The 57,671-nt window shown below is 47.7% G+C and carries 52 protein-coding genes; 7 read left to right on the top strand and 45 right to left on the bottom strand.

Annotated elements, in window-relative coordinates:
- Positions 1 to 17 precede the first annotated feature (17 nt).
- Positions 18 to 437 (bottom strand): universal stress protein, encoded by a 420-nt coding sequence (locus tag ACXAJH_RS15400; protein ID WP_474967758.1) that lies wholly within the window; start codon positions 435 to 437, stop codon positions 18 to 20.
- Between the two features lie 293 nt (positions 438 to 730).
- Between ACXAJH_RS15400 and ACXAJH_RS15395 the strand changes: the two genes are divergently transcribed.
- Complete coding sequence (locus tag ACXAJH_RS15395; RefSeq protein WP_474967757.1) at positions 731 to 2,203, top strand: SulP family inorganic anion transporter; 1,473 nt, start codon at positions 731 to 733, stop codon at positions 2,201 to 2,203.
- A gap of 44 nt (positions 2,204 to 2,247) precedes the next feature.
- On the opposite strand, the gene ACXAJH_RS15390 is transcribed toward ACXAJH_RS15395, so the two are convergent.
- Both ACXAJH_RS15390 and ACXAJH_RS15385 read right to left on the bottom strand, forming a co-directional pair.
- On the bottom strand, positions 2,248 to 2,853 hold the full coding sequence (locus ACXAJH_RS15390; protein ID WP_474991313.1) for a GNAT family N-acetyltransferase: 606 nt from the start codon (positions 2,851 to 2,853) through the stop codon (positions 2,248 to 2,250).
- Positions 2,850 to 3,164: a hypothetical protein gene (locus tag ACXAJH_RS15385; RefSeq protein ID WP_474971890.1), complete on the bottom strand. Its 315-nt coding sequence runs from the start codon at positions 3,162 to 3,164 to the stop codon at positions 2,850 to 2,852. Before ACXAJH_RS15385 ends, ACXAJH_RS15390 begins: the two co-directional genes overlap by 4 nt.
- Before the next feature lie 115 nt (positions 3,165 to 3,279).
- Between ACXAJH_RS15385 and ACXAJH_RS15380 the strand changes: the two genes are divergently transcribed.
- Complete coding sequence (locus ACXAJH_RS15380; protein ID WP_474967754.1) at positions 3,280 to 4,152, top strand: DMT family transporter; 873 nt, start codon at positions 3,280 to 3,282, stop codon at positions 4,150 to 4,152.
- A gap of 48 nt (positions 4,153 to 4,200) precedes the next feature.
- Here the strand turns inward: ACXAJH_RS15380 and ACXAJH_RS15375 are convergent, their stop codons facing one another.
- Positions 4,201 to 4,389 (bottom strand): hypothetical protein, encoded by a 189-nt coding sequence (locus ACXAJH_RS15375; protein ID WP_474994503.1) that lies wholly within the window; start codon positions 4,387 to 4,389, stop codon positions 4,201 to 4,203.
- 125 nt (positions 4,390 to 4,514) lie between these two features.
- Here ACXAJH_RS15375 and ACXAJH_RS15370 point away from each other — a divergent pair, with 125 nt between their 5' ends.
- Positions 4,515 to 5,489 (top strand): S66 family peptidase, encoded by a 975-nt coding sequence (locus ACXAJH_RS15370; RefSeq protein ID WP_474994502.1) that lies wholly within the window; start codon positions 4,515 to 4,517, stop codon positions 5,487 to 5,489.
- A 280-nt stretch (positions 5,490 to 5,769) separates the two neighbouring features.
- On the opposite strand, the gene ACXAJH_RS15365 is transcribed toward ACXAJH_RS15370, so the two are convergent.
- Positions 5,770 to 6,519, bottom strand: a complete 750-nt coding sequence (locus ACXAJH_RS15365) for a (S)-benzoin forming benzil reductase (RefSeq protein ID WP_474967751.1) — start codon at positions 6,517 to 6,519, stop codon at positions 5,770 to 5,772.
- Between the two features lie 138 nt (positions 6,520 to 6,657).
- On the opposite strand from ACXAJH_RS15365, the gene ACXAJH_RS15360 reads away from it, so the two are divergent.
- Complete coding sequence (locus ACXAJH_RS15360; protein ID WP_474967750.1) at positions 6,658 to 7,293, top strand: YczE/YyaS/YitT family protein; 636 nt, start codon at positions 6,658 to 6,660, stop codon at positions 7,291 to 7,293.
- Between the two features lie 26 nt (positions 7,294 to 7,319).
- On the opposite strand, the gene ACXAJH_RS15355 is transcribed toward ACXAJH_RS15360, so the two are convergent.
- The 7 genes from ACXAJH_RS15355 to ACXAJH_RS15325 all read right to left on the bottom strand — a co-directional run bounded on the left by ACXAJH_RS15355 (position 7,320) and on the right by ACXAJH_RS15325 (position 12,776).
- The gene (locus tag ACXAJH_RS15355) at positions 7,320 to 7,757 is read right to left on the bottom strand and encodes a hypothetical protein (RefSeq protein ID WP_474971894.1); all 438 of its coding nucleotides are present in this window, start codon (positions 7,755 to 7,757) and stop codon (positions 7,320 to 7,322) included.
- Positions 7,758 to 7,858: 101 nt separating this feature from the next.
- Positions 7,859 to 8,746 (bottom strand): D-amino-acid transaminase, encoded by an 888-nt coding sequence (gene dat, locus ACXAJH_RS15350; protein WP_474967748.1) that lies wholly within the window; start codon positions 8,744 to 8,746, stop codon positions 7,859 to 7,861.
- A 164-nt stretch (positions 8,747 to 8,910) separates the two neighbouring features.
- Positions 8,911 to 9,459: a hypothetical protein gene (locus ACXAJH_RS15345; protein ID WP_474967747.1), complete on the bottom strand. Its 549-nt coding sequence runs from the start codon at positions 9,457 to 9,459 to the stop codon at positions 8,911 to 8,913.
- A 98-nt stretch (positions 9,460 to 9,557) separates the two neighbouring features.
- The gene (locus ACXAJH_RS15340; protein WP_474994501.1) at positions 9,558 to 10,970 is read right to left on the bottom strand and encodes a SpoVR family protein; all 1,413 of its coding nucleotides are present in this window, start codon (positions 10,968 to 10,970) and stop codon (positions 9,558 to 9,560) included.
- Positions 10,971 to 11,057: 87 nt separating this feature from the next.
- On the bottom strand, positions 11,058 to 11,552 hold the full coding sequence (locus tag ACXAJH_RS15335) for an N-acetyltransferase family protein (RefSeq protein WP_474967746.1): 495 nt from the start codon (positions 11,550 to 11,552) through the stop codon (positions 11,058 to 11,060).
- 106 nt (positions 11,553 to 11,658) lie between these two features.
- A complete protein-coding gene (locus tag ACXAJH_RS15330; protein WP_474967745.1) occupies positions 11,659 to 12,201 on the bottom strand; it encodes a YhcN/YlaJ family sporulation lipoprotein in 543 nt (180 codons plus the stop codon).
- A gap of 110 nt (positions 12,202 to 12,311) precedes the next feature.
- On the bottom strand, positions 12,312 to 12,776 hold the full coding sequence (locus tag ACXAJH_RS15325) for a hypothetical protein (RefSeq protein ID WP_474971896.1): 465 nt from the start codon (positions 12,774 to 12,776) through the stop codon (positions 12,312 to 12,314).
- A gap of 184 nt (positions 12,777 to 12,960) precedes the next feature.
- On the opposite strand from ACXAJH_RS15325, the gene ACXAJH_RS15320 reads away from it, so the two are divergent.
- Positions 12,961 to 13,194 carry a YhdB family protein gene (locus ACXAJH_RS15320; RefSeq protein WP_474967743.1) on the top strand — a complete coding sequence of 78 codons (234 nt, stop codon included), beginning with the start codon at positions 12,961 to 12,963 and terminating at the stop codon, positions 13,192 to 13,194.
- Positions 13,195 to 13,226: 32 nt separating this feature from the next.
- Here ACXAJH_RS15320 and ACXAJH_RS15315 read toward each other — a convergent pair whose 3' ends face one another.
- A complete protein-coding gene (locus ACXAJH_RS15315; RefSeq protein ID WP_474967742.1) occupies positions 13,227 to 13,880 on the bottom strand; it encodes an SDR family NAD(P)-dependent oxidoreductase in 654 nt (217 codons plus the stop codon).
- Between the two features lie 188 nt (positions 13,881 to 14,068).
- Here ACXAJH_RS15315 and ACXAJH_RS15310 point away from each other — a divergent pair, with 188 nt between their 5' ends.
- Positions 14,069 to 14,677: a TetR/AcrR family transcriptional regulator gene (locus tag ACXAJH_RS15310; RefSeq protein ID WP_474971898.1), complete on the top strand. Its 609-nt coding sequence runs from the start codon at positions 14,069 to 14,071 to the stop codon at positions 14,675 to 14,677.
- A gap of 168 nt (positions 14,678 to 14,845) precedes the next feature.
- On the opposite strand, the gene ACXAJH_RS15305 is transcribed toward ACXAJH_RS15310, so the two are convergent.
- From ACXAJH_RS15305 to ACXAJH_RS15255, 11 genes are all read right to left on the bottom strand, one after another.
- Positions 14,846 to 16,267, bottom strand: coding sequence for a dihydrolipoyl dehydrogenase family protein (locus ACXAJH_RS15305; RefSeq protein WP_474967740.1), 1,422 nt, complete (start codon positions 16,265 to 16,267; stop codon positions 14,846 to 14,848).
- Between the two features lie 3 nt (positions 16,268 to 16,270).
- A complete protein-coding gene (locus ACXAJH_RS15300; RefSeq protein WP_474967739.1) occupies positions 16,271 to 16,660 on the bottom strand; it encodes a DUF1499 domain-containing protein in 390 nt (129 codons plus the stop codon).
- Between the two features lie 124 nt (positions 16,661 to 16,784).
- On the bottom strand, positions 16,785 to 17,771 hold the full coding sequence (locus ACXAJH_RS15295) for an anti-sigma factor domain-containing protein (protein ID WP_474967738.1): 987 nt from the start codon (positions 17,769 to 17,771) through the stop codon (positions 16,785 to 16,787).
- Positions 17,768 to 18,505 carry an RNA polymerase sigma factor SigI gene (sigI, locus tag ACXAJH_RS15290; protein ID WP_474967737.1) on the bottom strand — a complete coding sequence of 246 codons (738 nt, stop codon included), beginning with the start codon at positions 18,503 to 18,505 and terminating at the stop codon, positions 17,768 to 17,770. The genes ACXAJH_RS15295 and sigI overlap by 4 nt, the downstream gene beginning before the upstream one ends.
- A 360-nt stretch (positions 18,506 to 18,865) precedes the next feature.
- Positions 18,866 to 19,693 (bottom strand): S1C family serine protease, encoded by an 828-nt coding sequence (locus ACXAJH_RS15285; protein ID WP_474967736.1) that lies wholly within the window; start codon positions 19,691 to 19,693, stop codon positions 18,866 to 18,868.
- A gap of 250 nt (positions 19,694 to 19,943) precedes the next feature.
- Complete coding sequence (locus ACXAJH_RS15280; protein ID WP_474994624.1) at positions 19,944 to 20,951, bottom strand: TIGR00341 family protein; 1,008 nt, start codon at positions 20,949 to 20,951, stop codon at positions 19,944 to 19,946.
- A gap of 119 nt (positions 20,952 to 21,070) precedes the next feature.
- Complete coding sequence (locus ACXAJH_RS15275) at positions 21,071 to 21,901, bottom strand: aldo/keto reductase (protein ID WP_474967735.1); 831 nt, start codon at positions 21,899 to 21,901, stop codon at positions 21,071 to 21,073.
- A gap of 102 nt (positions 21,902 to 22,003) precedes the next feature.
- Positions 22,004 to 24,253 carry an RNA polymerase recycling motor HelD gene (gene helD / locus ACXAJH_RS15270; RefSeq protein WP_474994500.1) on the bottom strand — a complete coding sequence of 750 codons (2,250 nt, stop codon included), beginning with the start codon at positions 24,251 to 24,253 and terminating at the stop codon, positions 22,004 to 22,006.
- Positions 24,254 to 24,430: 177 nt separating this feature from the next.
- Positions 24,431 to 24,781 carry a hypothetical protein gene (locus ACXAJH_RS15265; protein ID WP_474967733.1) on the bottom strand — a complete coding sequence of 117 codons (351 nt, stop codon included), beginning with the start codon at positions 24,779 to 24,781 and terminating at the stop codon, positions 24,431 to 24,433.
- A gap of 5 nt (positions 24,782 to 24,786) precedes the next feature.
- Positions 24,787 to 25,206 carry an ATP-binding protein gene (locus ACXAJH_RS15260; protein ID WP_474994499.1) on the bottom strand — a complete coding sequence of 140 codons (420 nt, stop codon included), beginning with the start codon at positions 25,204 to 25,206 and terminating at the stop codon, positions 24,787 to 24,789.
- A 154-nt stretch (positions 25,207 to 25,360) separates the two neighbouring features.
- The gene (locus ACXAJH_RS15255) at positions 25,361 to 26,431 is read right to left on the bottom strand and encodes an undecaprenyldiphospho-muramoylpentapeptide beta-N-acetylglucosaminyltransferase (protein ID WP_474994498.1); all 1,071 of its coding nucleotides are present in this window, start codon (positions 26,429 to 26,431) and stop codon (positions 25,361 to 25,363) included.
- A gap of 101 nt (positions 26,432 to 26,532) precedes the next feature.
- On the opposite strand from ACXAJH_RS15255, the gene ACXAJH_RS15250 reads away from it, so the two are divergent.
- On the top strand, positions 26,533 to 27,882 hold the full coding sequence (locus ACXAJH_RS15250; RefSeq protein ID WP_474994497.1) for an MATE family efflux transporter: 1,350 nt from the start codon (positions 26,533 to 26,535) through the stop codon (positions 27,880 to 27,882).
- Positions 27,883 to 28,144: 262 nt separating this feature from the next.
- Here ACXAJH_RS15250 and ACXAJH_RS15245 read toward each other — a convergent pair whose 3' ends face one another.
- From ACXAJH_RS15245 to ACXAJH_RS15145, 21 genes are all read right to left on the bottom strand, one after another.
- Positions 28,145 to 29,578 (bottom strand): aldehyde dehydrogenase family protein, encoded by a 1,434-nt coding sequence (locus ACXAJH_RS15245; RefSeq protein ID WP_474967729.1) that lies wholly within the window; start codon positions 29,576 to 29,578, stop codon positions 28,145 to 28,147.
- A gap of 111 nt (positions 29,579 to 29,689) precedes the next feature.
- Complete coding sequence (locus ACXAJH_RS15240) at positions 29,690 to 30,169, bottom strand: site-2 protease family protein (RefSeq protein ID WP_474967728.1); 480 nt, start codon at positions 30,167 to 30,169, stop codon at positions 29,690 to 29,692.
- Between the two features lie 244 nt (positions 30,170 to 30,413).
- Positions 30,414 to 31,601: a NupC/NupG family nucleoside CNT transporter gene (locus tag ACXAJH_RS15235; protein WP_474967727.1), complete on the bottom strand. Its 1,188-nt coding sequence runs from the start codon at positions 31,599 to 31,601 to the stop codon at positions 30,414 to 30,416.
- A 217-nt stretch (positions 31,602 to 31,818) separates the two neighbouring features.
- Positions 31,819 to 32,811, bottom strand: a complete 993-nt coding sequence (locus ACXAJH_RS15230) for a FecCD family ABC transporter permease (RefSeq protein WP_474994496.1) — start codon at positions 32,809 to 32,811, stop codon at positions 31,819 to 31,821.
- Positions 32,808 to 33,812 (bottom strand): FecCD family ABC transporter permease, encoded by a 1,005-nt coding sequence (locus ACXAJH_RS15225; protein ID WP_474967725.1) that lies wholly within the window; start codon positions 33,810 to 33,812, stop codon positions 32,808 to 32,810. Before ACXAJH_RS15225 ends, ACXAJH_RS15230 begins: the two co-directional genes overlap by 4 nt.
- A 64-nt stretch (positions 33,813 to 33,876) precedes the next feature.
- Positions 33,877 to 34,833 carry an ABC transporter substrate-binding protein gene (locus ACXAJH_RS15220; protein ID WP_474994495.1) on the bottom strand — a complete coding sequence of 319 codons (957 nt, stop codon included), beginning with the start codon at positions 34,831 to 34,833 and terminating at the stop codon, positions 33,877 to 33,879.
- A gap of 579 nt (positions 34,834 to 35,412) precedes the next feature.
- Positions 35,413 to 35,886, bottom strand: coding sequence for a hypothetical protein (locus ACXAJH_RS15215; RefSeq protein WP_474994494.1), 474 nt, complete (start codon positions 35,884 to 35,886; stop codon positions 35,413 to 35,415).
- Positions 35,887 to 35,980: 94 nt separating this feature from the next.
- Complete coding sequence (locus ACXAJH_RS15210) at positions 35,981 to 37,093, bottom strand: Ger(x)C family spore germination protein (protein ID WP_474994493.1); 1,113 nt, start codon at positions 37,091 to 37,093, stop codon at positions 35,981 to 35,983.
- A gap of 1 nt (position 37,094) precedes the next feature.
- Positions 37,095 to 38,255: a GerAB/ArcD/ProY family transporter gene (locus ACXAJH_RS15205; protein ID WP_474967721.1), complete on the bottom strand. Its 1,161-nt coding sequence runs from the start codon at positions 38,253 to 38,255 to the stop codon at positions 37,095 to 37,097.
- Positions 38,182 to 39,768 (bottom strand): spore germination protein, encoded by a 1,587-nt coding sequence (locus ACXAJH_RS15200; RefSeq protein ID WP_474967720.1) that lies wholly within the window; start codon positions 39,766 to 39,768, stop codon positions 38,182 to 38,184. The genes ACXAJH_RS15205 and ACXAJH_RS15200 overlap by 74 nt, the downstream gene beginning before the upstream one ends.
- Positions 39,769 to 39,867: 99 nt before the next feature.
- The gene (locus tag ACXAJH_RS15195) at positions 39,868 to 41,160 is read right to left on the bottom strand and encodes an NCS2 family permease (protein ID WP_474994492.1); all 1,293 of its coding nucleotides are present in this window, start codon (positions 41,158 to 41,160) and stop codon (positions 39,868 to 39,870) included.
- Between the two features lie 129 nt (positions 41,161 to 41,289).
- On the bottom strand, positions 41,290 to 42,777 hold the full coding sequence (locus ACXAJH_RS15190; RefSeq protein ID WP_474967718.1) for a PH domain-containing protein: 1,488 nt from the start codon (positions 42,775 to 42,777) through the stop codon (positions 41,290 to 41,292).
- The gene (locus tag ACXAJH_RS15185) at positions 42,767 to 43,246 is read right to left on the bottom strand and encodes a PH domain-containing protein (RefSeq protein ID WP_474967717.1); all 480 of its coding nucleotides are present in this window, start codon (positions 43,244 to 43,246) and stop codon (positions 42,767 to 42,769) included. The genes ACXAJH_RS15190 and ACXAJH_RS15185 overlap by 11 nt, the downstream gene beginning before the upstream one ends.
- Positions 43,247 to 43,335: 89 nt before the next feature.
- Positions 43,336 to 44,151 carry a pyrroline-5-carboxylate reductase gene (gene proC / locus ACXAJH_RS15180; RefSeq protein WP_474967716.1) on the bottom strand — a complete coding sequence of 272 codons (816 nt, stop codon included), beginning with the start codon at positions 44,149 to 44,151 and terminating at the stop codon, positions 43,336 to 43,338.
- Between the two features lie 213 nt (positions 44,152 to 44,364).
- Positions 44,365 to 45,867 (bottom strand): potassium/proton antiporter, encoded by a 1,503-nt coding sequence (locus ACXAJH_RS15175; protein ID WP_474967715.1) that lies wholly within the window; start codon positions 45,865 to 45,867, stop codon positions 44,365 to 44,367.
- Positions 45,868 to 45,993: 126 nt separating this feature from the next.
- The gene (gene yhbH, locus ACXAJH_RS15170; protein WP_474967714.1) at positions 45,994 to 47,157 is read right to left on the bottom strand and encodes a sporulation protein YhbH; all 1,164 of its coding nucleotides are present in this window, start codon (positions 47,155 to 47,157) and stop codon (positions 45,994 to 45,996) included.
- Positions 47,158 to 47,344: 187 nt separating this feature from the next.
- A complete protein-coding gene (gene odhB, locus ACXAJH_RS15165; protein ID WP_474994491.1) occupies positions 47,345 to 48,649 on the bottom strand; it encodes a 2-oxoglutarate dehydrogenase complex dihydrolipoyllysine-residue succinyltransferase in 1,305 nt (434 codons plus the stop codon).
- Positions 48,646 to 51,450: a 2-oxoglutarate dehydrogenase E1 component gene (locus ACXAJH_RS15160; protein WP_474994622.1), complete on the bottom strand. Its 2,805-nt coding sequence runs from the start codon at positions 51,448 to 51,450 to the stop codon at positions 48,646 to 48,648. Before ACXAJH_RS15160 ends, odhB begins: the two co-directional genes overlap by 4 nt.
- A gap of 242 nt (positions 51,451 to 51,692) precedes the next feature.
- Positions 51,693 to 53,792, bottom strand: a complete 2,100-nt coding sequence (locus ACXAJH_RS15155) for an RNA degradosome polyphosphate kinase (protein WP_474994490.1) — start codon at positions 53,790 to 53,792, stop codon at positions 51,693 to 51,695.
- Between the two features lie 179 nt (positions 53,793 to 53,971).
- Positions 53,972 to 55,507, bottom strand: a complete 1,536-nt coding sequence (locus tag ACXAJH_RS15150; RefSeq protein ID WP_474991295.1) for a Ppx/GppA phosphatase family protein — start codon at positions 55,505 to 55,507, stop codon at positions 53,972 to 53,974.
- Positions 55,508 to 55,589: 82 nt separating this feature from the next.
- Positions 55,590 to 57,485 carry a PrkA family serine protein kinase gene (locus ACXAJH_RS15145; RefSeq protein WP_474967710.1) on the bottom strand — a complete coding sequence of 632 codons (1,896 nt, stop codon included), beginning with the start codon at positions 57,483 to 57,485 and terminating at the stop codon, positions 55,590 to 55,592.
- Between the last annotated feature and the right edge of the window lie 186 nt (positions 57,486 to 57,671).

Here is a 57,671-nt window from a genome sequence, read left to right as displayed (position 1 = left end):
GCCTCTTCTGCCTGTTTTTATTTCACAATCATAACGGGGCATTTGGCCCGTTTAGCCACCTTATGACTGACACTGCCAAGAACCATTTCCTGGAGAGCATTCAATCCCCGGCTGCCGATAATGACGATATCAAAGGCATGATCATTGGCGTAATGAACGATGGTTGGCCCGGGTTCTCCATGACGGATGACAATTTCATAAGAGATATCTTTGCCGCGGAGGACGTCTTCGATCGGCTCCAGTCTTTCTTTCCGCTTCTGATCGATCACTGTTTTGTCTCCCTGTGTCAGGACATCGGTTTTAGACTGGTCGACATCGACCACATAAATGATGGTGATCTTTGCCCCCATCTGGAGCCCGGCAAGCTCTGCCGCTCGTTCTGCTGTACGTATGGAATGATCGGACCCATCGGCCGCGATCAATATGTGTTTATACATGACCGCTCCCCCCTTCTTTTTCATCATTTTACCATGGATTGTGAAGCCCATGTAAATAATTGAAGACACGCACCATCTCCCACATATTGGAACCCTCCATCCAGAAAAAATTCCGCCTACAGACAAATAAGAGTTTCATAGAGATATTTGAAGAATAAAAGAGAAAAAAGTTTATTTATGCGCTTACATGGGGTTATGTAATTCCTTCGATAGGTGATATAATCTGAACGTTCTTGCCGGAATTACGTATTGCCAAGGGTAATACAGACAAAATTTAAGAGAGAGGTGCGCAATTGAACACACAAACATTAAAACAACAATGGTTTGGAAACGTAAAAAACGATGTGCTTTCAGGTATGGTCGTCGCCATGGCCCTTGTTCCTGAAGCGATCGCTTTCTCTATCATCGCTGGAGTCGACCCCATGGTAGGATTGTACGCTTCCTTCTGTATCGCTGTTGTCATTGCTTTTGTAGGGGGACGGCCTGGAATGGTTTCGGCCGCAACAGGAGCGATGGCTGTGCTTATGGTGACGCTTGTGAAGGATCACGGACTTGAATACCTGCTGGCCGCCACTATTCTGACGGGTATCCTGCAGTTTATTCTTGGTGCCTTAAGAATCGGACAGTTCATGAAATTCATCCCGAGATCGGTGATGATCGGTTTCGTAAACGCCCTGGCCATCTTGATTTTCTCGTCCCAGCTGATTCACTTTGAGGGCGCAGGTCTTGCTATGTACGCCATGGTTGCAGGGTCTCTTGCTATCATTTATCTACTGCCAAGGTTTACAAAAGCTGTCCCATCTCCGCTTGTCGCCATCGTCGTTATGACGATTATTGCCGTAACAACAGGAGCCGGCTTTAAGACCGTTGGAGATATGGGAGAACTATCAAGTACGCTTCCCATCTTCCTTGTACCTGATATTCCAGTAAACTTTGAAACGCTGCAGATCATTTTCCCGATATCGCTTGCTCTCGCCTTTGTAGGACTACTTGAGTCACTGCTTACGGCTCAGATTGTCGATGATATGACAGATACCGTAAGTGATAAGAACAAAGAAGCCCGCGGACAGGGCATGGCCAACGTGGTTTCCGGTCTGTTCGGCGGAATGGCCGGATGTGCGATGATTGGACAATCGGTCATCAATGTTTCCTCAGGAGGACGCGGACGATTATCCACACTGGTGGCCGGTGTCTTCATGATGACATTGATTATTGCCTTTAACGACCTTCTTGTGCAGATTCCAATGGCTGTGCTTGTCGGTATTATGATCATGGTGTCCGTGGGAACCTTCGACTGGAGTGCCTTGACGAGACTGCATAAAACACCGATCACAGACACGGTCGTGATGGTAGTAACCGTTGGAACCGTTGTTTACACCCATGACCTTTCCAAAGGCGTCCTGGCTGGTGTCATCCTGAGTGCGATCTTCTTTGTGTCCAAGATTTCCAAAGTCCACGTCGAAGAACAGGTGGAGGAAACAACAAGCAGGATTGTTTATCACGTATCCGGACAAGTCTTCTTCGCTTCAACAGACAGCCTGCTTAAGCATTTCGACTTTAATGTGAAAGCCGATACGGTCCGGATTGATTTCACTGATGCCCATGTGTGGGATGACTCAGCCGTAGCTGCGATTGATAAACTTGTCCTGAAGTTCAGAGAGCAGGACAAAGAAGTAGAAATCGCCGGGCTCAATAAAGACAGCTCCCAGCTTGTCAAAAAGCTGGCGGTCCATCATAAAGCGGATGCTTCCCTATCCAATCATTAAATAGAAGAAGCCGCTGCCAAGTGAAAAGCAGGCATTGATGAAAATCAATGCCTGCTTTTTCTTTTTTTCCACTCCCTCCGGAGAACCGCATAGACGGCCGAATCCCTCCAAGCGCCTTTCACGAAAATATCCTCCCTCAGTGTTCCCTCTTTAACCATTCCGATTTTCTCGAGCACCCGCTGGGAGGCTTTGTTTTCCGGACTGCTCAGTGCTGTGACGCGATGGAGACCACACACGTCAAAACTGTACGCCAGCATCAGACGGCAGGCTTCTGTCGCGTATCCCCGCCCCCAGTAATGATGGTGGATGATAAAGCCGATTTCACCGACGCCATCCCAGTCCTTGATATTCAACTCTATATTTCCGATCACCTGATCGGCGCCTTTCTCCACAACCGCAAATACATACCGCGAGCGGTGTTTCTGCCTGGCATCAATCAGCACCTGACGGACAAAAAATCTGCTTTCTGTTTCTGTATGCGGCCCCCAGGGCTGGTATTTAACGGTATCCGGATCTGAAGCGTAGGGATGGAATTCCTCCCAGTCTTCCGGGAGAACCTCACGGAGATAGAGGCGTCTCCCTTCTGCGGTTACCTGAATCCCATGATCATCCGACGGAGTCAGATCAAACGGTATTCTGCTGTTCGTCATACGTTTGTCCTGAACGCTTCCATCCATGCACGGGGATGTTCATTCACTAAAAATGTCCGCACGCCCTTCATTGTATGAAGGTAAAGAAATCCGGAGCCCTGGGAAAATTCTTTGTAGGACACATCATGGACGTCCTTAAGCTGGAATGTTTCATCCGGGCATACGACTGAATCCTCATATAATTCCAGGCTTTCCTCCCTTTCCTCATAAAGCTGTTGATTATTACGGATCGTCCGTGTTTTAACAATGATGGGATGAGCACAAATCACACCAATCGTCCCTTCTCTATTTTGTCTGTCTCCATTATACACGACCTCCTCTTCTTTTTTAGGATTGAAGTAATTCTGCTTTTCATCCCTCTTGATTTGTATTAGGATGGTTAAGGTGTTTTTGAACAACCTAAGAACAACTGGAGGAACATCAACCATGACAAATCGTAATAAGGGAATTGTATTACTGCTCATATCAGCGTTCGGTTTTTCCATGATGGCTGCCTTAGTCAAGCTGTCCGGTGACGTTCCAACCGTGCAGAAGACACTGTTCCGCAACCTCGTTTCCGCTGTCATCGCTTTTGGATTTGTTCGCTATAATAAAGAGCGCCTGTTCGGAAAGAAGGAAAATCAAAAGCTTCTGCTTTCCAGGTCCGCCCTCGGTACCATCGGGATGGTTCTATACTTTTACGCCATTGATAACCTTGTCTTGTCCGATGCGGATATGCTGAATAAACTGAGCCCGTTTTTATTAATTATCTTCTCTGCCATCTTTTTAAAAGAACGGACGAGACCGTACCAGCTTATCGCCATTGCCGTAGCTTTTGCAGGAACACTCCTTATTATCAAGCCGGCATTTTCACTTGAATTCATTCCATATGCGGCCGGCCTGTTTTCTGCGGTGTTCGCTGCCGGAGCCTACACGCTGCTGCGCGTCCTTGGGGATAAAGAGAAATTCTACACCATCGTGTTCTACTTCTCTTTTTTCACAACGATCACCCTGCTGCCGTTCACGATCGCTTTTTATGAACCGATGACAGCCAGGCAGTGGGCCTACCTGCTGGGTGCCGGTGCATTCGCGACGCTCGGCCAGTTTGGTCTGACGATTGCCTATAAATTCGCTCCTGCCCGTGAAATTTCCATCTTCTTTTACTCCACGGTTGTTTATTCGGCCCTGATCAGCATTCTTCTGTTCGGCCAGATTCCAGACCTTCTGAGTGTTGCTGGTTATTTCACTATATTTGGTGCTTCCCTTTACATGTTTTTGAAAAACAATAAAGAAGCAAAAAAACAGGCGAAGGCCTCATAAACAGGAAAAGGACGGAGCGGCTGCGCTCCGTCCTTTCTGTGCTGTGGATCAGTCCCCGCTGTCTCCTGCATCACCGCTGTCTCCTCCCATGATTCCAGGTGCGTAAAACGAGGCATCCTGTTTTTTCTGATGCAGGCTGGGCTTTTGCTGCTTTCTTAATGGATTTCGTATAAGGTAGACAATAACCATGGTGAAAAAAATAAGGACGCCCCCAAGTCCGAGAATGGTTTCCCACATGTTCTCCACCTCCTTCTTTCTTCTTTACGAATCAGCTTTCCTTAAAGATTCAAAATTTTAACAAATCATAGACACCTTCCGATTCCTTTGATATATTTAAGTGATTCGTAAAAGGAGGGCTCCTGATGATACCTGAAAAACTAAAACAGGGGGATGAAATACGGGTCATCTCTCCAGCCAAAAGCTTGTCCATCGTCGCTCCCGAACAGCAGAAGCTCGCTCTCCAACGCTTCAAAGACATGGGGTTTACAGTAAGCTTCAGCACATATGCAGCAGAAGCACCGACCCTTTTTTCTAATCCTGTGGATCACAGAATCTCGGATATTCATGAAGCGTTTAAGGACCCTTCTGTTAAAGCTGTGCTTACAACATTGGGAGGATACGACAGCAACCAGCTGCTGAATCGTTTGGATTATGATTTAATCAAAGCCCATCCCAAAATTTTCTGTGGGTATTCGGATATCACAGCACTGGCCAACAGCATCTACCATAAAACAGGACTGGTCACATACAGCGGCCCACACTTTTCTACTTTCGGTATGGAAAAAGGTCTGGACTATACGCTGGAGCATTTCCGGATCATGTTAACAACAAACGCCCCTGTAAACATCGAACCAGCTGCGCATTGGAGTGATGATGCGTGGTACCTTGATCAGGATGACCGTACGTTCCTCCCTAACCAGGGCCCCGTCGTCATTCATGAGGGAAAAGCATCCGGCACGTTGATCGGAGGAAACCTGTGTACGTTCAATCTGCTGCAGGGAACCTCCTTTATGCCGGAGCTTGCCGGTACGGTTCTTTTCTTGGAAGATGATGAGCTTTCCAATCCAGAAACCTTTGATCGCGACCTGCAGTCCCTCATTCACCTGCCTGGATTTGATCAAGTGCAGGGGATTGTGATCGGCCGGTTCCAAACGGCTTCAAATATGGATCTTCATACACTGACTGCTGTCATTGAAAGCAAACCGGAGCTTGCTCACCTCCCTGTCATTGTTCAAGCTGATTTCGGCCACACCAGCCCGATTTTCACCTTTCCCATCGGAGGATATGTAGAAATACACGCTGAAAAAAGCCAGGTCAACATCCGTCTCCACGGATAGAAAAACCGTGTATTAAAGCTGTGAAGTGTTCTCCACAGCCATCAGAAGAGCACCAATCCCTTTCCGCCCCGGGATCACGTGTAGCGCACGGTGGTGACGCCTCCGGGAACAGCACGGGCCGAAGATCCACTTGGGCAGGCGACCTTCCTGACCAAGTCAGCGGAGGGGTGCCCGCAACATTCATCCACCAATAAGCGGAATGTGACCCTTTGCACGACAAATGGACAACTCTCACTGGTTAACTAACAAAAAAACCACCCGTACAAGGGTGTTTTTTTTGTTAGTTAACGAGGTCGTATAAGCGGTACACTTGTCCGTTTGTGATTTCCTGACCCAGTAGATTCATGAGTACCTCAGCCACTTCCTCCGGAGAACGCAGGACATTTTCTTCCTTCATCTTTTTGAATTTATCCACATCCGCAAACGCGGATTCACTGGAAGAACGGATTTCCTGCTGCATATCCGTATCCATGACCCCTGGACTAAAGGCTAGAATCGTATGGCCGCTGCCCTCCTGCTCAAGAGCAAGCGTCTCTGTAAAACGGTTCAATGCAGCCTTGGAACTGCTGTACACACTCCAGCCGTGAATACTCTTTTCAGCAGCTCCGGACGTAATCATCACGATGCCAAGCTTGACACCGGCTTCGGACGCTGCCGGAAGCAGTTCATTCATAAGCAGGATCGGAGCTGTCACATTAATCTGCATGTGCTTCTGCACTGCTTCAGCATCAAGATTTCCTGCTGTTTCAATCGGTTCTACGACACCGGCATTATTGACGACGTACACGTATTCCGTCTGTTCATGAAAAACTTTTTCCTTTACCACATCTGCAACATTCTTCAAATCGGCAGGATCATTCAAGTCTGCCTTAATGTGCTCAAAACTTCCAGCTTTCTCCTCATTCTGTGCCTCCAGTTTTGCATTTCCTGAACGGGAAATCCCTAAGACGTGGACCCCCTGTTTTATGAATTTTTCTGCCACCGCTTCCCCGAGTCCTCGGGACGTTCCGGTAATGACTGCATATTTCATGTCGTATCCTCCTTCTTCTTTGTATAGGATAGAGGGAACCGATCATCCTCTCCCTCTTCCACAGCCGGCTCTCTTTACATCGAACTTTTCAAGCGATATGATGAACAAAGCAAATGTGTTCGTGCAAAGGAGCCGATCATGAAGTATTTCTTTCTCTTCATTATTTACGTTGCGGGCCTGGTCGTGTCGAGCCTCGGCCTTGCCCTGATTATAAAATCCGGCCTCGGTGTAGGACCGGGGGACAGCATTGCCGTTGGTTTGTCGATGCATTTACCTGTCACTGTCGGCAGCGTGATGATTGCCGCCTTCATCATCCTTCTTCTCGTCAATGCGCGTCTTGAACGGAAACGGCCGCAGTATGAATCGTTAATTCCGATCATCCTGCGGGGCCGTACCCTTGATCTGTTTTTATACGGATCATTGGAAAAACTGGATGTACAGGTATGGTGGGGCCAGTGGGGCATATTCAGCCTCGGCCTCCTCGCCACAGCTGTCGGGATATCGGTATACCTCCGGACCCCGTTCCCGCGTATCCCACTCGATCATTTCATGATGATCATGAACGAGAAAACCAATCAGTCCAAAAGCTCCATCCGGATCTTTTCCGAATCCGGCATGGCGTTGATCGGCTTTTTACTGGGGGCACCAGTAGGCTTTGGCACGTTGATTGTGGCGATTCTGCTTGGCCCGCTCATTCAATGGACCTTCCAGTGGGCCCGCCCCATTGCCAGGCTCTGGTCAGATTCCGAGAAACAAGCCGCTCAAAAAGCGTGATGCTCTCATCACGCTTTTTTGGGCGGTTATTTTTCAAAAGTTAAGTGAGTAACACCTGTTTCTTCAAGTTTCCGTCCGATTTCTTCTTCGATTTCCATCCGTTTCTCCATCTGCTCATCTGTGAGTTTATCTCCAAGCGGACCATAGATGTTCGTCAGTTCTCTCTCTGAAAGCTTTTCCACCAGCTTGTCCCAGAAGCTGAACTCATCATATTCCTCGACATGGGTATCCATCAGTCTGGATTCATAGTCCACATCAAGATCATGGACTCCCAGCTGTTCATGGTGCGTAACCTTGTCTTCCAGACCGCCTTCTTTATATTTTGACAGAACGGCTTCCCGGACGTCCTCAAACTGTTCATCCAGCTCCATTTTTGTCGAGTTGACCATCCATGTTCCAAGAAACACCGCTTCTACAAGCTTTTCATATTGGTCCTGCGTTAAATCCAGCTTTACATTCGGCACGATTTCCGCCCCTTTCCTTGATTTCATCTGCATTATAGCATACGTGAAACCACAGCACACAAAGAAAGCCGGCAGCGTTTCCGGCTGCCGGCTGTTTTTATTTATTCCGCTGCTGCTGTGGAGAATAGGCAGGCCTCTTCCGGAAGTCCTGCATCCTGTTCATAGCACTTTTGGAGTGTCCGTGTAACCGGCCCCGGTTTTCCATCGGCGATGATCAGCTCATCCACTTTTAAAATCGGCATAACTTCAGAAGTACTGCTCGATAAGAAGACTTCATCCGCGTCCTGCAGATCTTCTAATGAAAATGTTTCTTCAATGAACTCGATGTTCTTCTGCTGACAAAAAGCTTCTACACGCATTCTTACACAGCCGTGAAGAATGTTCTTTTTAGCAGGATGGGTATAGACCTTTCCGTCCTTGACCAGGTAGGCATTGGAGGAGCTGCATTCGGTCACTTCCCCATCTTTATGAAGAATGGCTTCATAACTGTCCTTCTCTTTAGCTGCCTGTTTAGCCAGAACATTTCCAAGCAGGTTCAGACTCTTGATGTAGCACCAGTCCCAGCGTACATCATCATGTGTAATGGTGGTTACGCCATTTTTCAACTTCTCCTCAGGTCTTGGGAGATCTTTCACATAAGCGTAAAGGTTCGCCTCAATCTCATCCGGAAAGGCATGATCCCTTGGCGCAGAACCTCTTGTGATCTGCAGGTAAACCTTGGCATCACCAGTGACGTGGTTTTTCTCCAGCAGCTCGTCAAGTTTGGCATACAGGTCCTCTTTCGTATAAGGAACCTGGATCTTTATAGCTGCTGCGGAACGATATAACCGCTCCACATGCTCATGAATTAAGTAATAACGGCCGCCGTAAATACGGATGACTTCATAAATACCATCCCCGAACTGCAGCCCGCGTTCTTCAAACGGATAGCTCAGCTCATCCTGTCCGACAAAATCATCCTGTGTCAAAATATGGTTATAAATCGTCATTCTTTACCTCCTCAGCATTCCATAACAGATTAAGAACTAGTTTAACAGAAAACGCGGACCATTTGTTCTATCTTCTTTAAATCTTTCTGTATCACGAAAAATATCGGCCCACACCCTTGTTACAGAAGGATTTGGACCTTCTAACATCAGGGTATGCGCCGCCATTACTGGATGTTTGGTTCTATTTCAATAACCGCTTCCACCACGGGAAGGTGATGCGGAGTCCGCTCCCCTTCTTCCTTTTTCATTGGATAAAAGGCTACATGGAGGTCTTCCAGCGATTCATCATAATGAAAGTCATCAAACTGCACATAACGGAATGTGGAGAAGGTGCCCTGCACAATGCCCTCGGTTTCTGCGTTATACGTCGTCCCATTGGAATCTACAGCTTTAACGAGGAATTCAATTTCTCCATCTTCCAGAAGCCATTCCTCGTCGTTCTGGTCAATCAGGGCGCCTCCGTCTCTGTACCACATCCCGAAATACAGCCCTGTCGAATCATTACGGCTGTAAAGTTTCGTAACAAGGATGCCGTTTCCCAGATCACTGACTTTGCTCGTTAACGCCTGAGGATGCTGCGTGGGCTCGTCGATCATCGGATACAGGCGGTCTTTCGTAAGACCATTCAATTCCCGGTTGTCAAAGAAAAACACGACCGCAAGCGTAAGGACAGCCAGAAAACCTATGATTGCCAGACGGACGTTACGCATCATGCCACCCCTTCTGCAAACGTTTTATTATCTCCTTATTATAGCAGATGCAGCGCCCTTTTCATGAAGAAAACTGCCCTTTTTCAAGAGCAGTTTTACACTTACACATATTTTTTCTGAACTTTTTTACCACTGTAGCTGAAGATGACATCGCGCCCTTCCACTTTCGTCTCCATATGCACCGGGCGTCCCCACAATTGATACACGTAAGGAAGCGTCTTCTCCAGGTAACTGACGTCCAGCTCCACGTCTTCATAATGGTGCTTCAAGTAGAGCTCTCCGCTTTTCACGTAGTCTCCGTCCTGCACGGTTAAATAGGGAAAGCCCCCGTTGACTCTCATTGTGACAAGCTGATCTCGGACCGCTTCATGATCTTTATCCGTAATCTTATATTTCTGCCCCTGTTTCTGGAACAGGTACAAATCTTCACGGCGGACAAGCTCTTTCGTTAAATAGTTGCGGATAAAGCTTTGATCGGATTCGATCTCCCTGACTTCGTACATCTTCTCGCGTCCCGTCCCTGGAACGACGCCGTGCTTTTTCATCTCTTCTGAAGGATTGTCATAGCGCTCCTCGATATCTTCAAAGATCTTCAAACCTAAGTAATAGGGGTTGAGCTGGGTTTTTGAAGGCTGGACAACACTTGCGTTCAATTTCGCAAACTCGATCGACTCGTCGCTGGTCAGATCCATTTCACGTAAGATTCTCGCATGCCAGTACGAGGCCCATCCTTCATTCATGATCTTCGTTTCGAGCTGGGGCCAGAAATACAGCATTTCCTCCCGCATCATTGTCAGGATATCCCGCTGCCAGTCTTCAAGCTCCCGGCTGTACTGTTCAATAAATAAGAGCAAGTCCTTCTCCGGACGAGGCGGAAACTTCTTTTTCTTTTTAAAACGGGGCTGATCTTCCGATGAGGATTCATCAATATTCCATAAGTCATCATATTCCGTAAGCAGCGCTTTTTCTCCACTGCTTTCCTCATCATCCACCGACCATGCCAGCTTCGGTCTTACGAGAGAGGGATCGATATGTTCCTGGATCGCCAGGACTGCGTCCAGGAAGGACTCCACTTCTTCCTTGCCGTAGAGTTTATCATAGGCAGCAATCCGTTCCGCTGTGGCAGCCATGCTTTCAACCATGTCCCTTTTCGTATTTTGAAAACGGGCATTGTTTTTAAAGAAATCACAGTGGGCAAGAACGTGGGCGACAATCAGCTTATTTTGAATCAGGCTGTTGGAATTCAGTAAAAACGCATAGCAGGGGTTGGAGTTGATGACGAGTTCATAAATTTTGCTGAGCCCGAGGTCATACTGCAGTTTCATTTTGTAGTACTGCTTTCCGAAGCTCCAATGGGAAAACCGCGTCGGCATACCATAGGCACCAAATGTATAAATAATATCATCAGGACAGACTTCATAACGCATCGGGTAAAAGTCGAGCCCGAATCCTTTGGCGATTTCCGTAATTTCGTGGATCGCGTATTCGAGCTTTTTCTGGTCATCTGGTTTCAAAGATGCCCCCTCCTTCAGTTTCGCTTACCTTACTATATGAACAGGAAAGAGCGAACATGAAGGTTACGGGCATGTTATATCCACCCGCTATAGAATTTTAGCCATCATGTATTCATCCAGAAGCTGCCCGTCCACCATCAGTGTCCTCTGCTTTCTTCCTTCTATTATGTATCCATGCTTTTCATAAAACCGGACAGCCCTTGTGTTCCGAACCATCACAGTCAGCTCAAGACGCAAAATTCCATGGTCCCGCGCCCATGCATCCACATATCCGAACAGCTCATCGGCCACTCCGTTTCCCTGCACCCTTTTCTTCACCCCTGTAATGATCTCTGCCGAGTGGCGGTTTCTCGGAGCTGCCCCTCCAAATACCGTGACATGCCCATTCAGCCCCCACTCGTCTTCAGAAAGAAGGAGCAGCGATCCTTGATGTTCTCTGCAATGTTGAATCATTCCTTCCACACGATCGAGTGTCCACGTGCGTTCATCCCTGCCATAAAGCAGGAAGTCTGTCTCTTCCTCAAGTTCTGCCATCAACCTTTTGTAACGTCCGGCATCATCTCTTTCCGCAGTTTGAATCACAGGCTTCCCTCCAGAATAGGTTTTTCTACAGCTTAACAGAAAACACCGGCAGGCAGCCTTTATACATAAAAAACCAGCTCCCCCAAAAAGGAAGCTGGTATACCCATTAGGAACGTTCATCGGGGAATATGCGGTCGACCATTTCTCCGAATTCACGGAAAAACCCTTGCACAGGTTCGCCATTTTCAACATCATCCACATAGTTGTTCGTCAAATCGACGAAATCAGGGTTTGTGGAAATATACACGTTGTTAATATCCTGATCGGAGCCTTTTACCGCTTCTTTGATCTGCTTTTCCATTTTATCGGAGACCTCATTTTTATCTCCTTTTGGATTATCCAATTCAGCGGCGACGTAGGCGTTATCACGTGTTTTTAATACATACGCGCGATCCACCCCGTCCACATTTTTGATAATGCGGTTGGCGGCATCTTTAGCCACATGGTAGTTCGTGTTGTGGACCATGCCTCGGTCATTGTCATATTGATTCGCTTTCTGGCCTTCCTGATACATGTTGTCGGCCTCGCGCTCAAAACTTGTATTTTCAACCCCATTGTAGTTACCGTCATTGCCGGCTTCCTGCTCCGCCTGACAGGCGACAAGAGAACCCGCTGCTAATAACCCAAGGGCAAGTGTCTTGATTTTCATTGGTATTCCTCCTTTCCGATTGCTTTTAGTATGTGTGTCCAAAACACAAATATGCGGTTGTAAAATCAACCATAAGAAAACCCAGATCCTTTTTGGACCTGGGTTTTCTTTCAAACGAAAGGAAGACTCCACCATATATGTATAAAGATAAGGTATACGAAAAGAATAGCATTAACAAACATTAAAAACGCTGGTACAAGTTTGAAGATTTCCTCCGTTTTCTTATAGCTCATCCTGAGGATGATAAAACCACCCACAAGCATTAGGTACAGGCTGATGAACCACACCCAGACATAGGAAGTATCACCGTCCCATCCCACTTCATATCCGATTCCATAAACCAGCCAGGGCGCCAGGAAAGCAAGAATGGCCAGAATCATAAAACGCCGGCTGCTTTTTATGTAATACAGCGAAATGGCGGCTCCTGCGAGGGATGCACATCCAATCACTTCACTAATCGTAATCATGACTCTCTGGACACTGTCGGCTTCAGCTGTGACAAAGCTCAGGAATAAGAATAGGCTGAAGGCGGCAAGAAGTCCCGTATGCGCATAAAGCTGCTGTTTCTCCGACATCCGAACGTCTCCCTCCGTAGATATAGCAAAAACTTTCCATTCCATCATAACAAAATTTCCATGGATCTGCGGAAGAAAAACGCATTTTTATGTCGAGTCTGGAAGAACTGTGACGATCTTTCAGTGTGGGGATGACCGCGGGTGGAGATACTAAAAACACTTCTTTCAAAAGGAAGTGTCAGCGATGAATACGTACGATTATGATAAAGCTCTCCACTATATGATATGGGGACAGTGGGATGATCTGCTTGTCCTTATGGTCCGGACCAATGATGAATTTTTGTCCAAAAAAATTGAAACTTTTCTGCATGCCTGTTACTACCCGAGCATGCACAAAGACCGCCTCCATTCACACGAAGCCCTGCTCAGCTATATCGATCATGCTCAAACGACAACAATCGAAAGTTTTTCTTTATAAAAAAAACCGCAGAATCCACTTCTGCGGTTTTCTCATTCCACGTCTGTACCTACGCTCCCGATCCGCTGGACGGCCATCGGTGATGTGTCATCCAACACTGTTGTGAACGCACGTGCCCACTCCTTTGTCCATTCCACATCATCCAGAACATGCACCATACCTGTTTGAACCTGACAGGGACCAGCTTCTTCCATAACAGCATGGACAAATGCTTCGACCGCCGCCAACCCTGAAGAGTTAAGGACAGACTTCTGCCGGACAGGGTGTTGAAAAACCGTAATGATTTTTCCTGCCCCCTGCTTCTTCATAACTGGAAACACCGCCTTTACAGGAAGGAAAATCCCCTGTACATTCCGCTCATAGGTACGCTGCCACTCTTCGACCGTGACGCTTTCCAACGAACCGGAGTCCTCAAAACGGGCATGGGTAACAAGGACATCCACCCTCCCAAAGGCATTCCTGGCAGCCTGGACAACATGTTCCATATCATTTTCTTCTGTGACGTCCGCCTGAAACGCAAGAACACGTCCAGCTCCCTTCTGCTCCAGTACTTCCTTAAATAGAAAAATATCCTCCGAATAACCGGTTACAGCAAGGGAGGCACCTTCGGCGGCCAGCTGAAGCGCCGCCTCTTTTCCCATGCCTTCTGCCGCTTCGGTTATGACGGCTGCGGTATTTCTTCTCATGATCCATTCCCCCTTTTAAGTACCTTCATGATTCCCATTTCTTGTTCTTTCCATATTTTCATCATATCAAACCATCCCCAATGCCCGCGTCTTTTTTACAGAAGATTCACAAAGGCTTTCTGATTTGAAATATATGAATTGAAACAGTTCATAATTCGATGTATGATGTACGGGAAGAGGTGTGGCCGATGAATGGATTTGAAAAGCGGAAGGAAAGAAAAAAGCGCAGCATCCTCGATGCTTCCCTCTCCTTATTCGCTGAATATGGAGTACAGAAGGTCAGCATTCAGGAAATCGCAGCAAAAGCCCAGGTCTCCCAGGTGACCATCTACAATTATTTCGGTGGTAAAGATGAACTCGTCTTTGAAACGATCAAAAAGTTCTTCTACGAGCGGTTCGAACAGTTCCGGCTTATTGTACGGGACCCTGACCGGAGCTTCAAGGATAAAATCAACCATGTCATATTGGAAAAGAAAGAAAATATTCTGCACCTGGACCCAGGCTTCCTGCAAACCGTTCTCACAGATCATCCTGGAATTCAGGAGTTTGTTCAATCGTTTACCCAGAATGAAACCATCCCGCTCTTAATGGAACTCATTGAACAGGGAAAAAAAGAAGGAGACGTACATCCCGATGTCTCTTTCCGATCGATTTTGTTCTTTATCAACGCTTTTTATCAGGCTCTGCAGTCGGCGGATCACTTGTTTGATGAATCGATTACATCCTTTACAGAGGAAATCACCCATATGTTCTTTTATGGGCTGGCCGGTGATCAGAGTCAACGCTTGAATCAATAAAACGATGAAAAAAGCTGTCGAATATTTCCCGACAGCTTTTTTTCGTCTTCCTCCTGAAGCCGTAAAAGAAATGGTACGAGGATCATGGCGCGAAAAAGCTATGCTGTATCGCAGGCATGCAGGCAGCCCTTTGTTTCCCAAGGGTCCGGATGTCATGTCCGCGCTCTTTTAACGCCATTTTTTCACATACCATTGAATCAAATCATTGACCCGGCTGCCGAACAACTTCTCCCTCCAATAAAGGTCTGATGTCTGGGATACGACATTATTGCGCGCGGGATACGGGTGAATGATGTTGGAAATCGATTGGAACTTTTTATTCAGCGCCTGTACGGTTCCTACTTCCTGCATCCATTCACCTGCCCCTTCGCCGACCGCATGGGCCCCGACAATGCGTCCTCTGTTGGTCGTCAGGATTTTCACTACGCCTGTCGTGTTCCGTTCCGCCATAAACCTGTCGTTATTTTCCAGTTTCGTCTTGAACGTCAACAGGTTATCGCCGTATTTTTCTTTTGCTTCCTTTTCTGTTAAACCAAGATGATAAATTTCCGGTGCCGTGTACACCACCCATGGAATCTTCTCATAGGAAGCTTTCCGGGAAAGACCCAGCACAGCGTTGGACACGGCGATTTTGCCTTCCATTCCGGCGACGTGTGTAAACGGCATCGACCCGTTACAATCGCCGACGGCGTAAATGTGATTCTGGGACGTTCTTAAGGAAGCGTCGACGGTAACCGCTCCTTTTTCTGTCTCCACTCCCGCATGTTCCAGTCCGAGACTACCGGTATTCGCCTTTCTTCCTGTCGCAACAAGAAGTTGTTCAGCCTCAAGTGTGTTTTCCACACCGTCTTTTGTATAGACGACCTTGACTCCGGTCTGCGTCTTTTCAATACGGTCCGCTTTTGCATTCGTCAAGATGCTCATTTCCCGGGCAGCTGTCTGCTGAGCGATCCCTGCAATTTCCTCATCCTCATTAGCGAGGATCGTATCATTCCCTTCCAATACGGTTACATCTACACCAAGACGGCTCATGGCCTGGGAGAGTTCAATACCGATAATCCCGCCGCCGATGACCACCATCGATGACGGCCGCTGGCGCAGAGAAAAAATGGTTTCATTCGTTAAGTAATCGACCTCATCCACTCCTTGGATCGGCGGGATGAAGGGGGAGGAACCTGTCGCGATCACGATCCGCTTAGCCGTGATCGTCTTGTCGCCTACGCGGAGTGTATGCGGATCTTGAAAGACAGCTTCTGCTTCATACAAATCGATGCCCATATCGATAAAACGGTCTTTGGAATCATGGTTCTGCACATCCTCCACCGCTTCAGCCACACGCTCCATCGCTCCACTGAAAAGCTGATCGTAGTCTTCATTAGAGAAGGATTGATAGTGAGAACTCGTGTGGACCTCCTTCGCAGCTTGTATGAGGGCTTTGGACGGCATGCACCCGTAGTGAAGGCAGTCGCCTCCAAGGTTTGGTTTTCTTTCAATAAGAGCCGTTTCTGCCCCGAAGCTTGCCGCTCCTGCGGCGACGGTAAGGCCCCCTGACCCGCCCCCGATCACCGCAATCTGATAGTCATAATCCATCGTCTATTTCCTCCTCATGCTTTCGTAATGTTCTGAGATGCTGTTCATCCGCTTCCTGTTGACCCCCATGTCCGAATACCCTGTACGGGAGGCAGAACGGAAGTGGATCACCTGTTCATCCTGATCAAAGTAAAATTCCACATCATCTTTGAATTTCATCCATTTCGACTGGACGATGCTGTGGATATAATTTTCTGTTTCCGTTTCAATCGTCGTTCTCTCCATCTGATGGAGCACTTCCTTCATGACCTGCTTAGAGGTTTCCAGGTCTTTGGAAAATGGAAGGGGGTCCATTTTTTTATCCTGCTGGCCGGCCTGTGTGGACACACAATTGGGGGATGACGGACATTCTGCCAGACGGCCGTCTTTTACACCCAGATACGGTTTACTCATCATTATTCCTCCTTTTACTCACACTACCTCTATATTCACTCAAAATACAATAAAAAAACACTCCCCATAAATCAGGAGTGTTTTCAGTCACATGGAATACTTTCTTATCAACAAGCCATGCCTTTTATGGAAAGGTCTCTGGGACAGGATCATCCCCGTGAACACCGGTAGCGGGACTGCGGGAAGACTGGTCTTCATGACGAAGGTCGAATTCTGCTTGTCCGGGAAGAAGCTCCGGCTCTTTTTCCAGATCGTCCCCAGGAGACTGCCGCTCCATCGAGTTCTGCGGTTCTACTTTTGGATGGACAGGTGCTGAGTCAGAAAAATCGTCAGAAGTTTCACTGGTATCCTTTTCCCCTTGAGATGCCGGTTTCTGATAAAAGGATTGTATGATTTCTTTGTCCGTATCATCAATGGTTTCCGGGATATTCTCTGTGTCTTCGTTCAGATTCTCCTCATCCGTGAGCCGCTCCGCCATCCATTTATTCACAGAAAGATCGTCGTCCTTGGCCTTTCTGCGCCATTCGTCCGGAATAAGGTAGGCCGCGACAGTCATCTGTTTAGAGTTGTCGTTCAGCGTACCTTCCATTTCTTCTAAGTATTGGTGATCAAAATCTGATTCCAGATAGCTGATGCCGATGAGCACCTGGTTCCCCTCACTTACAAAACCGTGATCACGGCTCGCTTGAATCAAATCCATCGTTACATCCGAAGCATCTTCCTTCTTCCAATCTGAAAGAAGGGTGACAATTTCCTCCGCTTCCGCGTTATTCGGCTCGATGTCGAGCACCTGCATTCGATCATTCAACTTAAGTTCAACACTAGGGTTGATGTCTATATTCATATAGGCAAAGGCCTGGTTGCTGCCATGCCAGGAGTATGCGGGAATTAAAACCATTAGAAAAAGCACAGCCGCCACGACGGCTTTTGTATAACGATACTGCAGCATCTGTGACCACTGCCGGGCCGCTTTACTTGAGGGGATGGATTGAAACTGCACTTCTGTCCCCACTTCTGCTTGAGCAATCGTAACAGCTCGATAAAAGCGGCCTTCATTCGTCATGACAATCATATACTCTTTCTTACGCTCCATGACAATGCCTGTTTTCACATGCCCACTCCTTTCAAATAGTCCTTAAGATATATATAATCCCCCTTGAAAATGAGAACGAGAGCAATGATGAACTTCCGATTTCTCTCCAATGTCTTTTTACTGACATCCACACGGTCGACTAAATCCTTAATAGGAAGGCGGCCCTTTTCAAGTACCTGTGCGCGCAGATCATCATCATCATAAACGAGCCGGGCCACTTGAACCGCTGATTCTCTTGCATCCCGATGCTTGGGAGAGACTTCAATCAATTCTTCAAAAGAAAGCTTATACCGCTCCAGCTCCTGCTGGAATTCAAGGATTTCCTCCCTGCGGTGCCAGGCTTCCGTTTCCAATTGATGCCGCTCTCTGGCTGCGGAAATTTCCAATGGATTCTCCATCTGCTCCTCCTCATGGAAGTCCTCATCCAGAGAGGTGACAGGTGGACGCTTCTGCTCATTACGAATGTAGTCGATCACTTTCCGTTTGATTACAAGACGGGCGAAGGATAGAAAGGAACTTCCTTTGTTCGAAGAATAGGATTGAATCGCTTCATTGAAAGCGAGCAGCCCAATACTGAATTCATCATCTCTGGCAGGGTCTATATATCTTTTACACACTTCAGAAACACTTTTGGCGATAAAAGGTTGATACTGCTTGAGCATTTCGTTTCTTGCTTCGTCATCTCCCTCTTTTGCTGACGCTACTTGTTCGTCCAGGGAGGCGTCATTTTTGTGAAAAAGACGTTTGATCAACCTTTACCACCTCCAGCCTACTAATGTTTTCGTATAAATCCGTTTATTTCTGGGTGTTGATCTATAAATTATTTCATTTATGTTACAGATTTGTATCAACCAATATGCCTGAAGTATGTGTTTGAATGAGTTTGGGCATAGGTATTGCATGTAAGCATGACCATTTTACTCAAAGAAAGGGGGACTGGTCTACCACATGAGGTTTACATTTTATTAAATAATCATTTCAAAATTCAGGTCATTCGTCCCCTTTTCCATCCACCTTTCGCCAATGGGACCGTATTCTACACCAAATGACAAAACTATCATCCAGTTTTGCGCACCGGAAAAGGACTTTCGAACTAAAAAAAGAAGCTCCAATCATGGAGCTTCTCCTGACTGTTCATAATAATAATCAATCGGTACAGCAAGCCCGACACGTCCTTCGTCCTCGTCATTCATTGTAGCATAAACGACGGCGATGACATCCCCTTCTTCGTTGATGACTGGACTACCGGAATTCCCACGGTAAATGGGAGCATCCAACATAAGAACCTCCTGCTCCATACCGGAAACGTCCGTATAACCGAGCACATTACCTTGATTAGCGATCCCGGAGAAACGAAGGGGATTCCCAATGAAATAGACATGCTCATCCCTCTGAAACTGGGTGGAGGCGGCAAGGTCCAAGTGGGGAAAACCTTCCTCCCCATCCACCTGCAGGACGGCGAGGTCCACCTCAGGGTAAACGGCTTGAACCTCCGCACTAAATAATCCCTGTTCAGGAAAAGCTACTGCGATCCGTTTCTCCCCTTCGATGACATGATGATTCGTCAAAATCGTCCCGTCTTCAGATACGGCAAAACCGGTGCCCTTGCTCTGCCCTGCTTCTACAACGACGACGGCCTCTTTATATGTTTGAATGGTTTCGTCATTAGATAACTGAGCTGAGGTCATCAGGAAATCCACCGCCGGAATGGAAAAGGTATTAGGCAGAGCAGCCGTAACGTTGACAACCATAACGCCGGCAATCAGCCAGAAAATCCATCTCGGAAAAGGACGCTTTTCTTTACGTTTTTCTCTTTCTTCACGATCCCGTTCCAGCGCTTTCCGCTTTTCTTCCTGCACGAGATCATACAGCTCTTCTTCATCTATTTCTTCATACAAATCCTCATCAATGATGTCTCTTTTTTCATCTTGATCACTCATCGGATTTGCCTCCAACTTTTATGAATTAGAGAACCCCCATGATCTTACTCATGTGTTCTCCGCTTCATCATTGTATCACGGTTAGGGACGAAAAGCCGACCAGCAGAAAGGCGGTGGACATTTCCCGGGAAATACGACATTATTTTTGATAGATCAGTTATCATGCTGTGAACCATAAAAAAACATACGCTCCGGACGTATGTTTTTCCTCGGTAACCTGCGGGAGGCTCACTCAAAACCCGCTCGGCAATTATATGATTTTCTGACCTTCCAGAATGACGATGGCCAGGACAAGGATGATAATGCTGACAAAAACAATGGAAAGCGGACGGGAAACATTGGCTCTCTGGACTTCCTGCCATCGGACAGGGCGAATACCGCTGATGGAAAAGATCATAACCGCCGCAAGTATGATTGACATGATGTTGACTGTGACAAGAAGGAAGGCGCCGTAAGCTGACACAAACGCCCCGTCACCGATGGACATACCAAGGGCAACAGAAGGCGGCAGCAATGCAACCGCTACCATAACCCCGACAAGGTTTCCAGACAACCGGTTGAGAAAAGCAAGAGCACCGGCGGCCCCGGAAGCTACGCCGAGCGGGATGTCGATCAAAGTCACCTTTGTCCGGTCCAGATACTGACTGTTTTCCATTCCAGCATCCGTCACATAACCAAAAAGAATCGAAATGGCTAATACGATGAGCACACTATATAAGGAAGACAGAGCAGACTTGCCGAGCAGCTTATAGTCTCCAAGGATGGCCGAGAAGGCAATGGAGATGACGGGGCCGATCATCGGCGCAATCACCATGGCACCGATAACGACCGCTTCACTGTCTTTGATGATCCCGACTGTTGCCACAATCGCTGAAAGTACGATTAATAGAGAATAGTTCCAGGAAATCCTGCTGTTTTTTTCTGCTGCATTCATTAGTTCATGGCGGCTCGCTCTCAGCAGTTTCGCTTTTTCTGCTTCCTGCTTCTCTCCTTCTTCCTCCACCGACTCGTTGATGGTTTCCTTGGATAAGTATGTCTGGACAGGGATCAGCATCGTTTCAAATCCTTCAACGACATTTGAGACTCCCTCTAAATAGTTGAGGATTTCCTCGACATCACTTGTATCGGCGAGCATCCGGACGAGCATGCGGTCTTCGGACTCGCTGGAAATCCAATAGGACCGGTGGTCGTATTGTTGAAGCTTTTCATTGATTGATTCAAAGTGCTTATCGGGGATATAAACTTCTATCAGCTGCACATTCAACAGACCATCCTCCCTGCCGGCACATTTTTTATTAATGTCCCACAAAGAGAGAAGCGCATACGCCTCTGGTCCATTAAACCTGAAATCACCAGCCACGAAGGCTGGTGATTCCTTTATGCATCATAATCAAATTCATCCGGATGCTTGCCGATACGGTCCCCACTGTGCAGTTCGTCGATACGCAGCATTTCATCGCTCTTCAAGTCAAAGTCGAAAACGTCAAAGTTTTCTTTCTGACGATCCGGATTGGACGACTTCGGAATAACGACCACATCATGCTGCAGGTGCCATCTTAGAATAACCTGTGCCGGGGTTTTTTGATAGTTTTCAGCAAGCTGCTTTAAAATAGCGGCATCAAAATAGCGGCCCCGGGCAAGCGGCGCCCATGCTTCCAGCTGGATTCCTTTTTGATAACAGTAATCAGCAAGCGCTTCCTGGTAGAGGGCCGGGTGAAATTCCACCTGGTTGACCATAGGGGCCACTTCTGCATCCTTCAGCAGTTCATCGAGGTGATGCTCCATAAAATTGCACACCCCAATGGCTCTGACACGTCCCTCACGGTAAAGTTTCTCCAACGCTTTCCACGTGTCTTTGAATTTCCCGGGAACCGGCCAGTGAATGAGGTACAAGTCCAGTGTCTCTACTCCCAGTTTATCAAGGCTTCTATCAAAGGCTTCCAGCGTTTCTTCATATCCCTGTTCGTCATTCCACACCTTTGTAGTGATGAACAATTCATCCCTGGGCACCCCGCAGGCTTTGATCCCTTCCCCAACACCTGCTTCGTTCCCATAGAATGAAGCGGTGTCAATGTGGCGGTAACCAAGATCGACAGCGGATTGAACCGCTTGTTTAACTTCGTCTCCATCTTCCATTTTGTATACGCCAAGACCTACACGTGGAACTTTCACACCATTACTTAGAACGGCTTCAGAACGGATTCCCATCTAAAAAAACTCCTTTCTTTTATAAAAGCGCGGCCTGAAAAATGAAGCATCCTGCAGACACCATCAGCTTTATGACTGGATGTACCCTTTATTGCCGGAAATCTAAACTTCTATGAAACGGTCCGGTTGAATGAGGTGAAGCAGAAAATCCTCTTTTTCTTCTCCAATCATCAGCAGCCTGTGAAGGGGACGGGTCATGGCTACGTACAGCATTTTCAAATCAAGCTCCGACTCCTTGAAAGGATTGCGGTCGTTATATAAAAGGACCACATCGAATTCAAGACCTTTAGCCATGTAGGCAGGTAAAACCATTCGTTCAGACAAGTTTTCCTCCCCCTCTCTCAAAAGCTGAAAAGCCATGCCATAGACTTCCAGTTTTCTCTGGACCTCCTCAGCTTCCTTCATCGTTTTTGTAATGATGGCAAAGCTGGACATCCCTTCTTCCACGAGACCGAGGCAGTAGGCATGGACTTTTTCCTCCCATCCATTTCTGAGAGGAAGAAACTGCGGAAGAGACCCGTGACGGACGACAGGCTCAGCCCGCGGCAGGGAAACCGGAAGATGAGTAAGAAGGTCGTTGGCAAGATCCATAATTCCAATGGTTGTCCGATAGGTTTTCTGCAAGGTTAAATAAGAAGCAGAAGGAAAGATGTCCTCGACCAGGGACTCCCAATTGTCTAGTCCCCTGTATTGATAAATGCCCTGGGCCAGATCTCCGACAATGGTAAACAGGTCCGTTTGACAAGCCCTGCGCAGGGCATAGATTTCAAAATAGCTGTAATCCTGTGCCTCATCGATCACCACTTTTTTAGCGCGGTCATCCGGAGGGGTGCCTTTTAGAAATGTATAGAGATAAAGCAGAGCCGCGAGATCCTCCGAATAGATATATCCCTTTGCAAATGCCGAACGGGAACAACGGCGGACAGCTCTCCATTCTTCAGTATCCTCAGGGTGGACCCCCAGAAATACGTTCTCCTCAAACAGCCTTTCATATGTCCTCTCTATAGGAAAAGCCGGGTACTGCTTCATAAAGGAAGCGACAGCCGTCCGCGCGGCCTTTTTGATCTCCGCGAGACGCTCCTCTTTTCTTGTAATCAAGTAGCTGACACGGATTTTCCGTTTATCCGGATCCTTCATTCCGTACAAAGCCTTATCCAGTGCTTCATCGTATTTGGCAGCCACCTTCTCCAAAATCTGCTTTTTCTTACGCCGCAGTTCACTTTGGAGCACTCCTTTAATTTTTTTCACCCGTACCTCATAAGGGAAATAGCTGTATTCCTCAAAAAACAGACGGTTGATGGCTCGAGCTTTTTTTATCCGGAACTCCGACAGCATAAAATCCTGATTGATTTTGTACTGCTTTTTCAATGATTGGATGTAGGTGTCCATGATGATTTGGAATTCTTTCGATCCCTTCAACCGGGCGGCTGTGACCCCGTCCCACCCGATGGTACCTTCAACAGCCTGTGTGAGCACTTCATGCTGGGTAATGACCGGACGTTTGATCCCGGCCGTATGAACGGCATAATCCTGGAAAGTGGACTGCCTGGCGCGCTGCACCCCCAGTTCAGGAAGTACTTCTGAGATATACTGAATGAATAGACGGTTGGGAGCGAGAATCAGCATTTCGTCAGGTTTGAATATTTCTTTCATCGTATAAAGGAAGTAGGATATGCGGTGCAGAGCAATCGTCGTCTTTCCACTTCCCGCTGCCCCCTGGACGATGATCGGCTTTCGAAGATCCGCCCGGATAACACGGTTCTGCTCTTCCTGAATCGTCGAAACAATTTCGGATAAGCGCCCGCCGGCGTTTTGGGAAAGGGAGTCCTGCAGGAGATCGTCATTAGCCGTTACATCAATATCACGGTAGTCCATCAACTCTCCTTCTTCAATCTGGTACTGCCGCTTTAAAGAAACTTCTCCCTCATACCGCTCGCCCAATGCCTCATAGCTGACCTTTCCAAGCCGTCCTTCATAGTAGACGTTGGCCAGCGGACTCCGCCAGTCGAGGATAATAGGGAGCTGCGTTTCCCTGTCGAACAAGGAGACCTTCCCTATGTAAAACTGTTCTGTTTCGGGATTTTCTTTCCTATGAAAATCAATACGGGCAAAGTAAGGCTTCCGCCGCAGACTCTTCAAATTATCCAGCTGATCGCTGGACATCTTCATGAAATTGGCGTGGGAAAGCATTTCCTGATACCTCAGGCTGCTGTCCTGGAAGTCAAGGTTTTCCAGCGTATCCCCCTGCCGCTGCTTTAAAGAGGCACGACCGCTTTCCTGAACAGCAATCATCCGCTCCATATAAGCCTTCGTAAATTCCAGACGATCTTTTTCATACTGACATTCATTCAAACTGTATCTCCTCCCTTCCATCTGAATAGCTGCGAACAACAAATCTAAAAACAGAGAAAACCAACATATCACACCCTTTTTGGAAGCGCAACCAAATCTAATGTGAAGCTTCCAGCAGCATGAAAAAAGCTTGTAGAGAAAGTTCTCTACAAGCTCTGGATGCAGGCATCCTGTTGGTTATCTCTGCTTTTCGGGTGCGAGCTTAGGAAGCGGCCGCTCAAAAATCATATAAGACAGCAGCCGGAGGAAAAGGGGATACAAAGCAATGATTCCGATGATATCCCCGATGCCGCCCAGAAGATCGGTACCCAGGAGACCCACAGCCAGAATCAGCATGACAAGGATATTGACCGATCCCGTCAAACCATTCACCGGCTTCCAGACGCCCGCAACGGTCCGGGTGTCCTGTTCAAGTTTCTCAAAACATCGATAATGATAGGGACGCAGGCGGAACCAGCTGGATGCCGTCACCAGCTCATCCCGGTCCTTGATTTCTTTATAACAGTAGCGGCACATATTGGATTTCACGGTATCTACTCCTGAAGATAATTTTTCATCAGCAAACATTCGTTGCCTTTATCATTATACCTCAGACAGTCCATAACTCGAAGGATGAGCATAATGCCCCTGCCGTTTTCATCCAGATCCTCCACTTTCGGAAACCAATGCCTCACATCGCTCGACAATTGATAAGGCCGCCAGTCAAAACCTTCGCCCTGGTCGTAAACCCGGACGACGAGACGGTGCTTTAGAAAGTTCACCTTCAGCAGGATCGGGTAATCTCTGTTCTGCCCGTGTCCGTGCTCCCAGGCATTCCATACCGCCTCAGAAATACTGGCGTCGACGAGCAGTTGATCACTCCCGAAGTACTTGGCTAAATAGGGGTGGTATTTTTTCCGGATCGTCCTTATTTCTCTTGGGTGTCTGATCTGCGCTTCAAGAGACGTCTTCATGATTCAACCTCTCCTCTGCTGAATGAGTAAAGAATGACTAATGCGGTGATGGGTCTACAATTACCTATTCCCTTTTATGTCTTCCTATAAAAGGTTTAAGTGGTTTTTTCATAAAAATGGAAGAAAAAACTTCTTTACTCGTTCATTTCAAGAATCACTTTTCAAACGCCTGAATGAGTCGTATAACCCTTTCTTTCGTCTGTTCACTCTTATAATCCTGCATACTTTCCAATATTTGTTGTTTATTCTGCATCAACATCTGAAGATCCGTCGTAAAACGGTCGCCGGTCATTTCTTCTTCCTCCAGCTTCATCGCATAGCCCTGCTTGACAAAGGAATCGGCATTCAGGATTTGATCACCCCGGCTGGCTTTTCGCGACAACGGAATAAGAAGCATCGGTTTTTTCAAGGCTAGAAATTCAAAGATGGCGTTGGACCCGGCCCTGGAAACGATAAAGTCCGTGGCCGCAAATAAATCCTTCAACTCGTCCTGGACATATTCAAACTGGGCATATCCCGGTCTTTTCAAGGAGTCATCCTTGTTTCCACGTCCACAAATATGAATGATCTGTACGTTCTGCAGCAGCTGATCGAGGTTGGAGCGGACCGCATCATTGATGACCTTGGAGCCCATGCTTCCTCCCATGACCATCACGACAGGCTTCTGTTTATGAAAGCTGCACATGGAAAGACCTTTGGATCGACTGCCCTGGAAAAGCTCTTCCCTGACAACGGCTCCAATAAATTCACCTTTATCTTCCGGAAGGTGCGTCATCGTTTCCGGGAATGTAGACAGAATCTTTTTCGCAAACGGGAAAGAAAGCTTGTTCGCAAGACCCGGCGTGTAGTCGGATTCATGGATGAGCGTGGGAACGCCCTTTAATCTTGCAGCCATCACGACCGGAACCGAAACAAACCCGCCTTTTGAAAAGACAACGCCTGGTTTTCTCTTACGGATGATAGACAGTGCCTGCATCAGACCCTTGGCTACTTTAAAGGGATCCTTGAAATTCTCCTTCGACATATATCTCCGGAGCTTTCCTGTGGAGATGCCGTGGTAGGTCACCCCTTCCAGCGGTTCAATCAACTGCTTTTCAATTCCTTCATAGGAACCGATATAATCAACGGTATATCCCTGCTTTTGAAATTCCGGGATAAGAGCGAGGTTCACAATGACGTGACCTGCCGTTCCTCCGCCTGTAAATAAAATGCGCTTATCGTTCATGATTGGATTAACGTCCTTTCTAAGATCTTTCTTCTATGGATAAATGTGCTATAATCCTCATATTCCTCTAAATTGCATTGTAACAGAAAAGGGAGATCACCATGTATGAAACTCACACAATAAAAGAGAAAATCAAACTATTTCTAATCATTTTGTTTCCTATTTTAATCACCCAGCTCGGCATGTACGCCATGAACTTCTTTGACACCGTCATGTCCGGCAGAGCAGGACCAGATCAGCTCGCTGGTGTTGCGATCGGCTCAAGCATCTGGGTACCCGTATTCACAGGTCTGAACGGGATATTGATGGCGATTTCCCCGATTGTCGCTCAATTAAAAGGCGCCGGGAGGGAAAAAGAGATACCTTTTTCCGTCAAACAAGGGGTCTATCTGGCTGTCCTGCTGGCCGTACTCGTAGCGGGGACCGGGTGGTTCCTGCTGGATCCCATCTTGTCCCTCATAAATATCGAACCTGAAGTTGCCCGCGTGGCCCGTTATTATTTAGTCGCCCTTGGAACAGGTATCGTGCCATTATTCGTCTTTAATATCCTTCGTTCCTTTGTCGATGCTCTCGGACTGACGAGACTTTCCATGATGGTCATTCTACTGACCCTCCCACTCAATCTCTTATTCAACTATGTGTTGATATTTGGGAAATGGGGCGCTCCTGCTCTTGGAGGTGTAGGGGCGGGGGCCGCTTCGTCTCTGACGTACTGGGTGTCTTTACTTATCCTCGTCCTGATCATCCACCGGGTAAGACCATTGAGGCGCTATGAGATTTTCAAGGCATGGAAACGGCCATCGCTGCGTGAATGGAAAGATCAGCTGAAAATCGGTGTTCCCATCGGGTTCGCGATTTTCTTTGAAACGAGCATTTTTGCTGCGGTGACCTTCTTCATGACGGTATATGACACCAATACGATCGCTGCGCACCAGGCAGCGATCAACTTCGCTTCGTTTCTGTACATGGTACCGCTCAGCATTGCCTTCACTTTGACGATCGTCGTCGGATTTGAATCAGGGGCGGGACGTTACAAGGAAGCCCGCACCTATTCCTACCTTGGCATCGGACTCGCTGTATGTATGAGCGTCATTGCCGGCCTCATCCTATACGTATTCGATGACAGTGTAGCAAGGTTATACAGCTCTGATGAAGCTGTCGTGGAATTAACAAAAACCTTTATTATTTATGCGGTATTTTTCCAGCTGTCTGATGGATTCGGCGCCCCGCTTCAAGGCATCCTCCGTGGATATAAGGATGTGAATATTACATTGGTGATGGCCTTCGTTTCCTACTGGGGAATCGGGCTTCCGAGTGGATGGCTGCTGGCCAATTATACAGCTTTCGGCCCCTACGGCTACTGGCTGAGTCTGACCATCGGTTTAACAGCCGGAGCAGCAGCCCTGTTTATCCGGATGGTCCTGCTGCAGAGAAAACAGCTTCGTAAATAAATAGAGCCTCCTGTAAACGAACAGGAGGCTCAAGATATTGAAGGAATACTATACTCGTGCGAACCGTCACATCCAGCTTTTCGGTGGATGCTTCCCGTGACTTCCCTGAATGATAACCAGCGAAGAAGTTTTTTCTTTTTCACCAAGAATGATGTGAAAAATGGATTCTAACACAGCCATTCTAACTTAACGAAAAACGATTCCTTCAAATGATCCTTGTTTGACAAAAGTCGTGTAGAATCGCTTTTAATATTCAGGCGTCTTAGTATGATTTTAAGTTCATAACCACGAGACGTTCTTCTGTCATATCCTCCATCGCATACTTCGGACCTTCCTTGCCGGATCCGCTGTCCTTCACACCGCCATAAGGCATCAGATCCACGCGGTATTGAGAAGAATCATTAATCATGAATCCTCCAACCTCCACGTTTCTGGCCGCATAGAAAGCCGTGTCTACATTCTGGGTGAAGATTCCTCCCTGCAGACCATAGCTTGACGTGTTGACGTCTTCGATACAGGCTTTTATGTCAGAGAACGTTTGAATGGTGACTACTGGGGCGAAGATTTCTTCACAAACCACCTTCATATCGCCGGTCACGTTGGTAAGGATGGTCGGTTTCAGAAGAGCACCTTCGCGTTCCCCTCCATAAACCACTTCCGCTCCTGCTTCCTTCGCTTCCTGGATCCACTGACCGGCACGCTCGGCTTCATCCTCACTGATCATCGGACCTACGTCCGTTTCCGGATCATTCGGATCGCCGACCTTCAGAGATTCAATCGCCTGGATGAACTTGTCCTGAAAAGCGTCTTTCACATCATCGTGAACATAAATCCGCTGCACCGAGATGCACACCTGTCCGGCGAAGGCAAAGCTTTTAGCGGCAATATTTTCCGCTGCTGCCTCTACGTCCGCTTCTTTATCAACGATTACAGGCGAATTGTTACCAAGTTCGAGCACCAGTTTGTTCAATCCTGTGTTCTGCTTCAGCTTCAAGCCTACTTCTGCGCTTCCTGTAAACGTATAGAGGTTGATGCGGGAGTCCTGCATCATCTGATTACCGACCGTTGATCCCGAACCTACAACGACGTTGAGCAGCCCTTTCGGAAGTCCCGCCTGTTCAAACAAACCAGCCAGTTTCAGAGCGGAAATCGGCGTTTTACTCGCCGGTTTTAATACCACTGCATTCCCTGCGGCAATAGCAGGGGCAATTTTGTGAGCGACGAGGTTGATCGGAAAATTGAATGGACTGATGGCACCAACGACGCCGACTGGAACTTTAATCGTAAAGGCCATGCGGTTTTCCGATCCAGGTGCTGCTTCAACCGGGACCCCTTCCCCATGTATGCGTTTCGCTTCTTCAGCGGAAAGTTCAAACGTCTGGGTCGCACGATCGATTTCTGAGCGCGCCTGCTTCAACGGCTTTCCAGCTTCGTGGGTAATCGTCGCGGCTAAGTCTTCCTTATTTTCCTGCAGAAGTTCACTGACCCGCTTCAGCACTTGATAACGTTCGTAAGGGGAAAGCTGGTTATTCCGGTACGCAACGGATGCAGCCTCAACAGCTTGATCGACCTCTTTTTCAGAAGCTTTAGCCACATGTGCATAGGTTTCCTGTGTATATTTATTAAGGACTTCCTGTGTTTCACCGGTTTTGATCCATTCCCCATTTATGAACAGTTGATAGGTTTCCACGGTCATCTCTCCCTTATCTTAAATGTCTATACCTGTTTATTTCCTCAATAAAATATCCGTAAACGTCTCCTTGAAGAAACTGGAGGTTCTATGATGGGGCAGACATGACAGGTTCCGTTAATCAATCGGGTCTTTCGCCTTTCCATAACGGAGGACATCGTAAACGGCCATGCCATCACTCGGTTTACCATTATCATTGCGGTAAGGGAATAAAGAGAAAAATATGAAGTAGATGGAGAAATAAGCATACTGGTAAAAAAACAACGTGGAAGGCAGGACATCAATGGTGATGAAGTAATTGATGAGCAGAATAACCATCAAATTGAAACCACTGCCGGCCAGGTAGATGACGACATGCGCCCACGTTTTGTTGTAGGTCAGAGAGTCATACTGGCACCAGCCTTCCATGAAGTATTTCTTTTTCACTTCCAGAGGTCCAATGTGAAAGAGCGTCTCTCCTGTGCCGAGACAGAATTTTATCTTTCCCCCAAATAATCGTGCTGTCCATACGTGCCCGGCTTCATGAATAAGGGTAACCAGCGGCAGAATCAGAAAAAAGTTTACGAAAAACATCGGAAGATCACTGAGCGTAAACATGGATGCGTCCTTCCTTTCTATAGGGTTGAGTCATGTCCAATTAAAAAGACACAGCTCAACATAACACACAAACAAAAAATATCCTAATATAATTCAAATGCACTTTGTACGTTCTTTTACCTTAATAACAATATTCCCCTATAACACCCGATCCCATGATCGATTGATTCGTGAAACGACCGCCGGCGGTTTTAATGATAAAAAAAAGCCTGAATGGAAGCATCCATTCAGACTTTTTATACGATTACAAGAAAAGACCGGCAATTGTTGCAGAAAGCATAGATCCAAGCGTCGCCCCGATCAAAAGCTTCAAACCGAAGCCTGATACGCGGCCGCCTTTTTCCGGATCGATTCCCTGGACGGTACCAGCAATGATTCCGATGGAGGAGAAATTGGCGAAACTTGTAAGGAAGACCGTCACGATACCAGCGGTTTTCGCAGATACACCATCAAGCATAGATTGGAATTCAAGCATGGCTACGAATTCGTTGGTCACGATTTTCGTTCCCATAATCGCTCCGGCATCCAGAACCTCTGCTGCAGGAATACCCATCAACAGGCCGATTGGGGCAATGATATATCCAAGCAGCTGCTGCAATGTAAATCCGCTGAACAACGCCCCGAACATTGCGTTAACCAATTCAAGGGAGGCAATGAAGGCAATCAGCATAGCGGCAACGATCAAGGCGATTTTACCGCCGTCAAGGGCACCGTTACCCATAGCTTCGAAGAAACTCTTTGCATTGGAAACATCCTGGATGTCTACTTTATCTTCTTCCTTGGACACTCGGACAGGTGCAATCAAGGAAGCGACAATCAAAGCACTAAACATGTTTAACGGCAGTGCAACAAGGATATATTCATCTGGGAGCATATTCAGATAAGCTCCTACGATTGAAGCCGACACAGAACCCATCGCAGACGCACTGACAATATAAAGACGGTTGTCATTCAGATTGTGGAACTGTGATTTAATCGCAATCAACGCTTCAGACTGACCGAAGAAAATACTGTTGACCGCGTTGAATGATTCGACCTTCGGAAGACCGGTAATTTTGGAAAGTCCCCAGCCGAGATACTTAATAATAAACGGAAGTATCTTCAAATACGTAAGAACAGACAAAATAGTAGCGAAGAAAATAATAAGAAGCAGTACGTTAAAGAAGAACACGCCGCCTTCTCCAACCTCTACACCACCAAGCACAAAGTTCACACCTTCTGTACCAAAGGCGATAAGCTTGTTAAAGCCCCAGGAAATACCGGTGATGATCGCCTCACCGATTTTGGTATTGAACATGAACCACGTAATCAGCAGCTGAACAGCGAGCATGATTCCAATGCCCTTAAAATTGATGTTTTTGCGGTCATTGGACATTAGAAAAGCGATTCCAATAATGACGGCAACTGCAAGAATTCCTAATAGAATATCCATGAAAAGTCCTCCCCCTCTATTTTTGACAAAAAAGCTGAAATGAAAATGCTTACATCTAGTAATTCCACTATGGATTTTATCAGGTTGTCAGACGTCATGCAAGGTTTATTTGTATGAAATATAATACATTTCTGCTATTATTGTCGTTCTGTTGTGTAATATGTCGCATATTCTTAAAATTTATCCCTTCTATCAAAAAAAGTAAATAAACCATTTTTTAGGATTTTTGTATTTTTCTTAACAAAAATAGAAAATAAGGGGCTCCTATAACAGCTGTAAATATCCCGGCTGGGACCTCTGTAGGAGGAAACAATCCCCTCCCCAGACTGTCTGCCGTCACAAGAAGAAGGGCTCCCGTTAAGGCGGAGGCCGGAAGCAGATACACATGCCTGTTCCCAACCATCTGCCTGGCAATATGAGGAGCAATCAACCCGACAAAACCAAGGGTTCCGACTACAGCCACAGACGCCCCTGCCAGAACAACAGCCAGAGCAAGAAGAGACAGTCTCGCTTTTTGGACCGGTTCCCCCAACCCTTCAGCTACATCATCGCCTAAGTTCAGGACATCCAGCTTCCTGGACAACAGCCATGCAGCAGGCGCGCCGATCAGAATAAACGGAACGAGCATCTGGACGTCCGTCCAATCCTTCCCCCACACGCTGCCCGTAAGCCAGACGAGCGCTGCGTTCGTTTCCAAAGGGAATTTGATGGTAAGAAATTGAATGCCTGCCTGACACACCGCCCCGAGAGCAATCCCGATTAAAGCAAGGGTTGCCGGCTGGACACCCCGCCTGAAAGCAAATACATACAGACCAAGCATCACGAGGGCGGCTCCTGAAAATGCCGCGGCCGGAAGCGCCAGTACCGGCAGGCCCGGGTACAACAGAATTACAGCGGCAGCGGCCAGTCCTGCGCCTTTCGTAATTCCGATTACATCAGGCGAGGCAAGCGGATTTCTGATGACACCTTGAAGAATGGCCCCGGATAACCCGAGCCCTGTTCCGGCTAACAAGCCGACCACAATACGTGGGAGACGGAAGTTTTCAATAATATAAGCCTGCCCTGCCGCATCTTCTCCAATGATATATTCAAAGATACCAGCCGGGCCGATAAATACGGCTCCTGCCCCTATGGATAGATACGTCACCCCTATCAATAGGAATAACAGCATCCCGAGCCATCTTTTTGGTGTTCGAATCAACGGCTTCATCCGTTACGACCTCCTCTGCCGGCGAGATATAAAAAGAACGGAGCACCTATGAGTGCGGTAACGATCCCCACCGGTGCCTCCCCTGGATAGGAAATAAATCGGGAGAGCACGTCTGCAGACGTCAGCAGTACGGCTCCATAAAGCGCAGATACAGGCAGCAGGATTCGGTAATCAGGACCAAGAAGTTTGCGGATAATATTCGGAATGATCAATCCAATAAATCCGATTGGACCAGCTACAGCTACGGATATACCTGCAAGGACAACGACCAGGAGAGCCGCTCCTCCCCGGATCCACCCGATTTTCTGCCCAAGCCCTTGAGCCACATCATCACCAAGACCGAGTGTCGTCAGCGGTTTGCCAAGTAGACCTGCCCCCGCTAAGCCGGCAGCGGCCCAGGGAAGAAGCAGGTTTACATCTGTCCACGTCCGTCCGTCAATCCCTCCGGCAAGCCAGAATAATACATCTTCTGTCGATGTTTCATGAAACAAAACAATGCCCTCAATCATGGATGAAAGCAGAAGGTGGATGGTAATGCCGGATAAAGCGAGCTTTACAGGAGTCATTCCTCCTCCTGTGGAAGCCATATAATACACAGCAGCGCCGCCGGCTGCCGCCCCTAAAAATGCGCCGTAAACAAGCGTCCCAGCTCCTAATCCCGGAAAAAGGACGACGCCAATCACGACCATCAGGGACGCCCCGGCGTTTACTCCGAAGACCTGCGGAGACGCCAGCGGATTATTAGTAATCGCCTGCATGATGGCTCCTGCAGCAGCGAGACACATCCCGATCACAATGCCCGTCACGGCACGCGGCAGACGGATGGTGTCTATGATGGAAGAGGCTTTACTGCCATCAGGGGAAAACAGGAGGCTCAATACCTCTGAAAATGAGATCGCATAAGCTCCAATACTTAAACTGGCCGTAAAACTGGCCAGCAGCAAAAAGATTCCCACTACGATGACCGTTCCTGTTTTAAAACGGTGTAAGGTTTGATTCACACAACATCCTCCTCTCTCCTGCATCCTTACATAAAAAAAGCGGAGGCATCCCTCCGCTTTTTACTTACTGACCCTCATAAAGATACTGAACGGCATCTTCTAAAATTTTCTCTGAAGAAATCAATCCACGGAAACGTGACCACATGTTGCGATCCACTTCATGGACTTCTCCATTTTTCACAGCGGATATATCCTGGTACAAGTCGCTGCCTTCCCATTCCGTAACAACCGTTTGATCTCCTGAGGACATATGGAACATGACGTCAGGGTCAAACTCTACAAGCTGTTCCAGGTTGATTTTGTTGTAGCGGTCATCGCCGCTTTGGATTGCATTCTTCAAACCGATCGACTCAAGGAGTGAACCGGTGTAGGACTCCATATTGTGAGCAAAGTAGCCGCTGTCCGCAACTACCGCCGGCAGAACAGTCCGGTCTTCGTCCTCAGGCACCTGGCTGCGCAGTTCCTCCATCTTTTCTTTATGGTCTGCCAGCACTTCTTCTCCTTTATCTTCCATACCCATAGCGGTCGATACTGTTTGGAAGCTGTCGATGATGCCATCGTAATCGGCGGCCAGTGAAGGAAGAATGATCGTTGGAGCAATCTCAGACAATTGATCGTAAATATCCTTATGCCGCTGCATGTCCGCAATGATCAAGTCCGGCTGAAGTGAACTGATCACTTCAAGAGAAGGCTGCTTCCGCGTACCGACAGACGTATAGTCATCGATTTTCCCGCGGATCGGTTCTATGATCCGCTCCTCATCATTATCGTCGGCAATTCCGACAGGTGATACACCGAGAGACGCCAGATTATCAACAAAAGAAAACTCCAGCGCAACGACTTTTTCAGGCTGACCGCTGATTTCCGTCTTTCCCATTTCATGTTCAATCACCCGTGTTTCCTGCCCACTGGAGTCTTCCCCATTTGAGCTTTCCTGCTGCTCTCCTTCATCCTCACTGCCACACGCGGCAAGCAGAAGTACAAGGAAGAGGAGCGCTATGTAACTCCAATATTTTTTCATAATAATCCTCCCACAAATGATAATCGTTATCATAAACTTATTCTATCATAATAAGAATACACCACCATGTAAAGGACAGGCATTGGAGAAGGCACACGGGCACCTCCTCCAATGCCTGTCCTATTTAGTAATGAACACCTGCGTCCAGGAATAGCCGTAACTTCCACCCTCTGCATAACCCACGCCGTTCTGGGTCAATAGGGGTCCGGAATGTTCTTCCTATGACCGGCGCTTTCCATCGATGATTTCCGGATTGTTGAATTGAGGGCTGCCATTGATAATTTCCGAAAGACCGATTTTGTACTTCCGCGAGATTTTCCAAAGGGTATCTCCACGTTTAACCGTTTACGTATCCGTCTGGGCATAAATGATTTCAGTACTCATTGAGAACAGCAGTACGATCAGCAGAACAGCTGTACCGATCCATTTTTTCATACGATCATTCCCTCCTGTTTTATCGTTGTAGTCTGGGGTAAGAAAGGGAATTCATGTATGAAAAGGAAAGCAAAAAAACACCTGCCGTTGGTCAGGCGGCAGGTGCACATGTATTATACCATAGGGGAGGTATAAACCAATTTATTAATGAAACGAGTGAGCCACTTCAACCAGGTGCTGACGTGTCACACTCTGTTCATTCGTTTCATCACGAACGGCAGCCATGCGGTACACAAGCAGATAAGAGATGCCGTTCTTTGTCCATGAAAGCTTCTGGGCAAACCGGTTGTTCACATACGCGGCTTTCCCCTTGCCTGGAATTTCCAGCATCACCGGATCCATCATTGGAAACGAAGGATTGCCGGGGAAAACTTGGAGCGTTAACACATCATTCTGCGCGGAAAGAAAAGTGATTTCATTTTCTTCCGTTATCATGCTGGCAGACTGGAAAGGAATAAAGCGTGGAAGCTCAGGCTGAAATTTCAAAGACTGAGCGAATCCGGAAGCCTCTTCCCTGTCATACGCATAATATCCACTTGGCAGGTCCGTCGGCATGCAGGAGCTGAGAACGATTCCGGCGCACATGAGTAAAACGAATGTTCCTTTTGTGACTGGCAAACGGACTTCCTCCAAAAATAGTTCTACTCTACAGACGACACTCACCTCAAAAAGGTTTCATGAAAAAGAAAAATCTCTAAAAATTCTTCTGATTCTAATTCATTATGCCATGCTCAATGATTTTGATGTCAAAGTGAGGGACGATTTCGATCTTAGGAAATTCCTCACTCCACTCCACCTTCTTCCAATAATCAGGATGATAGGCTTTCACTCGTCGTCCAATGCCGAATACGTCGCTGTTGGCCTCTTGAAGCGTAGTGAGAATCTTCTCGGACTCTTTTGTGAGCACGTCGGTGAGCTCCTTCTCCAGCATTTTGATTTTCCCTTTCACGTAAAGGTGATCGGAAGGATATTCCACTACTTTCAACTGCAGATTCAAATAAATATCAGCCTTGACTGCGTCGTCGACGGTCAGTTTCATGTCCCTTTTCATCTTATTCACTTCAACGGTCACATAACTGGTAATCTCATCATTTTCCCCGGAAACCTTCTCGGTTAAGCGGGCAATTTTCCCCCTTTTCCCCTGAAGCAGCATATAGAGCGTAGACTGCTCCGCTGAAATTTTTTCTCCTGTGTACGTTCTTTCATGGAACAACCCCATACCACTGAAGTTGATCGCTCCATTTTGCTCATCCAGCTGAATGAGCGGTACTGAAAAATCAATGCCTGGTTCAATCAGCTCCGCACATAACAACTGTAGATTTTCCCCCGTCGTATGCGTAGAAGAGGCCGCTGTTTCCAGCATCCCCCCGAGATATTCACTGATTCTCGTTTCTCCAGTCGCCCTCAGCCGGGTAATCTCTTCTGCTGTCCCTTTCTCTACAACAGCCATATAAGCATTCAAGTTACTTTTCGGATCCCTGTACATATCATCCAGGACTGGAAATATTCCTTCCTTGGCCAGCTCCTCTCCAAAAACGATCACCCTTACCTTGGAAGGATCGAAGTTATCGGAGATCATCATATCAATTTTATCTCTGGCTTCCCTCGGTGTATGGGCTTCTGTAGAAAGAACATTGATGAATTCCTGCCCCGGACCTTCCGAACTGCGTGTAACAGTAGGGATGGAAACCGTCTGCTTGATGGCTTGCTCCTCCCCCACATCAAATCCCATTGACAGAACAAGGCTGATGTTTTTGAACTGACGCTCATCCCAGCAGCCTGTCAAAATAATTAATGCAGCAAGAATCAATACAGCCTTTCTCATATCACCTTTCCTCCATGAAACGTTGTTTTCTTAAGTAGGACAGTGGCAGCATGATCAAGGGGACCGACAGAGAAAAAATATAGCCAAGATAGAGAACGATTTGATCGAGCTGATTGGTCTTGTCCATGTCATATCCGACATAGAGCGTTAAAGCAAGCACGATTACACTGACAAGGATGGATGCTGTCGTTTTCGTACAGATTGGACAGAGGTGACTCACTCCAAGACTGGCCATATACAAGTACGTGCCGAAAGTCGTAGCCACGTTCACCACCCATATCGAAATGAAAAACAAGTCCAGTCTCGCTATAATCGGAAGTTCAAATGCCTTCAGCATATACAAAATAGGCTCTGGTACCAGAGTGATTTCCTTTGTGCTGAAGTACGTAAAGCTGACAAATACGATAATGAAATAGAAAAAAAACACAAAACAGTGGGCATACAGCATGACTCTCAGTTTCTGTTTATGAGTACCCATAACCTTGGAATAGATGAACAGCGACACGATGTATCCTAGAAAAGAAAAAAGCGCTTCGTTTACACCCTTCAAAACTCTCCCCCAGCCATTCTCAAGCATCGGGAAAAGGTATACGATATTCATCTCTTTCGCCGAGTAGATAATCACTCCGAATAGAATAAGAATGAGAACAGAAACCATCGTGTAAACCCTACCCATGACAAGGAGTCCGCCGGAAATCAAATAGCAGCAGACCACAATCATAAGAAAAGCTATGATCCACAGCGGCGTACTGGGAAGCACCCAAAGACTGATCATCCTTCCATACAGGATGATAATCAAGGTCCCTACGCTGACAAAATAGAGGACATAACCGAGAGTTAACGCCCTTCCTCCCCATTTGAAGAAGATTTTTTCGCTAATCTGAAACAAAGAGTCATCCGGGAAATTTTTTACTGTCCCCCAGATGGCCAGCAGAACCAAAGGAAGGATCGACGCTCCAATGAGCAGAGAGATCCACCCATCCTGCCTGGCGGCACTGTGCAGTTCAAATGGCACACTTAGCACACCTACACCAATCTGGGTTTGGATAATGATAAAGAAAAACTGGCGTCTGGAAATTTTATGATCATCAATCGGATTGTTTTTGTGAAGAGGCTTCTGCCCCATCCGGCTTCTGGTTTGGTTTTGATCCTTGCTGGTCACTGAGCTTCCACTTCCTCACTGGATTCAATGCGTCAGGCTTAACCGCATGTGAGTCTTTCGGCCTTGTTTTCATCATGAACATCGGAAGACGGACAAACGTATCCTTAAGATCCACAAAACTGAGCGGTGCTACGGGAGCCAGGTACGGGACACCGAAAGACTGCAGCTTTGTCAAATGGATGATAATAATGAGCATTCCAAACACAATCCCGACAAAGCCCATCGTCCCGGCAAGGATAATTAACGGAAATGTAAGGAGACGGAGCGCCGTACTCAATTCATTCGAGGGCACCACAAAGGAAGAAATTGCCGTCAACGCAACAACAATAACCATCAAGTTGGAAACGAGCCCTGCCCGGACCACCGCATCGCCAATCACGAGACCTCCTACAATACCAATCGTCTGCCCAACCGGGGCCGGCAGCCGCACACCAGCCTCCCGGATCAATTCGATGATCACGACCATGACCAGCGCTTCGATAATTGGGGGATAGGCAATTTCATTGATGGAAGCCTTGATAGGAATGATCAATTCATCCGGAATGACCTCAAAGTGGAAGCCGACAATGGCGATATAAAACGCTGGAAGACCGACGGCTACTATAAAACTGAAAAGACGGACAAGGCGGATGAATGTTCCGGTAAACCAACGCATGTTGTAATCATCAGAAGCCTGATAAAACGTAAAAAACGTTGATGGCGCAATAAGCGTGGTCGGGGTGCCCTCTGCCATGATCGCCACACGGCCTTCCATTAAGTTGGCGACCACCCTGTCCGGTCTTTCGGTATGCAGCATCTGTGGAAATGGCGTATTCGTTTGATCCTCGATGTATTCTTCGATCAGCCCGGGACTGTGCACCATATCCGTATCAATAGAGCTGATCCTTCTTTCCACCTCCTGAACCAAGGTAGGATCTGCGATGCCGTCCATATAAAGGATGGCGACATTTGTATTGGTATAGGAGCCAATCTTGATGTATTTCACGGTTAAGTTCCGATTTTCGATCCTTTTTCGAATCAGGTTGATGTTCACCATGATATTTTCGATGAATCCGTCGTGCGCCCCACGAATGACCCGCTCGTTCTGCGGCTCTTCCGGTGTCCGATTAAAGGAGGACGTCACATCAAAAAGATGAACCTTATTAGAGCCATCCTCCATATAAGCCGCCTGACCGCCCAGCAGGTTCGTAATCACTTCCTCAAGATCCTCTGCAATACGGGCATTCCTCAACTTGGAAATTTCATCGATATGACCTTTTTCAACAGGAGCAAAGATCTTTTCAAACACCTTTTCCTGTTCTGCCAGTGATTCGAAATACAGTAAAGCGGCATTCCCTTCATTTAGAACACGGATTTTCAAATCATTGGACTTATGGAAATTACTTAAGAGATATTCCACATTCTCGGATAATTTTTTAGAACTTGGCTGCTTTTGACTATTATGGTCGTGCGCCAAATCCCTGTCCTGGAGTTTTTTATGATCTCCAAAGAACAGCCGTTTCAAGAAACCCATGGGCATCACCTGTCCTTAATCTTCCAAACGGAAAGGAAAATATACCCGAAAGAACATAAAAAAACCTGCGTGCCTTTTTAAGGGCACGCAGGTTCAGGATCAATGGCCGGGGAAGAAGGCCATCTGCATTATGAAGATGATCGCAAACATGTAAAGCATCCAGTGGACTTGCTTTCCTTTACCGACGACCAGTTTCAAAATCGGATACGTAATGAATCCGAAAGCAATCCCTGTTGCAATACTTGAGGTAAGCGGCATGGTGAGGATGATGATGAAAGCCGGGAAAGCATCATCAAAGGACCCCCAGTTGACTTTTGCCAGCCCCTCCATCATAAAGCAGCCGACGATGATCAACACAGGAGCGGTAATCGCAGGAAGGCCGGAAACCGCCCCTACGACAGGTGCAAAGAACATCGAGAGAAGGAACAGGCCGGCGACAACCATGGTCGTCAATCCTGTTCGTCCTCCTGCCGCTACACCAGAAGAAGATTCAATGTATGCGGATGAAGGACTCGTTCCGAACACAGCGCCGACCGTCGTAGCAGAAGCATCTGCCATTAAAGCCGCGCGGGCTCTCGGAAGACTTCCGTCCTTGCGGATGAATCCGGCCTGCTCGGCCACACCGATCATCGTCCCTGTCGTATCAAAAATAGTCACGAGTAAAAATGCAAAAATCACAGTATAAAGGCCGTTGCTGAACACCGCTCCAATATCCATATCCCAGAAAACCGGAGCTGGTGGTGTATCAACAAAACCATTCAGTTCAAGCTGACCGGTGAAAAATCCAACAAGGCCGGTAATGAACATGCCGATAAATAATCCGCCGGTGACGTTCCTTGCAATCAAGCCGAGCGTAACCATAAGACCAAAGACGGTCAGCAGTACCCCTGGAGATGTCATGTCTCCAAGAGTGACAAGCGTTGTATCACTCTCAACAATAATGCCGGACATGCGAAGTCCAAGAAACGCAATGAACAGACCGATTCCGGATGTTATGCCATATTTCAAGGATGGCGGAATGGCCATAATCAACGTTTTACGAAGACTTGTTAAACTTAAGATAACGAAAAGAATACCAGCAACAAAAACGGATCCGAAGATGACCGAATAGCTGACATCCTGCTGGACCACTTCTGTAACAAAATAGGCGTTCAATCCCATCCCGGGGGCGATGGCAATCGGGTAGTTGGCTGCAAAGGACATAATCAGCGTCCCTGTGACAGCAGCGATGATCGTCGCCATAAACACCTGGCCGAACGGAACACCTGCTCCGGATAGAATCGCAGGGTTTACAACGACAATGTAGACCATCGTCAGAAAGGTCGTAATGCCGGCAAGTATTTCAGTTTTTATAGTGGTTTGGTTTTCATCCAAACGAAATAATTTATTCATCAATGTTAACACCAATCTTTCACTTAAGAATAGGACGTCTCTTATAGTAATAGTAAAGCGAACAAAAATCAACTGTAATTTATTAATGTTCGTGTTTTTATTGTAAACAGAAAAAAACCAGCGGAAAAATTACTTTTCCACTGGTTTTTGATTGGCCACAGCGTCTATATACCAGTCCAGCACCGAATCGGTTTCTTTTTCCTCCAGGTAGTAGCAGCGCGCCACAGCTCCACCTCCACCAGAGGTGAGTGTCACCTGAATCGTAGAAAGACCGGCACGCTTCTGCAGCAGTGTCTGCTTCTTGGATGCGGCCTGGATACGGAATCGCTTCATCAAGTAGGTCTGCTTGATAATATTCCTTGACCGCAGGCTCAACTGGGTACCATGGATGGCCCACCCCGCATCTTTATAGGCAAGCAGGCCGAAACCCGCAAGCCCCAGGACAGCTGGAACAGCCAGCAACCCGTAAGGATAAAAGTATATGCTGACCGGAACGGCGGCCGCCACCCCGAGCCATGACTGCCGGATCATGTAACGGTATTTCGATCTGGCTGGTGGCTGCTTGAAATCACCAACAACCTGATAATCTTCGAGAATCATCTGGAGAACTCCTTCGATTTCCTTTTTCCGGATCATCGGAAGCAGTTTCAACTGATGCTCATCGTTCTGCAGTACGGAACCACCGGCACTGATGATCGTGACCGATGCATACCCCAGGGGCTGGCGGATCAGGTTCTCATCAATCCGCACCCCTTGAATCCGGTTAAGCGGGATAGTCATCTGCTTTTTCTCCAGCCATCCCCGGGTAATGATCAGATCCTCTTCCTCCAGGTAGACAGAGAAATAGGCATAGCGCATGATCGTAAGGAGGATCGATATCCCATAAGCGATCAAAAGAACAAAGAGGACAGTAACAGCCACCATCAATACACCGACCTGAATCCAGTCCAACAGTTCTTCATAAATGGCCCCGACAGGAAGAATGTCCATGAACTGGGAAAAGAACACGGCCACACCGGAAATGACCACCCCCGCCCCTCCGGAAGTGACGGCCATAAGGACAAGATCCTTCATGGTCATGCCGAACACTTTCTGTCTTGGCGGTTCCACCGGTTGTTCCCCGGTATCTTCCTCCACGCTTTCTTCTTCCTGGGCCGCCCGCTTCTGCTGAAAAATGAGCGTTTCAAGCTCTTTGGCTTCTTCGCGGGTAATGGCTGTCAATTCAGCCTCCGCTCCTTGTGTACCGGTCGCCCCCGCCGTTTCCACAGAAATTTTTACTAATTTCAACGGGCGGTGGAAAATTCCTTCCGAAAAATCAAGGCTTTGAATCCTCTCCACAGGAATGTAGCGTTTCTTCCTGAAAATCAACCCATATTCAATACGCAGTTCTCCATCTTCCATCCAATAAGAAAACCGCAGCCAGCGGATGACTCCTGAACCAAGCACGATTACCAGCAGACCTCCCCAAATGGCGAGCGGCACCCAGTTCCATTCTCCACTGAACGGGCTGCCGTTAATAAAAATAACGACAATCAATGGAAAAGCCGCATCTTTCAGGGTTTTAACGAAATTGATCAATGCAGAAATAGGGTGGAGCTTCCGCGGTTCAAACATCATCCTCAGCCACCCTTGCCAGAGAGGAAATCGACTGGCGCAGACGCTCCGCCTCGTCTTCATCGAGCGCTGGTATTTTATGTATCGTCGCCGCTGTCGATATGCTGATGGTGGAAAGTCGGAATTTCCGTAGCAGCGGTCCCTGCTCCGTATCTACGTGCTGAACCCGGACCATCGGTACCAGTGTGCGGGTAATGATGAAAATGCCGTGCTGCAGATCGATGTTCTGCTCACTGACTTCATAGCGCCAGCGTTTCCATCTCAGCCCTGGCACCAGCCAGATGAACAGAACGGCATCCAGAACGACCAGCCCTCCTCCTCCAGCCGCCAACCACCACGGCCATTCCCAGAGGAACACCGTAACGGTTAAAGCCGTTGTTATGAGTAATAGAATGAAGCTGTGTATGACGCCGTATATGCGCCATAGCGTTAAAGCCCGCTTAGAAATACGTTGAGCCGGCTGATTATTCATACGTCCACCTCCTGTACTATCTGTACGGATATGCGAGCCCATTCGTTTCAAACAAACAGAAAGCCCGGCATCCGGGGCCCGGCTTTCTGTTATTTTCTCCCTTGGGATAAGGCTTTTGACTTTTCTGTCGTAGCCGTCATCCCTTGAATAATGGCCTTCCTGAACCCAGCTTCCTCCAGCTTGGTTACACCGGAAATCGTCGTGCCTCCGGGCGTGCAGACGGCATCCTTCAATTCTGCCGGATGTCTGCCTGTTTCCTTGACCATCTTCGCAGCCCCCTCGACCGTCTGGGCAACCATTTTATAAGCCTTGTCCCTCGGAAAGCCCTGCTGGACAGCGGCATCCGCCATCGCTTCAATCAGCATGTATACAAAAGCCGGGGAAGAACCACTGACCGCCGGCACAGCATCCATGAGTTTCTCTTCAATGACTTCCGCTTCCCCAAAGCTTTCATACAGCTCGAGCACTTCGGCCAGATCTTCCTGTGTCACAAAAGCATTGGGACAGAGCGCACTCATACCTGCACCAACCAGCGATGGGGTGTTCGGCATGGATCGGATGACTTTGACATTTTTATCAAAAGCCTCTTCCATCGATTGAAGCGTAATACCGGCTGCAACCGTAATGACCACCGTATCCTCGGAAACCTCTTCACGGATTTCCTCAATCACACCTCTGTACACATATGGCTTCACGGCCAGAAACAGCAGGTCGCTTTCTCCTGCCAGTTTCTTATTATCATTGGAAATATGTATGCCGTACTCATCGGCCACAAAATCGATCGTTTCATCAGACAAAGCGGTCGCAGCGATATCCCCCGGTTCCACGACCCCTGCATCAATCATGCCCTGAATCATGGCCTGGCCCATCTGACCGCAGCCGATAAAACCTATACGTTTCTTCACCGTACATCCCTCCTTGGTGATTCTTATTGTATAGGAACTTTGTCGAACACACAATTGCTTCCCGCTTTCACTAATATTTTCTAGTAAAATGATCACGTTTTTATTAGAAAAGGTTTACAAATCAGCATTTGTTACCTATAATAAAGACTGTATTCTTCATATCATAAAGAAACGCCCAAAATATCATAGCTGCTACGAGAAAAGCCGAGCTGTTTAAGCTCGGCTTTTCTCGTGGTGTCCGTGATCCTTAACGGCTTCAAGAACTTTCTTGACTTCTTTCTTGTTTTTTCTGGAAACCAGAATGTATAACGTATCCCCTGCTTTTATTTCCGTCTGTCCGTATGGTGTAATCACATCACCCTTACGGATAATGGCATTAATCAATGCCCTGTCCGGCAGTTCCATTTCCTCAAGCTTCTGCCCGACGACGACATTCCTCGGAGTTACCTCAAACTCAATCATCTCCACATTCGCTTTTCCAATTGAAATCAGTTCCAATGAATGAATCGGGTTGCCAAGCTTGTCGGAAACCAGTTTGAACCGGTCTGCCATCCAAGTAATCGAGGACCCCTGGATGAGCGCTGAAGTCAGAACCGTGAAGAAAACGACGTTGAAGATCACCTGGCTGTTTTCGATGTCGGCAAGCATCGGGAAAATTGCGAGGACGATCGGAACCGCTCCCCGGACACCCGCCCAGGATAGAAACACTTTTTCCCTCCATGTAAACGAAAACCCGGATAGACTCAAAAAAGCCGCTGCCGGCCTGGCAATAAAAATAAGCACCCCGGCAATCAATAATCCGCTCGCCATGACAGACCACGTAAACACCTCTGACGGAGTGACGAACAACCCAAGGATGATGAACATCAGAATCTGTGCCATCCAGCCGAAGCCTTCATGGAATCGAAGGATTGAATAACGGTAGGCAAGTTCCGCATTTCCGATGATCACCGCAGTGACATAGACGGCAAGAAGTCCACTGGCTTGCAGAAGCGAGCTCGCCCCGTAGGAAAGAAACGCAAAACCAAGCGCAAAAAGGGGATAAAGCCCGCTGGAATCGAGGTTGATTCGGTTTAAGGCGAAACTCGCCCCCCAGCCGATCGCAGCACCAACCACGACCCCTGCCCCCATCTGCCAGAAGAAGGAACCAACCAATCCGAACATGTTGACTTCATCAACCGTCAGCAGTTGAATGAAGCTGATCGTCAAAAACACGGCCATTGGATCATTCGTCCCTGATTCGGCTTCCAGGGTGGCCTCCAGCTTTCCGTCTACATTTTTCCCTTTCAGTACAGCAAAGACGGCTGCAGCATCTGTAGAACCGACGATCGCTCCGACGAGCATCGCCTCCACCCAGCCGATATGAAGGAAATATTTCGCTGCAACTGCAACGATACCTGTCGTCAGTACGACTCCGACGGTCGCAAGCGTCAACGAAGGGGCGAGGACGGGACGAATATCTTTCCACTTGGTCAGCATTCCACCTTCAAACAGAATGATAATCAAAGCAATGACACCGACAAGCTGGGCGATTTCCGGATTGTCAAAGTCAATGAACCCCAGACCCTCGTTGCCGACCATCATTCCGACAAGAATAAACAACACGAGAGACGGAACCCCGAGCCGGGAAGAGAATTTCGTAACGATGATGCTGACAATGAGCAGAAGCGCCATCAGCATAATGAATTGATTAGACTGCAGAATTTCCTGAATCATAGAATGAACTCCTTGTATGTAGGATGACCCTTCTCATTATATCAAGGAGTTTCCTTTCCTGTGTACTTGTAAACCTTTCGCACAAAAAAGGGGCCGAGAACTCTCTCGACACCCTTTTTATGTCAGCTACGTGAACATTTCCTCGACCTGCTCGCTGAAGAAATGCTTCATCGAATGAAAAACGTCGGCTTTTCTGCGTAGGATGTAATAACGGAACTTATCATGTTCGATGGATTTATAAGCCTGCATCAAGCTGGAGGACCGGTTATACTGATTCACTTCCCCGTACCCGAACATCTGTGAAACTTCAATCAGCTGTTCAATTAAACCGAGACATCGTTTATTATCAGAGGTCAGGTTGTCACCATCAGAAAAGTGGAACGGATAGATGTTGTAGCGTTCCGGTGAATATTTCGTCTCAATGAGCTCCAGCGCTTTCCTGTAAGCAGATGAGCAGATGGTTCCGCCGCTTTCCCCTTTCGAAAAGAAATCCTCCTCGCTGACGACTTTCGCCTGCGTATGGTGGGCGACAAATTCAATATCAACCGTTTCATAGTTTCGGTTCAGGAAGCGGGTCATCCAGAAAAAGAAACTTCTGGCCATGTATTTTTCCCACTGCCCCATCGACCCACTGGTATCCATCATGGCAATGACGACCGCTTTGGACTCCGGCTTGGTCTTCTCATTCCACGTCTTGTAGCGGATGTCCTCCGGGTAAATCGGTGCGAAAGAGGGTTCCCCGCGAAGCGCATTCCGCTTGTAGGCTTCAAGCATTGTCCTCTTCTTATCGATATTGCCGGTCAACCCGGTTTTACGAATATCGCTGAATTCAATATCGGTATGAAGGATATTGTCTTTTTCTTTCTCATCGAGATTAGGAAGGGTCAGCTCTTTGAATAAAGCCTCTTCCAATTCAGCCAGCGATACCTCTGCCTCATAATAATCGTCTCCCGCCTGGTCACCGGCGCCGTCTCCATCGCCGGGCTTCCCTTTAGCGGGCTGCGGGGCCTGGGCCACCACATCGCCAATTTCGCTGTCTCCCTCTCCTTGTCCCGCATGCTTATTCTTCTCATAATTGTAGCGGATTTTATATTCATCTAATGACCGTATAGGAATCTTCACGACACGCTTTCCATTGGACATGACAATGTTTTCTTCGGTTATCAAATCAGGCAGCTGCTTGCTCATGGCATCTTTGACTTTTTCCTGGTGTCGACGCTGATCGTCGTAGCCTTTCCGATGGAGGGACCAGTCGTCTTCGGCGATTACAAAACTCGTCTCTTCATCCATGTTATTCCCTCCTAATCGAGTATTACTCTATCGTATGCAGGTCCACGTGAATGGATGAAACATATTGGGATATGTATCGATTATTTGTTATTTCCGCCTATCTTTTCTCTTATTTCTGATCCCTTCTACTAGGTTTTCTCATAAAAAAAGCCCCTGCAGCCAGGCTGCAGGGGCTTTTCATTTCCTATTATCCTTCTAAAAGAAGGTCGTACGGATCTTCAATCATTTCTTTAATGCGGCGCAGGAACTGGACCGCTTCTTTTCCATCGACGATTCTGTGATCGTAGGAAAGCGCAATGTACATCATCGGACGTGCTTCAATGCTGTCATCAGGCATGACCTTCGCGCGCTTCTCAATATTGTGCAGCCCAAGAATTCCGACCTGAGGGGAATTCAGGATCGGCGTAGAAAGCATGGACCCGAAAATTCCACCGTTTGTGATGGTAAAGGAACCTCCTTGGAGATCCTCCAGCTGCAGTTCTTTATTCCGGGCCTTCGCTGCTACATCAGCGATTCCCTTCTCAATACCGGCGAAATCAAGGCGGTCGGCATCACGGACGACAGGAACCACAAGACCCTCCTCTGTAGAAACAGCCATTCCGATATCATAGAATTTCTTCTGAATGATTTCGCTGCCCTGAATTTCTGCGTTCAAGTTCGGGAATTCCTTCAAGGCACCGACGGCCGCCTTCGTGAAGAAAGACATAAAACCGAGTTTCACGTCGTGCTTTTTCTGGAAGGATTCTTTGCGGTCGCTGCGAAGCTTCATAACGTTCGTCATATCCACTTCGTTGAACGTCGTGAGCATTGCTGCTTCCTGCTGGACCTCTACAAGACGCTTGGCAATCGTTTGACGGCGGCGGGACATTTTAATCCGTTCCACCGGCTTATCAAACTGTGTCTTCTCCTCTTCCTTCTTCTCTTTCTTCGGCTTGTCGTTAGACGCTGATTTCGGCTCTTCCGACTTGCTGCCACCCTTAGCTGCGGCATCGACATCTTCCGGACGGATGCGGCCGAGCGGATCACGGGCGGAAATACTGCTCAAATCAATACCGAGTTCACGAGCACGCTTTCTGGCAGCCGGAGTGGCCACAATGTCCTTATTCCCATTGTTCTGTCCATTGGAGTCCGCTGGCTGTTCTTCCTGCTTGGACTCCTGTTTCTGTTCCTGCTGCTGAGGCTCTTCCTTCTGTTCAGCTGCAGGTGCTTCCGCCTGTTGATCATCGGAGGAATCCTCAGAAGATGCGGAAGCTTCTCCGTTCTCATCCACTTTAGCGATGACGTCTCCGACTTCTACGTCATCTCCTTCTTCCTTGAGCAGTTCAGCAATAACCCCGTCTGCATCCGCGTTCACTTCCACATTGACCTTGTCTGTTTCCAGCTCAAGAATTGGATCGCCTTTGGAAACGTGGTCGCCTTTTTTCACAAGCCATTCGGCTATCGTGCCTTCAGTTATGGATTCAGCTAATTCAGGTACTTTGATTTCCTTCATTTTGTTTCTCCTCCTTTAGACATCTGCAGCGCTTCAAGAATGATTCGATTCTGCTCTGTTTTATGGATATTCGGTTCTCCAACGGAAGGGGAAGCCCTGTGCGGACGTCCTACAAATCTGTGAATCTGTCCATCCTTCAGGAGTCTGTGGAGGATCCCCTCCACGAAATACCAGCTACCCATGTTCTGCGGTTCTTCCTGGACCCATACTAGTTCTTCTAAATTCGGATAGGTTTCCAGCATTTCTGCCAGTTTTTGATCCGGGAATGGGTAAATCTGTTCCACCCGGACAGCATCGATGGTTTCGAAGGTTTCGTCCATACTTTCCACCTTGTCTTCGATATCCACCATGATTTTTCCGCTTCCTAATAGAAGGGTTTTCACTTTTTCTTTATCTTTATTCTCAGATAATCCCGGCTGCATCATGAGCGACTGGAATTTCCCATCGCTGAAAGCATCTCCGTCTACGGCGACTCTTTGATTCCGCAGCAGGCTTTTCGGTGTCATCAATACAAGCGGCCGTGCCTCTTCCTGGTTGCTGATTGCCGCCTGTCTGCGGAGCAGGTGGAAATACTGGGCCGATGATGTGACATTGGCCACGGTCCAGTTGTTTTCTGCAGCCAGCTGAAGGAAACGCTCAAGGCGGGCACTGGAATGCTCCGGCCCCTGTCCTTCATACCCGTGCGGAAGCAGGAAGACCATATTGGATTTCTCTCCCCACTTCGCGCGGCCGGCGGCAATAAACTGATCAAAAATGACCTGACCGGCATTGGCGAAGTCACCAAACTGCGCTTCCCACAGGACAAGAGAATCGGAAGCATGAACACTGTAGCCGTACTCAAAACCGATAACCCCTGCTTCCGATAACGGACTGTTGTGAATATCAAAGGACGCTTCCGCCTGATCCAGCCCGTGAAGTGGACAGTAGGTTTCATCCGTTTCTACATCATGTAGGACAAGATGACGGTGAGCGAAGGTTCCCCGCTCCGTATCCTGACCGGTAATCCTTATCGGAATGCCATCTTCCAGGATAGAAGCGAAGGCCAGGGCTTCCGCTGTCGCCCAGTCCACTTTCTGCCCTTCATCCAGCATTTTCGCACGACGCTGGAGAATCTTTTCCAGCTTCTTAAATCCATTGAAGCCTTCCGGACGTTTCAGCATCCCTTCATTCAGACCACGCAGACGCTCAATATCCACGGATGTCTGAATTTCATCCAGATCCCGTTCTACACCGCTCGGACGGTCCTTCACATCAGGAGCAGCTGTTTCGTGCTCACCCATATTGTTATAGATGTCACGAAGCTTCTCTTCAATCTCTTCTTTCATCTTCGCCAGCTCGCCGTCTTCCACAACGCTTTCATCCTGAAGCTGCTTCTCAAAAACAGCGGCAGCCGTCGGGTGCTCATCGATTTCCTTATACAGCTTCGGCTGTGTAGAGCGCGGCTCGTCCATTTCGTTATGTCCGAAACGGCGGTACCCGACGAGATCAATCAGAAAGTCCTTATGGAACTTCTGACGGTATTCGTATGCAAGAGCCATAGCAGAAAGGCATGCCGCTGGATCGTCGGCATTCACATGCACCACCGGTATTTCAAAGCCCTTCGCCAGATCACTGGCATATCTTGTCGAACGTCCGTCTCTGCGGTTCGTCGTGAAGCCGACAAGGTTGTTGGCGATGATATGGACCGTGCCCCCTGTACGATAGCCGGGAAGATCACTCATATTCAGCGTTTCTGCGACAACCCCTTCACCGATAAAGGCTGCATCCCCGTGGATCAACAGACCAAATGCTTCGTCTTCGTCCATCTTCGCATAGCCGGGTTCCCTGCGGTCATCCTGCGCCGCTCTTGTAAAACCCTGGACGACCGGGTTGACGTATTCCAGGTGAGAAGGGTTATGGCTCAACGTCACTTTCGTTGCCGACTGCTCGCCGTTTTCGATCTCTCTCCGGGCTCCGAAGTGATACTTCACATCACCTGTCCAGCCATAGTTGATTCCCATCGAACCTTCGGAAGGTACGAGCTCTTTATCAGGTGAATGGTGGAACTCAGAGAAAATCCGGTCATAAGGCTTCCCAAGGATGTGGGCAAGCACGTTCAGTCTTCCCCTGTGGGCCATGCCCATCATGATATGTTTAATGTGGTCACCGGAAGCCGACTGGATAATATGGTCGAGCATCGGCACCATAATATCGAGGCCTTCAATGGAAAAGCGCTTCTGTGCCACAAACGTTTTGGCAAGGAAGTTCTCAAAACCTTCCACTTCAGCCAGGCGGTACAGCAGCTGTTTCTTTTCTTGATTTGTCAAAAATACCTGATACGATCCCGTATCGACTTTGTCCTGCAGCCATTTTCTTTCGTTCTCATTATTGACATGGCCGAATTCAAAGGAGATCGTCCCCGCATATCTCTCTTTAAGTACATGGACCACTTGGAGGGCATTATCCAGTTTCATAGGCGCGTCCGGCCAGACCCACTCCGCCGGCATAGCCTCCAGATCCTTCTCCTGAAGTCCGTAGGTTTCTAAATCAAGCAAATTTGTTTTAGGCCGCTCGTCACTTCCTACAGCATAGATATTCGCCTGCAGATGGCCGTGACGACGAATAGCCTCAACAAGTTTCAATGCCGAGGTGATTTTCGCAATGTCCCTTTCTGAAGGAGACGCAGCGCCGTTCGTTTCAACAGACGGGCTTGTCTTCATCCAGTCAGGTGCCCCGTGCTCGTCAAAAATTTCCTTCAGTGAAGGATCGACAGCACTTGGGTTTTCTTCATATACTTCGAATTGCTCTTCGATATACCCCATGTTGGGGCCGTGGAAATTATCCCAAAATCTTTGAATGGAGCCTTGTTTAGACACGTAGAATACCTCCAAGTAGTTGTTGGCTAAAGTTTCCTCGAAAACGTTTCCAAGTCCACATACTATTATAGAATTGAAACGCTTACGTATTCAACAAATTTCGCTTATTTTTCTCAAATGGTAACAATTCCATTATAACAAGAAAGGCGCACCCTTTGGTACGCCTTTTTACTTTTTACTGGTAAAGATTATTCCTCATCCTCAAGAACCCGGTAGGCCATATCGAAAAACTTCATCTGGCTGTTGATACGCACCTGGTTTTTCTCAGGCTGTACGTACTCATAACTGCCGTCGTTCTTCTGCTCCCTCGCCTTGATGTTATCATTCAGCATGATGGACAGGATTTTCTTCAGCCGGGTTTTCACAGAAGGCTCGTGAATCGGGAAAAGCAGTTCAACGCGTTTCACCATATTTCGAGTCATCATATCCGCAGAGGAAAGGAACAGGCGGTCGTCCCCGTTGTGATGGAAATAATAAATCCGGCTGTGCTCCAGGAAGCGTCCGACAATGCTGTACACGCGGATATTGTCACTGACGCCTTCAATGCCGGGCCTCAAGCAGCAGATCCCGCGGACGATCAGGTCGACCTGTACGCCTGCCTGGGAAGCTTCGTACATTTTCATGATCAGGTTTTTGTCCGTAAGCGAGTTCATCTTCGCTATGATCCGGCCGTTTCCGTGCTGCTTATGGAAGCGGATTTCATTGTTCATGTAGCGGATAAAGTCATTCCGGATATCAAATGGAGCCATAGACAAGTGATGGAACTCCGGTTTCTCCGTAAAACCGCTCAAGTAATTGAAGAAGTGCGTCGCATCTATCCCGAACTTCCGCTTCGACGTAATGATGCCCATATCGGTATACAGAGAAGCCGTCTGGTCGTTGTAGTTTCCGGTACCCAGGTGGACGAAGCGCTCGATCTTTTCTGCTTTTTTCCTGACGACAAGGGTGATTTTGCTGTGGGTTTTCAAGTAGGTCATGCCGTAAATGACGTGACACCCGGCTTTTTCGAGCTCCTTGGCCCACTGCACGTTGTTCTCTTCATCGAACCGCGCTTTCAGTTCAACAAGCACCGTCACCTGTTTCCCTTTCTCCGCTGCCCGCTTTAAAGCGTCTATAATCGGTGAATCTCCACTTACCCTGTACAGCGTCTGTTTGATGGCCAGCACGTATGGATCATCTGCCGCTTCCGCCACAAAATCGACGACAGGCTCAAAGGATTCATAAGGGTGGTGCAGGAAGATATCGCGGTTCTCCGCTGCTTCAAAGATATTCTCCTCCCCATCCAAATCACGCGGTGGCTGCGACATCAATGTCTCATAGTAAAGGTGATCCTTCACATCAGCAAACGTTTTATGGAACTTGAACAGGAACGTGAGATCAAGCGGACCGTTCGTAATATACAGGTCATCACGATGAATTTCCAGGACGCTGAGCAGGAATTTGACCACTTTCTCATCGTACTTGCCATCCCTTACTTCCAGACGGACGGCTGCGCCCCATTTGCGTTTTTTCAATTCTTTTTCGATTTCCTTCAGAAGATCCCGGGCACCTTCCTCATGGATTGTCATATCCGCATTTCTTGTGATCCGGAACTCTGTAACAGATTCCACTTTGTATCCTTTAAACAGTTTACCCATAAAATGGCTGATAATTTCCTCAAGAAGCACATATTGGTATTTATTTTCATGCTCCACCTGGACAAAACGATCCAGGACGGCCGGCACCTGGACAATCGCCGTCTTTGTTGTGTTCTCCGGATCGATTTCATCTTTGATGACGACAGCAAGGTTGATGGACTTGTTGAGAAGCATCGGAAACGGACGGTAGGCATCCACAGCCATCGGCGTCAGCACGGGAAAGATTTCCTCGTCAAAATATTTTTCGAAGCGGTTGATTTCCTCTTTCGTCAAATCCTCTATGGAAAGCAGGGAGATGCCTTCCTTCTCCAGTTCCGGCTTCATCGACTGATAAGAGTCATACTGCTTCTTCACGTTGTTATGATTGATTTCCGAAATTTTCGCCAGCTGCTGTTTCGGAGTCAATCCGGCCTTGTTCTCCGGCTTGTTGAAACCGGCTTTTACCTGATCCTTCAATCCGGCTACCCGTACCATGAAAAATTCATCCAGGTTGGAGGATCCGATCGCTAAAAATTTCAAACGCTCAAGCAAAGGGTTATCCAAATCAAGAGCCTCATCAAGCACACGCTCATTAAAAGCGAGCCAGCTCAGCTCCCGGTTGTTATAAAATAATGGATTGTTCAATTCCTGTGTCTTGTTTTCTGTTGACATTCCGCACACCCTTTACACATTTATTCCACTCCATATGTTAGTACGTCTCTATATCCTCTATATAAAACAAGTGTTAAGGTTTTGTAAAAAAATGATGAATTTTGCTGAATTTTGTTTTCTTTTAAGGTAGAATATTCCGAAATTAACAGCTGTGCATAAAAAGAAGCCCGCAGAGGGACTTACTTTTTATTTTCCACAAAAGACAGTTCTATAGTCTTTTTCAGTGACTTTTCCAAATGTTTTTTCTGTTTTTCCGCCTGATATTCCTCCGGCATCCATTCGCCGGAGCAGTGACACGTAATATGCAGGTCATGGCCTTCCTTCGTCAGCGTAAGGCTTTGGATTGTCTGCCTGCGGGTGCTGTCGAGGCTGTAGCAGAACTTCAGGAGGGAGCCAAGAAGACGGAGCTTCTTCTGTTCATCCTTCAAAAACCACTTCTTATACGGCTGAAGGAACTGCTTGAAAATCGTTTTGTTCTTATAGGAGGCCATAAGCGCCATCCGCAGTCTCTCCATATGCATCAATCCGTCAATCGTCCGGTTGGCAAGCAGGTAGAAGGTATGCTGGGCACTCGCTTCACTGTCGATATAATCCCCAAGGTTGAACACATAGCTCGCCCTCTTCACTTCCTGCCAGTCCGATTTTTTCAAAGAACCGAGCCCTTTTTCATGGAGCTGGTAGAAAAGCTGATGAGCCAGATGCTGGACGTGCTGGATCTGTTTGACATTCAAGTCATAATCATTGATTAATTCCTGAATGCTCTCCTCCAGCACGTTCGGAAAAACCGATGTCCCCATATCCTTCGTCAGCTGTTCAAAAAAGACACCATCCCGAAGCCCTTTTCTGCTCAGAATGAATCCGGAAGCCTGCATGGTATCGTAAAGGGAATGGAACACTTCCGTCGCCGGCAGAATAATATCCGCCCGGTCTTTGGACAGCCCCTCCACCTTCTGCAGCTTCTTCATCGGCAGGGTGAATAAATAATTTTTTATAAAAGCGAGATCGCTGTCCTTCATTTTATATTGATGAAGGCCGGCCAGCGGGTACTCCTTCAGGTTCTGATCGATCTGTGCAAGGTTCCGCGCGCCACCGCCGATTCCGATCAATGGAATATCCTTCTTCTGCAGCCACGGCAGTGATTTGAACTGATCAAGCAGATACCGGCGCAAAGCCGCGAATTCATTCTCGGTCGGCAGTTCCTTTTTGAAGAAGTCCTGCTTCAACGTCAATGCTCCGAACGGGAAGCTGTACGATTCGATCAATTCACGGTCTTTAAAATATGTAACTTCGGTACTTCCCCCGCCAATATCCACGGTGATCCCTTCTGTAACTGGAGTGGAATTCACGACGGCCAGGTAACCGTAATACGCTTCTTCGTGATCCGATAAAATGCGCATGTCAAAACCGGTATGCTTGGAAACCTGGCTGATGATCTCCTCCTGGTTCCCCGCCTGGCGGACCGTAGCCGTAGCGACACACACCATTTCCTCAAGCGTATAGGATTCAGCAACTTCCTTGAAACTCTTCAGTGTCGTCAGCAGCGTCTGCAGCCCTTCGGTGGATAACAGACCATCCTTCGTTAAATGGTTCCGGAGACGTGCGACCGCTTTTACATTCTCCACTTCACGCAGACGTCCACCTTTATCACGCAGATAAATCACTAGACGCATCGTGTTTGAACCTACATCAATAATTGCATAAAATTTCCTGGCCATGATTTCACCACTCTTCTTTTTTTGACATTATAACATAAAAAAGACCGCCCTCTTATCGAAAAGGAGGCGGTCTGATGAGGCATTACCTGTTCAACAGGCTGCCTACATATTTCAACAGTTCGTTCGCTGAGCTGGAGTTGTACCCATGCTCATCGACAAGGGTGGCAACGACTTCGTTAATCTTCTTCAGCTGCTGTTCATCCGGAGTCTTCGCTGACGTCGTAATCTTCACGACATCCTTCAGATCAGCAAACAGCTTCTTCTGAATGGCTTCGCGCAGACGCTCATGGGACTGGTAGTCGAACTTCTTGCCTTTACGTGCGTAGGCGGAGATCCGAATGAGAATTTCTTCACGGAAGGCTTTTTTCGCATTTTCCGAAACGCCGATCTGTTCTTCAATGGACCTCATGAGACGCTCATCCGGGTTGAGTTCTTCACCCGTCAGCGGATCCCTCAGCTTCGCCTTGTTACAGTACGCTTCGACGTTATCCAGGTAATTGTCCATAAGCGTAACGGCGGATTCTTCATAGGAGTACACAAATGCTTTCTGCACTTCCTTTTTCGCAATTTCATCATACTCTTTTCTCGCCAGGGAAATGAAATCAAGGTATCTCTCCTTGTCCTCACTGGATATGGAGGCGTGGCTTCCAAGTCCATCCTTCAAGGAACGGAGAACATCCAGTGCGTTGATCGATGTCAGTTCTTTCTTAATGATGGTGGATGATATGCGGTTGATCACGTACCGTGGATCGATCCCGCTCATTCCCTCATCGCCATGCTCCTTCTTCAGTTCCTCGACATCCACATCACTGAAGCCCTCTAGAATTTCGCCATCATAGAGTCTCATTTTCTTAAGCACATCGATGGACGCCTTTTTCGATTCTTTTAATCGTGTCAGGATCGTGAACATTGCTGCCACTCTTAACGTGTGCGGAGCAATATGGACATCGCGGATATCACTCTCTCTAATCATCTTTTCATAGATCCGCTCTTCCTGACTGACCCTCAAATTATACGGCACAGGCATGACGATCATCCGGGAGTGGAGCGCCTCATTCTTCTTGTTGGCAATAAAAGAACGGTATTCCGCTTCGTTCGTATGAGCTACAATTAATTCATCCGCTGAGATCAGGGCAAAACGGCCAGCCTTGAAGTTCCCTTCCTGTGTCAGGCTGAGCAGGTGCCAGAGGAACTTCTCATCACACTTCAGCATTTCCTGGAACTCCATCATGCCACGGTTGGCCTTGTTCAGCTCTCCATCGAACCGGTAAGCACGCGGATCCGATTCCGACCCGAATTGAGCAATGGTCGAGAAGTCAATCGAACCGGTCAAGTCGGCAATATCCTGGGACTTCGGATCAGAAGGGCTGAAGGTACCAATGCCTGTACGCTTATCCTCTGAGAAAAAGATCCGTTCCACTAAAACGTCCTCAATTCTTCCTCCATACTCCGTTTCCACACGCATCGTATTTAACGGAGACAAACTTCCTTCAATACGGATGCCATACTCATCCTGAAAATCCTTGCGCAGATGGCTCGGGATCAGATGCAGCGGATCTTCATGCATTGGACAGCCCTTGATGGCAAAGACAGCCCCTTCATCCGTATGCGTGTACTTTTCCAATCCCCGCTTCATCAGGTTTACAAGTGTGGATTTCCCGCCACTGACAGGTCCCATCAATAATAGAATACGTTTGCGGACATCCAGTCTTCTCGCTGCCGGGTGGAAATATTCCTCCACCAGCTTTTCCATCGCTTCATCCAGTCCGTAGATATCATCATCAAAGAACTTATAACGCTTATGATCATGCGCTTCTTCCACACCAGCACTTTTAACCATATTGTAAACGCGGGAATGAGCGGATTGTGCTAAATACGGCCGCTCTCTCAACAGCTCCAAGTATTCAGCAAACGTTCCTTCCCACTTCAGTTCTTCCTCGTATTCCCGGTGGTCTTGTATCTTCTTTAAAATGTCCACTTCGCGACCTCCCCCGTCGTAAGAGACGAATTTTAATACATCCTATGCCTGGCTCATGTAAAACATGTGTGAATCAAAGAAATGTGGAAGCGGCTTGGTCAGTCCCGACAAGCATAAGACCAGCACCGCCGTGGAGGGCTTTTCTCCACAGAGGTGTTGGACTTATGACCTCGAGGGACTAGCCGC

This window comes from Halobacillus sp. ABD4_316, assembly GCF_056161385.1.
This window is presented reverse-complemented; position numbering and strand designations above follow the sequence as displayed.

Excerpts from the sequence above, each read along its gene's own strand:
- ACXAJH_RS15390 (WP_474991313.1), bottom strand. The coding sequence starts at position 2,853 with ATGACGAACAGCAGAATACCGTTTGATCTGACTCCGTCGGATGATCAT.
- ACXAJH_RS15360 (WP_474967750.1), top strand. The coding sequence starts at position 6,658 with ATGAAGTATTTCTTTCTCTTCATTATTTACGTTGCGGGCCTGGTCGTG.
- ACXAJH_RS15370 (WP_474994502.1), top strand. The coding sequence starts at position 4,515 with ATGATACCTGAAAAACTAAAACAGGGGGATGAAATACGGGTCATCTCT.
- ACXAJH_RS15195 (WP_474994492.1), bottom strand. The coding sequence starts at position 41,160 with ATGAATAAATTATTTCGTTTGGATGAAAACCAAACCACTATAAAAACT.
- ACXAJH_RS15325 (WP_474971896.1), bottom strand. The coding sequence starts at position 12,776 with ATGTCGGAGAAACAGCAGCTTTATGCGCATACGGGACTTCTTGCCGCC.
- ACXAJH_RS15400 (WP_474967758.1), bottom strand. The coding sequence starts at position 437 with ATGTATAAACACATATTGATCGCGGCCGATGGGTCCGATCATTCCATA.
- ACXAJH_RS15285 (WP_474967736.1), bottom strand. The coding sequence starts at position 19,693 with ATGAGTGATCAAGATGAAAAAAGAGACATCATTGATGAGGATTTGTAT.
- ACXAJH_RS15315 (WP_474967742.1), bottom strand. The coding sequence starts at position 13,880 with ATGAGAAGAAATACCGCAGCCGTCATAACCGAAGCGGCAGAAGGCATG.
- ACXAJH_RS15200 (WP_474967720.1), bottom strand. The coding sequence starts at position 39,768 with ATGGGTTTCTTGAAACGGCTGTTCTTTGGAGATCATAAAAAACTCCAG.
- ACXAJH_RS15365 (WP_474967751.1), bottom strand. The coding sequence starts at position 6,519 with ATGAAATATGCAGTCATTACCGGAACGTCCCGAGGACTCGGGGAAGCG.
- ACXAJH_RS15310 (WP_474971898.1), top strand. The coding sequence starts at position 14,069 with ATGAATGGATTTGAAAAGCGGAAGGAAAGAAAAAAGCGCAGCATCCTC.
- dat (WP_474967748.1), bottom strand. The coding sequence starts at position 8,746 with ATGACGATTTATAACCATATTTTGACACAGGATGATTTTGTCGGACAG.
- ACXAJH_RS15305 (WP_474967740.1), bottom strand. The coding sequence starts at position 16,267 with ATGGATTATGACTATCAGATTGCGGTGATCGGGGGCGGGTCAGGGGGC.
- ACXAJH_RS15375 (WP_474994503.1), bottom strand. The coding sequence starts at position 4,389 with ATGTGGGAAACCATTCTCGGACTTGGGGGCGTCCTTATTTTTTTCACC.
- ACXAJH_RS15150 (WP_474991295.1), bottom strand. The coding sequence starts at position 55,507 with ATGGCCAGGAAATTTTATGCAATTATTGATGTAGGTTCAAACACGATG.
- ACXAJH_RS15275 (WP_474967735.1), bottom strand. The coding sequence starts at position 21,901 with ATGGGAATCCGTTCTGAAGCCGTTCTAAGTAATGGTGTGAAAGTTCCA.
- odhB (WP_474994491.1), bottom strand. The coding sequence starts at position 48,649 with ATGAAGGAAATCAAAGTACCTGAATTAGCTGAATCCATAACTGAAGGC.
- ACXAJH_RS15255 (WP_474994498.1), bottom strand. The coding sequence starts at position 26,431 with ATGAACGATAAGCGCATTTTATTTACAGGCGGAGGAACGGCAGGTCAC.
- ACXAJH_RS15235 (WP_474967727.1), bottom strand. The coding sequence starts at position 31,601 with ATGGATATTCTATTAGGAATTCTTGCAGTTGCCGTCATTATTGGAATC.
- ACXAJH_RS15210 (WP_474994493.1), bottom strand. The coding sequence starts at position 37,093 with ATGAGAAAGGCTGTATTGATTCTTGCTGCATTAATTATTTTGACAGGC.
- ACXAJH_RS15230 (WP_474994496.1), bottom strand. The coding sequence starts at position 32,811 with ATGAAGCCGTTGATTCGAACACCAAAAAGATGGCTCGGGATGCTGTTA.
- ACXAJH_RS15260 (WP_474994499.1), bottom strand. The coding sequence starts at position 25,206 with ATGAAGACGTCTCTTGAAGCGCAGATCAGACACCCAAGAGAAATAAGG.
- ACXAJH_RS15245 (WP_474967729.1), bottom strand. The coding sequence starts at position 29,578 with ATGACCGTGGAAACCTATCAACTGTTCATAAATGGGGAATGGATCAAA.
- ACXAJH_RS15380 (WP_474967754.1), top strand. The coding sequence starts at position 3,280 with ATGACAAATCGTAATAAGGGAATTGTATTACTGCTCATATCAGCGTTC.
- ACXAJH_RS15250 (WP_474994497.1), top strand. The coding sequence starts at position 26,533 with ATGTATGAAACTCACACAATAAAAGAGAAAATCAAACTATTTCTAATC.
- yhbH (WP_474967714.1), bottom strand. The coding sequence starts at position 47,157 with ATGGATGAAGAGACGAGTTTTGTAATCGCCGAAGACGACTGGTCCCTC.
- ACXAJH_RS15185 (WP_474967717.1), bottom strand. The coding sequence starts at position 43,246 with ATGAATAATCAGCCGGCTCAACGTATTTCTAAGCGGGCTTTAACGCTA.
- ACXAJH_RS15190 (WP_474967718.1), bottom strand. The coding sequence starts at position 42,777 with ATGATGTTTGAACCGCGGAAGCTCCACCCTATTTCTGCATTGATCAAT.
- ACXAJH_RS15160 (WP_474994622.1), bottom strand. The coding sequence starts at position 51,450 with ATGGGGTATATCGAAGAGCAATTCGAAGTATATGAAGAAAACCCAAGT.
- ACXAJH_RS15240 (WP_474967728.1), bottom strand. The coding sequence starts at position 30,169 with ATGTTTACGCTCAGTGATCTTCCGATGTTTTTCGTAAACTTTTTTCTG.
- ACXAJH_RS15300 (WP_474967739.1), bottom strand. The coding sequence starts at position 16,660 with ATGAGTAAACCGTATCTGGGTGTAAAAGACGGCCGTCTGGCAGAATGT.
- ACXAJH_RS15320 (WP_474967743.1), top strand. The coding sequence starts at position 12,961 with ATGAATACGTACGATTATGATAAAGCTCTCCACTATATGATATGGGGA.
- ACXAJH_RS15175 (WP_474967715.1), bottom strand. The coding sequence starts at position 45,867 with ATGATTCAGGAAATTCTGCAGTCTAATCAATTCATTATGCTGATGGCG.
- ACXAJH_RS15330 (WP_474967745.1), bottom strand. The coding sequence starts at position 12,201 with ATGAAAATCAAGACACTTGCCCTTGGGTTATTAGCAGCGGGTTCTCTT.
- ACXAJH_RS15220 (WP_474994495.1), bottom strand. The coding sequence starts at position 34,833 with ATGAAAAAATATTGGAGTTACATAGCGCTCCTCTTCCTTGTACTTCTG.
- ACXAJH_RS15155 (WP_474994490.1), bottom strand. The coding sequence starts at position 53,792 with ATGTCAACAGAAAACAAGACACAGGAATTGAACAATCCATTATTTTAT.
- ACXAJH_RS15345 (WP_474967747.1), bottom strand. The coding sequence starts at position 9,459 with ATGATGCGTAACGTCCGTCTGGCAATCATAGGTTTTCTGGCTGTCCTT.